The sequence below is a fragment of the Pseudoalteromonas sp. P1-25 genome, from assembly GCF_001401805.1.
GTDB lineage: Bacteria > Pseudomonadota > Gammaproteobacteria > Enterobacterales > Alteromonadaceae > Pseudoalteromonas.
Window position 1 is genome coordinate 1 of the sequence record NZ_LKDW01000032.1, and the last position, 44,390, is coordinate 44,390.

General features: G+C 40.0%; 38 protein-coding genes, 1 tRNA gene and 1 pseudogene. 28 read left to right on the top strand and 12 right to left on the bottom strand.

The annotated features are described in order from the left end of the window. Window positions 1-272 precede the first annotated feature (272 nt). A complete protein-coding gene (locus tag AN393_RS16255) occupies window positions 273-776 on the top strand; it encodes an REP-associated tyrosine transposase (protein ID WP_055018627.1) in 504 nt (167 codons plus the stop codon). Window positions 777-923: 147 nt separating this feature from the next. On the opposite strand, the gene AN393_RS16260 is transcribed toward AN393_RS16255, so the two are convergent. Next, window positions 924-1,265: a zinc ribbon domain-containing protein YjdM gene (locus tag AN393_RS16260; RefSeq protein WP_055018628.1), complete on the bottom strand. Its 342-nt coding sequence runs from the start codon at window positions 1,263-1,265 to the stop codon at window positions 924-926. Between the two features lie 267 nt (window positions 1,266-1,532). Here AN393_RS16260 and AN393_RS16265 point away from each other — a divergent pair. Further along, a pseudogene (locus AN393_RS16265) lies at window positions 1,533-2,576 on the top strand (GNAT family N-acetyltransferase/peptidase C39 family protein); the annotation flags it as partial. A gap of 17 nt (window positions 2,577-2,593) precedes the next feature. Then, complete coding sequence (locus tag AN393_RS16270) at window positions 2,594-3,106, top strand: MgtC/SapB family protein (protein ID WP_055018629.1); 513 nt, start codon at window positions 2,594-2,596, stop codon at window positions 3,104-3,106. A 296-nt stretch (window positions 3,107-3,402) separates the two neighbouring features. Here AN393_RS16270 and AN393_RS16275 read toward each other — a convergent pair whose 3' ends face one another. Both AN393_RS16275 and AN393_RS16280 read right to left on the bottom strand, forming a co-directional pair. Continuing rightward, window positions 3,403-4,629 carry an EAL domain-containing protein gene (locus AN393_RS16275; RefSeq protein ID WP_055018630.1) on the bottom strand — a complete coding sequence of 409 codons (1,227 nt, stop codon included), beginning with the start codon at window positions 4,627-4,629 and terminating at the stop codon, window positions 3,403-3,405. Window positions 4,630-4,704: 75 nt separating this feature from the next. Further along, window positions 4,705-5,715, bottom strand: coding sequence for a GlxA family transcriptional regulator (locus AN393_RS16280; protein WP_055018631.1), 1,011 nt, complete (start codon window positions 5,713-5,715; stop codon window positions 4,705-4,707). Between the two features lie 124 nt (window positions 5,716-5,839). Between AN393_RS16280 and AN393_RS16285 the strand changes: the two genes are divergently transcribed. Together AN393_RS16285 and AN393_RS16290 are read left to right on the top strand one after the other, a co-directional pair. After that, on the top strand, window positions 5,840-7,747 hold the full coding sequence (locus AN393_RS16285) for a beta-ketoacyl synthase (protein ID WP_055018632.1): 1,908 nt from the start codon (window positions 5,840-5,842) through the stop codon (window positions 7,745-7,747). 314 nt (window positions 7,748-8,061) lie between these two features. After that, window positions 8,062-9,087, top strand: coding sequence for an energy transducer TonB (locus AN393_RS16290; protein WP_055018633.1), 1,026 nt, complete (start codon window positions 8,062-8,064; stop codon window positions 9,085-9,087). A 62-nt stretch (window positions 9,088-9,149) separates the two neighbouring features. On the opposite strand, the gene AN393_RS16295 is transcribed toward AN393_RS16290, so the two are convergent. Both AN393_RS16295 and AN393_RS16300 read right to left on the bottom strand, forming a co-directional pair. After that, window positions 9,150-10,334, bottom strand: a complete 1,185-nt coding sequence (locus tag AN393_RS16295) for a DUF1624 domain-containing protein (RefSeq protein WP_055018634.1) — start codon at window positions 10,332-10,334, stop codon at window positions 9,150-9,152. Between the two features lie 140 nt (window positions 10,335-10,474). Then, a complete protein-coding gene (locus AN393_RS16300; RefSeq protein ID WP_055016441.1) occupies window positions 10,475-10,891 on the bottom strand; it encodes an MgtC/SapB family protein in 417 nt (138 codons plus the stop codon). 522 nt (window positions 10,892-11,413) lie between these two features. On the opposite strand from AN393_RS16300, the gene AN393_RS16305 reads away from it, so the two are divergent. Together AN393_RS16305 and AN393_RS16310 are read left to right on the top strand one after the other, a co-directional pair. Further along, a complete protein-coding gene (locus tag AN393_RS16305) occupies window positions 11,414-12,877 on the top strand; it encodes a BCCT family transporter (protein ID WP_235576212.1) in 1,464 nt (487 codons plus the stop codon). A 73-nt stretch (window positions 12,878-12,950) separates the two neighbouring features. Next, complete coding sequence (locus AN393_RS16310; protein WP_055018636.1) at window positions 12,951-13,325, top strand: hypothetical protein; 375 nt, start codon at window positions 12,951-12,953, stop codon at window positions 13,323-13,325. On the opposite strand, the gene fghA is transcribed toward AN393_RS16310, so the two are convergent. Both fghA and AN393_RS16320 read right to left on the bottom strand, forming a co-directional pair. Then, on the bottom strand, window positions 13,279-14,121 hold the full coding sequence (gene fghA / locus AN393_RS16315; RefSeq protein WP_055016444.1) for an S-formylglutathione hydrolase: 843 nt from the start codon (window positions 14,119-14,121) through the stop codon (window positions 13,279-13,281). The two genes, AN393_RS16310 and fghA, sit on opposite strands and share 47 nt — an antisense overlap. A gap of 68 nt (window positions 14,122-14,189) precedes the next feature. Further along, window positions 14,190-15,311 (bottom strand): S-(hydroxymethyl)glutathione dehydrogenase/class III alcohol dehydrogenase, encoded by a 1,122-nt coding sequence (locus AN393_RS16320; protein WP_055016445.1) that lies wholly within the window; start codon window positions 15,309-15,311, stop codon window positions 14,190-14,192. A 131-nt stretch (window positions 15,312-15,442) separates the two neighbouring features. Here AN393_RS16320 and AN393_RS16325 point away from each other — a divergent pair, with 131 nt between their 5' ends. The 5 genes from AN393_RS16325 (at window position 15,443) to AN393_RS16345 (ending at window position 20,158) form a co-directional block, all read left to right on the top strand. Beyond that, window positions 15,443-16,312: a LysR family transcriptional regulator gene (locus AN393_RS16325; RefSeq protein ID WP_055018648.1), complete on the top strand. Its 870-nt coding sequence runs from the start codon at window positions 15,443-15,445 to the stop codon at window positions 16,310-16,312. A gap of 125 nt (window positions 16,313-16,437) precedes the next feature. Further along, a complete protein-coding gene (locus AN393_RS16330; protein ID WP_055018637.1) occupies window positions 16,438-17,655 on the top strand; it encodes a lipoprotein-releasing ABC transporter permease subunit in 1,218 nt (405 codons plus the stop codon). Beyond that, window positions 17,648-18,346: a lipoprotein-releasing ABC transporter ATP-binding protein LolD gene (lolD, locus tag AN393_RS16335; protein ID WP_055018638.1), complete on the top strand. Its 699-nt coding sequence runs from the start codon at window positions 17,648-17,650 to the stop codon at window positions 18,344-18,346. Before AN393_RS16330 ends, lolD begins: the two co-directional genes overlap by 8 nt. Then, window positions 18,336-19,580 (top strand): lipoprotein-releasing ABC transporter permease subunit, encoded by a 1,245-nt coding sequence (locus AN393_RS16340; protein ID WP_055016448.1) that lies wholly within the window; start codon window positions 18,336-18,338, stop codon window positions 19,578-19,580. Before lolD ends, AN393_RS16340 begins: the two co-directional genes overlap by 11 nt. A gap of 113 nt (window positions 19,581-19,693) precedes the next feature. Then, window positions 19,694-20,158, top strand: coding sequence for a DUF1456 family protein (locus AN393_RS16345; RefSeq protein WP_055018639.1), 465 nt, complete (start codon window positions 19,694-19,696; stop codon window positions 20,156-20,158). A gap of 62 nt (window positions 20,159-20,220) precedes the next feature. Here AN393_RS16345 and AN393_RS16350 read toward each other — a convergent pair whose 3' ends face one another. Both AN393_RS16350 and AN393_RS16355 read right to left on the bottom strand, forming a co-directional pair. Next, entirely contained in the window at window positions 20,221-21,954 is a 1,734-nt protein-coding gene (locus tag AN393_RS16350) for an AMP-binding protein (RefSeq protein ID WP_055018640.1), read from the bottom strand. Between the two features lie 305 nt (window positions 21,955-22,259). Then, window positions 22,260-22,706 carry a DUF3010 family protein gene (locus AN393_RS16355; protein ID WP_004587837.1) on the bottom strand — a complete coding sequence of 149 codons (447 nt, stop codon included), beginning with the start codon at window positions 22,704-22,706 and terminating at the stop codon, window positions 22,260-22,262. A gap of 383 nt (window positions 22,707-23,089) precedes the next feature. On the opposite strand from AN393_RS16355, the gene thrS reads away from it, so the two are divergent. The 10 genes from thrS to AN393_RS16405 all read left to right on the top strand — a co-directional run bounded on the left by thrS (window position 23,090) and on the right by AN393_RS16405 (window position 33,565). Continuing rightward, entirely contained in the window at window positions 23,090-25,000 is a 1,911-nt protein-coding gene (thrS, locus tag AN393_RS16360) for a threonine--tRNA ligase (protein WP_004587838.1), read from the top strand. Between the two features lie 59 nt (window positions 25,001-25,059). After that, window positions 25,060-25,620 (top strand): translation initiation factor IF-3, encoded by a 561-nt coding sequence (gene infC, locus AN393_RS16365; protein WP_024034072.1) that lies wholly within the window; start codon window positions 25,060-25,062, stop codon window positions 25,618-25,620. A gap of 211 nt (window positions 25,621-25,831) precedes the next feature. Then, window positions 25,832-26,032 carry a 50S ribosomal protein L35 gene (rpmI, locus tag AN393_RS16370; RefSeq protein WP_004587840.1) on the top strand — a complete coding sequence of 67 codons (201 nt, stop codon included), beginning with the start codon at window positions 25,832-25,834 and terminating at the stop codon, window positions 26,030-26,032. A gap of 15 nt (window positions 26,033-26,047) precedes the next feature. Next, window positions 26,048-26,410, top strand: coding sequence for a 50S ribosomal protein L20 (gene rplT, locus AN393_RS16375; protein WP_004587841.1), 363 nt, complete (start codon window positions 26,048-26,050; stop codon window positions 26,408-26,410). A gap of 335 nt (window positions 26,411-26,745) precedes the next feature. After that, window positions 26,746-28,563 carry a M14 family metallopeptidase gene (locus tag AN393_RS16380; protein ID WP_055018641.1) on the top strand — a complete coding sequence of 606 codons (1,818 nt, stop codon included), beginning with the start codon at window positions 26,746-26,748 and terminating at the stop codon, window positions 28,561-28,563. A gap of 1 nt (window position 28,564) precedes the next feature. Further along, entirely contained in the window at window positions 28,565-29,206 is a 642-nt protein-coding gene (locus AN393_RS16385; RefSeq protein WP_055018642.1) for an MBL fold metallo-hydrolase, read from the top strand. A gap of 90 nt (window positions 29,207-29,296) precedes the next feature. After that, on the top strand, window positions 29,297-29,755 hold the full coding sequence (locus AN393_RS16390) for an Lrp/AsnC family transcriptional regulator (protein ID WP_002960703.1): 459 nt from the start codon (window positions 29,297-29,299) through the stop codon (window positions 29,753-29,755). Window positions 29,756-29,884: 129 nt separating this feature from the next. Further along, window positions 29,885-31,441, top strand: coding sequence for a SulP family inorganic anion transporter (locus AN393_RS16395; protein ID WP_055016453.1), 1,557 nt, complete (start codon window positions 29,885-29,887; stop codon window positions 31,439-31,441). Window positions 31,442-31,670: 229 nt separating this feature from the next. After that, entirely contained in the window at window positions 31,671-32,744 is a 1,074-nt protein-coding gene (locus AN393_RS16400) for a sensor histidine kinase (RefSeq protein WP_055016463.1), read from the top strand. Beyond that, entirely contained in the window at window positions 32,741-33,565 is an 825-nt protein-coding gene (locus AN393_RS16405; protein WP_055016454.1) for a LytTR family DNA-binding domain-containing protein, read from the top strand. The genes AN393_RS16400 and AN393_RS16405 overlap by 4 nt, the downstream gene beginning before the upstream one ends. A 62-nt stretch (window positions 33,566-33,627) precedes the next feature. Here the strand turns inward: AN393_RS16405 and pyk are convergent, their stop codons facing one another. Further along, window positions 33,628-35,064 carry a pyruvate kinase gene (gene pyk, locus AN393_RS16410; protein WP_055018643.1) on the bottom strand — a complete coding sequence of 479 codons (1,437 nt, stop codon included), beginning with the start codon at window positions 35,062-35,064 and terminating at the stop codon, window positions 33,628-33,630. 384 nt (window positions 35,065-35,448) lie between these two features. On the opposite strand from pyk, the gene gndA reads away from it, so the two are divergent. Further along, window positions 35,449-36,822 (top strand): NADP-dependent phosphogluconate dehydrogenase, encoded by a 1,374-nt coding sequence (gene gndA, locus AN393_RS16415; protein ID WP_055018644.1) that lies wholly within the window; start codon window positions 35,449-35,451, stop codon window positions 36,820-36,822. Between the two features lie 66 nt (window positions 36,823-36,888). On the opposite strand, the gene ansA is transcribed toward gndA, so the two are convergent. Together ansA and sppA are read right to left on the bottom strand one after the other, a co-directional pair. After that, window positions 36,889-37,899, bottom strand: coding sequence for an asparaginase (gene ansA, locus AN393_RS16420; protein ID WP_024034079.1), 1,011 nt, complete (start codon window positions 37,897-37,899; stop codon window positions 36,889-36,891). Between the two features lie 81 nt (window positions 37,900-37,980). Beyond that, complete coding sequence (gene sppA / locus AN393_RS16425; RefSeq protein WP_055018645.1) at window positions 37,981-39,846, bottom strand: signal peptide peptidase SppA; 1,866 nt, start codon at window positions 39,844-39,846, stop codon at window positions 37,981-37,983. 219 nt (window positions 39,847-40,065) lie between these two features. Between sppA and AN393_RS16430 the strand changes: the two genes are divergently transcribed. The 5 genes from AN393_RS16430 (at window position 40,066) to AN393_RS16450 (ending at window position 44,390) form a co-directional block, all read left to right on the top strand. Next, window positions 40,066-42,027 carry an FAD-dependent oxidoreductase gene (locus tag AN393_RS16430; RefSeq protein ID WP_055018646.1) on the top strand — a complete coding sequence of 654 codons (1,962 nt, stop codon included), beginning with the start codon at window positions 40,066-40,068 and terminating at the stop codon, window positions 42,025-42,027. A 90-nt stretch (window positions 42,028-42,117) separates the two neighbouring features. Then, on the top strand, window positions 42,118-42,801 hold the full coding sequence (locus AN393_RS16435) for a DoxX family protein (protein ID WP_055016459.1): 684 nt from the start codon (window positions 42,118-42,120) through the stop codon (window positions 42,799-42,801). A gap of 243 nt (window positions 42,802-43,044) precedes the next feature. Next, window positions 43,045-43,593, top strand: coding sequence for an NAD(P)H nitroreductase (locus AN393_RS16440; RefSeq protein ID WP_055018647.1), 549 nt, complete (start codon window positions 43,045-43,047; stop codon window positions 43,591-43,593). 204 nt (window positions 43,594-43,797) lie between these two features. Then, the gene (locus AN393_RS16445; protein ID WP_055016461.1) at window positions 43,798-44,175 is read left to right on the top strand and encodes a hypothetical protein; all 378 of its coding nucleotides are present in this window, start codon (window positions 43,798-43,800) and stop codon (window positions 44,173-44,175) included. A 128-nt stretch (window positions 44,176-44,303) separates the two neighbouring features. After that, window positions 44,304-44,390, top strand: a tRNA-Ser gene (locus AN393_RS16450).

Below are 44,390 nucleotides of genomic sequence, written 5' to 3' on the forward strand. Positions count from 1 at the left end.
AATAGTAAACGACTCGAGTAAATAGAGCCTGCTTTTTTCATATAAAAGGTGGAGTATGACCGTCAAGAAAAAAATAAACAGGCAACCCATCCCAAAACAAAACAATCAGCATGACACCGATCCAAATTACCAATACAATAAACGCTTATACTTATAAATTAACTGTCGGATGGCATGGCTCCGCCACTTATCCGACCTACGTCAATGTTGTATATATCCTAAAATTACGCTTTATTTAGCTAATGTGTAACAAATAGAGCAGTGGATGTGTAATGCGATATCGTCTTAATTATGTTAAAGGTGGGGCGTACTTTTTTACCGTTAATTTGCTCGATAGGAATAAATCGTTGTTGGTTGAGCATATCGATTTATTAAGAGAGTCTATCCGTATTGTTAAATTCCAAAGGCCATTTTATATAGATGCATGGGTTGTGCTACCCGAACACCTTCATGCGGTTTTAACCTTACCAGATGGTGATATGGATTATTCGAGTCGCTGGCGAGAAATTAAAAAGCGATTTTCAAAATCTCTCCCAAAAACAGAGTTTTTAACTCAAACACGAAAACGTAAAAATGAGCGCGGAATTTGGCAGCGCCGGTTTTGGGAGCACACCATTAAAAATAATGATGATTATTGGCATCATATTAACTACGTTCACTTTAATCCGTTAAAGCACGGTTTAGTTAGTCGAGTAGTTGATTGGCCTTATTCAAGTTTTCACAGAGCCGTGAAACAAGGTGTTTATACAAATAATTGGTGCGGCGAAATAATATAAATTATTCGTAGGTCGGATAAGCGAAGCGCCATCCGACGAAGCCATAGCTACATAATACATTTTAGCCTTGTATAAAACTCTATTGTTGAATGATATAAACTCGGCTTTATGGCGTGTCGGATGGCATGGCTTCGCCACTTATCCGACCTACGAGTTAGCCTTTTTCACAAACTTCGCTGTTACCATCATTTCGCCAATACCATCTACTTTACAATCTAGCTCGTGATCTTTTTTATTAAGCACACGTCTAACGACCGCTTTGGTACCAATTTTAATCACTTGTGAGCTGCCTTTTATTTTTAAATCTTTGGCTACGGTTACTTTATCGCCATCATTAAGTAGAGTGCCGTTGGCATCTTTAACTAAAATTGCGTCTTCATCGCTTGTACTATTTGGGTTCCATTCATAGGCACATTCAGGGCAAATAAGTAGTTGCTGGTCTTCGTAAACATATTCAGATTGGCACTGTGGGCAGGCAGGATGTGACATTTTTAACGCTCATAAAATAGTAATTTTGCGTATTTTAATCTGCATTAAGAGGAAAATATAGTTAATCAATATTTTTTATCTTTACGCTAAAAATATCTCGTTTGTGTGGTTTTTAAAAAGGGCATATAAAGCAGATGTCGCTTAAGCAATTTAAGCGCTAACACTTACAGTAGGTATTTGTTAAAGCACCCATCGTATTAAGTGATACGCGCAATGCCCACTTAGTACGCTGGGTGTTTCTATTTATAGTGCTGAGTATTTTATTAGGCATGCTTTAATAACGATAAATTGAGCCCGCGTAGCTTAAAGCGCTGGTTAAGTGCTAAACACTGTATTTTGCTAATTGCAGAAAGTGGCGAGCAAGTATGCGGCTATGGGCTGGTGTGGTGCCATAAAGGCACACGTTTGGCACGTTTATATTCGCTTGCTGTAAAACACACAATGCAAGGTAAAGGCATTGCCAAAATGCTATTAGCTGCGCTTGAAAAGCAAACCAGCGAGCGTGGGCGAATTTACCTTCGTTTAGAAGTGGCCGTAAATAACAAAAATGCTATTGGGCTTTATAAAAGTTTGGGTTACAGAGTATTTGGCCAATACAGCGATTATTATCACGATCATAGTGATGCATTGCGAATGCAAAAAAATATTCGCCAAACGAGTGAGCTAAAAGTAGCGCGATTAACGCCATGGTATCAGCAAACTACCGAGTTTACCTGTGGGCCTGCGGCGTTATTAATGGCAATGGGAGCACTAAAGCCAGCAACGGAGCTTAGCCAAACACACGAGCTGGCACTGTGGCGCGAAGGCACCACCATTTTTATGACCTCGGGGCATGGTGGTTGCCATCCGTTTGGTCTAGCACTTGCCGCTAACAAACGCGGCTTTAAAAGCGAGGTAATAGTTAATACCACAGAGCCTTTGTTTCTAGATGGCGTACGCAATGAGAACAAAAAAGTGGTACTTACAACAGTACACCAACAATTTGTTGATGGTATTGCACAGGCTAATATACCGCTTAGCTATAAAGATGTTGAACTTGAGCATATTGAACAGTGGTTAAGCCAAGGCTTTAGCGTACTCTTATTGATTAGCACATACAGTTTTGTTGGTAAAAAATCACCGCATTGGGTGTGCGTTACCCACCTTGATGAGCACTGCGTGTATGTTCACGATCCATTTTGCGAGCCAGGAAGCGACAAACAACTTGCTATAGATTGCCAGTACGTACCTATAGCGCGCAGTGATTTTAGTAAAATGTCAGCATTTGGTGGCCAACGGCTAAGAACCGCAGTGGCCATTGCTAATAATTAATAGGTATTAATTAAAGAGTGACTTTTTTAGATTTAATTGATGTAGCCCCTTATTCGTGGGCAGCCATTGGCACCGCCGCTTTTTGCGGTGCCATAATTGGGTTAGAGCGCCAGTTACGCGGTAAACCTGTGGGTATTCGTACCTCAGCCTTAATAACGCTGGGCACGTATTTGTTTTTATCGACTGCGTTTAACTTACAAGGGGATGTGATTGATCATTCTCGTGTAGTGGGGCAAATAATTACAGGTATAGGCTTTTTAGGCGCTGGCGTTATGCTTGCAAAAGACGGCGCCGTAGTAGGGGTTACCTCAGCTGCAACAATATGGGTGCTTGCCTCAATTGGCGTAATGATAGCCACTGACAATCTAGCTGCTGCTATTAAACTTTCAGTGCTGGTGGTCGGTATTTTATACGGCGTAGATGTACTAGAGGTAAAATTTAAAAGCTTAAGTAAAGGCGTGCACACTAAAGTAAAAAATTATCAAAAACGTTACTACCGAAAAGAGTTTAACGACACAGAACGCCACTAATTAAGTGGCGTACTACGTTAAAATGTATTAGGGCGTGTTGATCTTTGATGGTTGAATTTGCAGCAGTATGTTTGGTTTTTAGGCAAGGCAGAGCTATGAAGTGTGGTTATTCCACATAAATAGGCGATAACGCAGCATAAATGCTAAACATGTGCTGCCCTTCGGGTTCTTCCTAGGGGCGATAAACTCTTTGTTGCTCGATTTTTACTTAGCCCACTAGGTTACAAACCTCGCGCCGCGATTTAATCGCCCCTAGATTGAACAAATTTCAATCCGCATAGGTCAACACGCCCTAGTTAAAGCGTGACTGCTTGATACTCTATTGCCTCTTCAATTGGTGCGGGGCGACCAATAAAATAACCTTGTACGTTATCTACATTTAGTTTTCTGAGTGTAAAAAGCTCATCTTCATTTTCTATGCCTTCAGCTACAATTGAGCAGTTAATTGCTTTTGCAAAACCACATAGCGCCTTTGCTAATAAAAACTTTCTTCGGTCGTTATTTATATTTTTGGTAAGGCTAATATCAAGTTTTATAATATCGGCTTCTAACTCTAATATATGCTGAAAAGACGAAAACCCAGCCCCTACATCGTCTATTGCCAGCTTTACGCCTTTTGCCCTTAATGGCTCAAGTGCAGCACGCATAGCTTGGTAGTTTGTAATAGGCGAGTGCTCAGTCACTTCTAATATTATTCTGGTGCAATCTACATTTTTTAATACATTATTAATCGCGCCCGATAATATATGTGCTGGCGATGTATTAATGGTTACGTAGGTATGTGGGGCAAGTTCATCCATGCAGTGCAAGGTGTTTTGTATAGCAAGTATTTCTAGCGCTTCACCTAACCCTAAGTTGTCGGCTTCTTTAAACCATACATCGGGTGTTTTGTAAGGTTCAGTAAAAAATCGAGAAAGCGACTCATAACCCGATAGCCGGTTAGTCGCTAGGTTAAAAATGGGCTGATAATAAATAGTGATGGCATTTGTTTTTATAATATTTTCTATGAGAATTTTTGTATCATTACTTATGGTATCTGATTGTGCTTTTTGCTCTATAAGTTCGCTAGCAAGCTCTGAAATCAGTTTTAAAAAAGCCAGATCTTTATTATTTAAGTTCTCATCATAGGTTGTTTTGTAGCAGCAAAAGGTGCCATAGGTTTTACCTGATGCTAAAACTATAGGCACACCGATATATGAGCCTATATTTAACTTATTGGTAACTGGCATAGCCTTAGTAATTGGGTGTTTTTGCGTGTTGGGTATGATAGGTTCAAGGTCGTTATCTGAGATTTTTTTACAATATGTTTGGCAAATTGGATCAGAATTTCCAACTGATACACAGGTGTTGTTAGTTTGGTTATCAACCACCTTAAAAACCCGATCTGTTTTTGTAAACTCCGATATAAACGCGACATCCATTTTTAGGTGTTTGCGCACAAGCGAAAGCAGGCGCAATAATTTTCCGTCGATAGAGTCATCACTTTGTTGCTCAAAAAGCTGTTTTTTTATTTCATCACTCATACAATAGCCAGAACCACATTTTAGGTAATAGTGTAATTTATATAACAATAAAAGCCACTTAATAGCACAGAAGTGTTAGCCAAATAATTTTTTTCTCACTACTTTTCTGTACTCGCTTGGCGTTTGGCTTAGGACTTTTTTAAATACGCGTGTTAAATGCCCTTGGTCGTTATAGCCAACCTCAAGCGCCACTTCCTGAATCGTTAAATTAGACGATGCTAATAACTCTTTAGCGCCTTCTACCCGTAATTGTTGCCAATATTCTATCGGACTTTGGTTAGTGGCAATTTTAAAGCGCCGTGTAAAGGTACGGTAGCTTAAACTAAATTGGGCGGCGACTTCTTGTAAGCTTAACTCGCTGGCTAAATTGGTTTTAAGCCAAAACTGAATTTGCGCGATAAGTTCATCTGGATGGCGGTCAACTGCGCCTTCAAGGTAGCGCTGATCTTCGTAGGGTTTTCGTACTTCATGCGAGAAGTTACGCTCTACGTGTTGCGCAGCTGCTTTGCCATAATATTGGCTAATAATATGAACGATTACATCCGCAAGCGCATTTAAACTTGCCACCGTATACATGCGCTCAGATTGGGTGATAAAAAAGTCGGGCTTTAAATCTACCAATGGGTAGTCGTGGCTAAATTGTTTTGCATAATGCCAGTGGGTTGTAGCAGGGTGACCATTAAGTAAGCCTGCTTCTGCAACTAGGCAATTACCTGTACCTACGCCAATTATGTGGCTGCCTGTTTCAAAGCTTTCTTGTAGCCATTCAACCACTTCTTTATTAGTACGAACGACAGGGCGAGGATTTCGCCATATGCCGGGTACTATAATTAAATCGTTGTAGGGCGCGTTGTGTGTAGTGCAGTCGGGCACTATGGCAAGGCCTGTACGGTTTTGTATTGGCTCATTATTTTTAGCAATTAAATTTATACTAAGCGGTCTAAAATCAGCCTGGTTTAAGTGGCCTTTAGCATAGGCTTCACCGGCTCTAAGCATTTCTATAGGCAGTGTTAAGCTGGTAATGAGTAAGTGCGGGTACACAGCTATCGCTATATTTAATGCTGGATTGACAGTTTTGTTTTGCATGCAAATGCTCCGACCAGTAGTTTTTGGCCTTTAATGCTGAACATTTGGCTATTAAAGCACAAAGGGCGGGGGGTAATCCATTTAAACTGTTTGCTTCTCAAATAACACGCTTTAAAGGTTAATTATGACAGCATTACCTGTAATTGTAGGCATGGGCGGTATTAACGCTGCAGGCCGAACTTCTTTTCATCAAGGTTACCGCCGTATCGTGTTAGATGCATTAAACGCACAAGCCCGTAGTGAAACATTTTTAGGCCTCGCCACATTAATGAACTTGGTACGCGTTGTTGATGGTCAATTACAAGACACAAACGGTAATAATGTTGAGCAAAGCGACATAGAAGCACGCTTTGGTGAGCAAATTATAGCTGGCACGCTTATTCGTAAAATTGAAAAAGAGCATTTTGACGCAGATGCCACCCCTTGGCAGCAAAAAATGACGTTAAAGTCGTCTGACGAAAACGCAATAGTATTTGAAACTCGCGCGCGCGACTTACCAACCCCAGTGCCTGCAAGCTGGGAAGTACAAGCGCTTGAAGGCAAAAAAGTAAAAGTAACAATAGCCGCAGATTTAGACGTAAAGCTTGATTCTACACGTGATAATCCGATTAAATCGGCAGGTCAGTTTCCTACTGGGTTTGATCCATCAATTATGTATAACAGCCGTTACCAGCCGCGTGGTTTGCAAGCGACTATATTTGCAGCAAATGATGCCATTAAATCAACGGGCCTTGACTGGCAACGCATAATGAATAGCGTAGAGCCAGATAAAATTGGTACCTATTCAGCCTCTGTTATTGGTCAAATGGACGATAAGGGATTAGGTGGTTTAGTTAAAGCGCGCCAGCAGGGCGATCGTGTTAGTACTAAGCAATTAGCACTTGGCTTAAATACGATGTCGACCGATTTTATAAACGCGTACGTTACAGGTAATGTAGGGACTACGTTTTCTACCTCGGGCGCATGTGCGACATTTTTATATAACTTACGCGCTGCAGTAAACGATATTCAAGCAGGACGCACCCGTGTTGCGGTGGTAGCAAGTGTTGAATGCGCTATTACGCCAGAAGTGGTCGAAGGTTTTGGCAATATGAGCGCCCTTGCCAATGTTGAAGGCCTGCGCCGTTTAGATAATTTAAGCAGTGAACAAGAGCCCGATTACCGTAAAAGTAGCCGCCCATTTGGTGAAAACTGCGGCTTTACATTAGGTGAAGGTGCACAAGTGGCTATTTTAATGGACGATGCGTTAGCACTAGAACTAGGCGCAGACATTATGGGCTCTGTACCTGATGTATTTGTAAATGCTGATGGCATTAAAAAATCAATCACCTCTCCTGGCCCTGGTAATTACATTACCATGGCTAAATCTGTAGCGCTTGCAAAAAGCATATTAGGTAAAGAGGCGCTGCAAAAGCGCAGCTTTATTTTAGCGCATGGATCAAGCACACCGCAAAATAGAGTCACAGAGTCACTTATTTACCATAAAGTAGCGGAAACCTTTGCCATTGATAGCTGGAAAGTAACGGCGCCTAAAGCCTATGTAGGGCATACAATTGCCCCTGCCAGTGGCGATCAGCTTGCGATTGCGCTGGGTGTATTTAGCCATAATATTATGCCGGGTATTACTACCATAAATAAAGTTGCTGACGATGTTTATGCAGATCATTTAGATATACGTAACAGCCACTACGACTGTGGCGATATGGACATAGCCTTTATAAACTCAAAAGGTTTTGGCGGAAATAATGCCACAGCCACTGTACTGAGCGCTAAAGTAACACTGCAAATGCTTGCTAAACGCCATGGTGAAAAAGTGATGAGTGATTACGCTGATAAAAACACTAACGTTATTGCCGCGCAAAATACCTATAAAGCGCAAGCTGACCTTGGTAAGTACGAATTAGTCTATCGTTTTGGTGATGGCGCCATTGACGATAACGACATTGTAATTGGCGAAGCAGGGATAGAGCTTCCTGGCTTTGATAAAGCTATTTCGTTTAATACAACCCACTCCTATCAAGATATGTCCTAAGCACACATACTTGAATCCAAAGGCGCTATGAAAGGCGCCTTTTTTTATGCTTGAGTTTTATAATACCCACTCGCCATACTCAATCATTTTTCGTGCCTAAACGACCCATTATCGGCGTTAAAATATTATTTAGAACAACTAAATAAGATTATTTTGCTGGTTAGCAACACATTTTTCCAACCTCACAATAGAGAAATTAATTAAACGGATTGGTATAAAATTGATTAAAAAATGACGTGTTTTTATGGATTTATTTGGATTTATGGAGTACCTTTGTTTTTATATTAGAAACATAATCTAGGATGGATAACTCGATGAAAAAACGTTTACTCGCACTTTCTTTAGTTTCAACCTTTACTCTACCACCAGTATCAGCGGATGACTTTGTACCTGCACAGGTAATAAATAAAAATTACGATCAACTTACTAATACCTCATCACGCGCATCAAGGTTAGAAGGCATTAACTTAAGCAGCTACGTGGTTGATGAAAACGGGCAGGTAAGTGATATTGAAATTGTGGCCACGGCAGGACAAAAAAAATATCAAAGAGAAGCCATCGATTACGTTTCCAAACTCAATTATAAAAGCGCGCGCATAAATGGTAATGCTGTACCTACAGCTAAAACAATTAAGGTAAGCTCACAAAATGTGCACGCTAGTTTTTCTAATGATCAAGCATCTTCTGGCTTTTTTGACGATTATAAAAAAGCCAGCCAGCTTATTGATGATAAAAAATACGATGAGGCTAAAACATATATTACAGAACTTGAAAACGAGCATACTAAAAACACCGTTGAAATAGTTTTATTGGCGTGGCTAAAAAGCCAACATAGCTACTTTGTAAAAGACTGGGAAAAATTTGATAAGCATATTTATGAAGCTTTTTTGTTTAGAGATAACTTACCAGATCAAATAAAAAAGCGTGTAATTAAAAATGCACTGCAATGGTTTATATCAAAACAAGATTTTGTGCGCGCTTACGATGCGATTGATGCACTAGATAATATAGATTCAATAACCTTTTCAGAGCAAAATAAAGCACAGTTATTAGCGCAAGTGAACGATATATATAAAAATTCGGGTGAAATAAGTCAGCAAATTTCACTTGAATCTGAGCAGGCTGTTTTACCGCTATTGTCTAAAAGTGAAGTAGAACTCAAATCAGACAAGCCGTTATCTAAAGTACAGCTTAGGTGTGAAAACAAAGTAGTTAATTATGATTTAAGCACTATTGATAAAATTGAAATTTCTAAAAATGATGTGCGATGCGGTTTATTAATTAAAAGTACTATCGCTCAAACTGTGACTCTTAAACAAAGCGGTAAAAGCTTTTTATAGATTATTACTGAGTATGCTTACCAACTAAAACCCCGCAGTATTGAGCGGGGTTTTTTGTTTTTTTAAATGTATTTAGCAATTAAGCTGTGTTTGTTATTCCGTTTCCAAGTAATGTAGCGCTTAGCAAGTAAAGTGGTAAGCCCAATAACAACAGCTATAAAAGTAAGTGTAGCTACGTAGCTCATTCCATATCCTGGCGGTAAACCAACAAGGGTTTCACCGTAGGTCATATCGCTATAATTAAGCCCTAAAATAGGGATAAGCAACCACGCTAGTGCATGCAATAAATACAGATGTACAAGGTATGAAAACATACTGGTTTTGCCAAGTACCTGTAAAAAACCACGTGAAAAATCGGTTTTTAGACGGCTTAAAAATTTAAGTGCGATAAGCCCAAGGCCTACTGTTAGCAACATAAACTGTAACGACAGCGGATATTTGGTTGGGTTTAAAAACGACATAATGGTATCAAGAGTATTACTGTGAATAGTAAATGTTGATGTATCACCATATAAATTAAAACCGCGTAGTATTGTATATAAAGCTAAGCAACTAACACCCAGTAAAGCTGCATGGTTTATTGCTTTTGCACTGTACTTTTTTGCTTTGTAATAAACGCCAGCGCAATAAGCCATTGCCATTAAGCCTATAATGGGAGCTACAGGGTAGGTTGTTCTTATTTTAAAACCGAAAGGCAGTTCGAGTACATTTTTTTGATGTGCTATAGACCACAGTGTATTTGCCAGCGTATTTGGCTCAAAACTTACCCCGTCAAATAAATTGTGGCCGAACACTAATAGCAAACCTGCTATAAATACAGCATATAAGCCAATTAAACGAAGTAACCCAAGCATAACAAAGCTCCAGCCAATTGCCCAAATAACCTGCGCGTATAGCATCGGGAAAGCGGGGTTGAAACTCCACGACCATGAGACGATAGTAAATTCAAACAAAATAAGTACTAAACCACGAATAATTAAGCTTTGTGAAAATGCTTTAGTGGAAGTGTATTTATGCTCAGTTATGGCTGCCGAAAGCCCCGCTAAAAAAACAAATAAAGGAGCGCAAAAGTGCGAAACAAAACGGGTAAAAAAGGTGAGGGGATCAGTACCAGGAACCGTCATCGGATCGGTGACTGAATAATTTAGGCAGTAATACATGCCGTGGTCTATGACCATAAAAATAATGATAATACCTCGAAGTAAATCAATATGATGTAATCGAGGAGGCGTAGCTGGGATTGACATAACTAAGCTCAAAAGGGAGATAAAATATGTCGGTATTATATGTTATAAAATAACGTCACGCGAGAGTGAGCGTCTGAAATTTAGGAAATGACAATCTGTGGTTTATTAGCACCGCTTAAGCGTAACTCCCCAAATATGTATTACTTGAACTTTTTAACGTATCTGAGTGTTATAAAATTAATGACAGCTAGTACTATGGCGATTTCATAACGGTTATATGCCACAGCTATACCAATTAAACCCATATTCCAAATACTTGCTGCTGTTGCTGTGCCCGACGTAGATTTATTATTTTTTAAAATTGCGCCGCCACCAATAAAACCTATGCCTGTTATTATTCCTTGTAACATTTTAGATTGCGCCTCAGCACCTTCTAGCACCGACATTGCAATAACAGCATAGCCACACGAGGCTACAGCAACTAGAGGAAATGTTCTTAAGCCTGCTCCGTCATTACTTCGCTCTCTGTCATAAGCCATAGGTAGGGCAAGCAAATAGGCTATACCAAGGTGAATTAAATTATCGATGATCTCATTCCACTGTAAATCAATTTCCATAATGGTCTCTAATGGTAAAAGGTGTATATTGATAGCAAACGACAGGCCAATGATTTTATTGTTGATATTCAGTGAATTAAATATTTTATAGGTGGGCGCTTATTATTTAATTGGTAATATTTACATGATTAGTTAACGCTTTTACAAGTAAATCCTACCTATGCGTTTAATTAATTTTGCAAAGTGCGTATTATTTTATTATTAAAGACTAGGGCCTGTTTATCTTTCGAGGTTAAATTTACAGCAGTTTGTTTGGTATTTAGCCAAGGCAGAGCCTGTGTAGTATGGTTACTCCCCGTAAATAGGCGATAACGTCGTATAAATGCCAAACAGGTTCTGTCTAGGGGCCATTTACTCTTTTTTACTCGGTTTTGACTTAGCCCACTAGGTTACAAACCTCGCACCACGATTAAATAAGCCCCTAGATTGAACAAATTTTAATCCTGAAAGGTCAACAGGCCTCAATAGAGTGTATTTTAATTGCATTTACATATAACCAAGCTTGAAAAAACTGCATTATTAGTGTGCTTTACTCTTAGTGCTATTGCATTTTTGGCTCCTCAACTACTTACTGATCATTTGCAACCGCTCATCAATAGCGCCTTAAGCTTTTTAGGGGCGCCGTTTTTTTTGTTAGTCAATTTTTTACTACTTGCCGTCATTGTTATTGCCATAAGCCCGCTTGGTAGGCGAAAAGTTGGCGGGGACGCTGCCCGTGTTGAATTTGGCTTATTTGGTTGGCTGTCTATGCTTTTTGCGGCAGGAATGGGATCGGGGCTCATTTTTTGGGGCGTAGCAGAACCTGCACTTCACTCAGTTAATCCTGTACTAAAACAAAGTTTATATGCAAACACTCAAACGAGTGGCTTGGCGCTTACCCTTGTAAATTGGGGAGCACATGCATGGGCGCTATATGCGGTGTTTGGCTTAGTTTTAGGAGGGCTTAGTACTAAAAGTGGTGAGGCTGGCGATATAGCCGCGCCCGTTATTAATGTAACCAAAGGGGTTATAAATAGCGGTTGGCAATTTAAGTTGAGCTTTAGTATTAAACTTATAGCCATATTCGCAATATTTTTTGGCGTCGTAGGGACTATTGCAAACTCTACGCTATTACTTCGTAAGGGGTTGGAATTAAAGCTAGGCATTGAGTCAGTATTGCTTTCGGGTTTAATTATAATTAGTTTAATCGTGGTTTTGTATACGGTTTCAGCAAAGCTAGGCCTGAAAAAGGGGGTGCAAGCGCTGAGTAAGTTTAATGTGCTCTTAGCTTTTGGCATGATTATATGGTTAATGTTTTATGTGCCATTAAAACCAATCATTGATATAGCGATAGGGGGGACTTGGGATTACATTCAGCTCATTACTACTGGTACTTGGCAATTAGAAAGCGTACTTAAAGACCCTGAGTGGGCTAATGGTTGGACATATAATTACTATTTTTGGTGGTTAGCTTGGGGGCCATTCGTGGGTGTGTTTTTAGCTAAAATAAGCCAAGGTAGGCCTGTGTGGCAATACATTATAGGTGTAGTGTTTGTGCCTACCTTAGTAACCATAATATGGTTTAGTGTTTTTTCGGGGTCGGCCATAGCGTGGGATCAAACGCATAATGCAGGTATTTTAGCGGCTATTAAAGCTGATTACACCCAAGGGTTATTTGTATTTTTTGAACAATTAGGGTGGCAAGGAAGTATTTTAATTTGGTCAAGCTTGCTGCTTTTGCTCATTTTTGTAGCAACATCGGCAGACTCAGCAATACTTATAATAAAGGAATTAAGCTCTTCCAATAAAAACGCGCATACTAATAACACCGTAAATTTATATAGTTGGTCATTTGCTTTAGGCTTATGTGCCTTTATATTACTTGCTCAAAATAACGAGCCACTCAATAGAAGTGTTGCCATTATTGGTGCGCTCCCCTTTTTGGTTATTTTTATCTTGCAGCTGTTGGGTTTTATTAAAGAGTTTTTAAGTGAATTTAAGCACTAGCGCTTACATATTTTTACAATGCTATTTTTAAAATTGTATATTATTTAAGTAATATTTTTGTTCAGGATACATCATGAGAACGCTAACTGTATTTTTATGTGTTATTTATCTAAGTGGCTGCACAGTCGCTGGTGTTATAATTGATGAACAGGCACAATTAAATGCACGTGATAATAAATATAGTAATAGTCCTGCTCGTTCAGAGCCTTATAAAAATCTACTCGAACCTATACCTAAAAACAAAAACGGGTTCAGTTTTACCGATTTAGGATTGAAAATAGATTCATTGCTAATCAATTTAGTAAAAGGTGAGGGAAATACGGTACAAGTTTGCAGGCAAGTGAGTAAAGTATTAAAAGAGTGTGTAGAAGTAGAGAAATCTGATCTACACACTAATGAGGTTACGCAGTTAAAAACTGACTATGAAATGATAAGTGTTGGTCAATAAAGCTGCTTATAAAAAAGTAACTATGATCATAACCTGCTTGCATTTCAATACTAAGCGGATAGCCTTTATTTTTAGCAACAGCCGCTAAGTTTTGCGGCTTAAGTTGCTCCTCTAAAAACCCATCGGCATCGCCCTGTGTTACAAGCATAGGGAGAAAATCAGCCTGCTGCGCTTTTTTCATCAACTCGCACGAATCGTATTGAGCCCAAAGCGCTTTGTCGGTGCCTAAGTAACCCGTAAATGCTTTCACGCCCCACGGGCAGTCAATTGGATTAACAATAGGGCTAAAGGCCGATGCGCTAACATACGCTTTAGGGTTTTTAAGTGCCACCATTAAAGCGCCGTGGCCGCCCATAGAGTGACCACTAATAGCTTTAGTGCTTGTTACCGGGAAGTGTTGCTCAATAAGCATAGGTAGTTCATCAACTACATAGTCATACATATTAAAATGTGTATTGAACGGTGCTTGCGTTGCGTTTACGTAAAAACCCGCGCCTTGGCCAAAGTCGTAGTTATCGTCATCAGGAACACTATCACCACGTGGGCTTGTATCAGGCGCTACAATAGCAATACCCAGCTCAGCTGCTTTTTTAAATGCGCCGGCTTTTTGCATAAAGTTTTCGTCTGTACAGGTTAAACCCGATAGCCAATAAAGCACTGGCACTTTATTAGTCTCGCTTGCGCCTGGTGGTAAAAATACTGCAAAACGCATTGTGCAATGGGTACTGGTTGCAGTGTGGGTATATTGTTTGTGCCAACCACCTGCTACTTTTGTACTTGAGATATTTTCTAACATAAAAATCCTTAAAAGCCGCAAACAATTAAGTAATACGGCTTTTTAATACATAAGTTACCAATAGCGTATTAGTAGTGAATTACTGTACGAATACTTTTACCTTCGTGCATTAAATCAAACGCATCGTTAATTTCTTCAAGGCTCATTGTATGGGTAATAAAGTCGTTAAGCGCAAATTCGCCTGCCATGTAACGTTCAACAATTTCAGGTAATTGCGAACGGCCTTTAACGCCACCAAATGCGCTACCACGCCATACACGCCCTGTTACAAGCTGGAAAGGTCGGGTTGAAATTTCTTGGCCAGCACCGGCCACACCAATAATAACCGACTCACCCCAACCTTTATGACAACACTCAAGTGCTGAGCGCATTACATCAACGTTACCAATACACTCAAACGAATAATCAACACCGCCATCAGTCATATCAACAATTACTTCTTGAATTGGTTTGTCGAAATCTTTTGGATTAATTAAATCGGTTGCGCCAAGTTTTGTTGCAAGGTCAAATTTGCTGGTATTGATATCAACACCAATAATGCGACCAGCGCCGGCCATTTTTGCACCAATAATGGCCGATAAACCAATGCCACCTAAGCCAAAAATAGCCACGGTATCGCCTGGTTTTACGTTTGCAGTGTTTGTTACCGCGCCCATGCCTGTGGTTACACCACAGCCTAATAAACAAATCTCTTCGAGCGACGCTTCTTTATTTACTTTTGCAAGTGAAATTTCTGGCAGTACGGTGTACTCAGAAAAAGTAGACGTGCCCATGTAGTGATAAATTGGTTGGCCGTCTTTAAAAAAGCGTGTAGTGCCATCTGGCATTAGGCCTTTACCTTGTGTTTCGCGCACTGCTGAACATAGGTTAGTTTTGCCCGAAGTACACATTTTACATTCACCACATTCAGCAGTGTATAAAGGAATAACGTGATCGCCTACTTCAACACTGGTTACGCCTTCGCCCACTGCATACACAACGCCTGCACCTTCGTGGCCTAAAATTGCTGGGAAGATACCTTCCGGATCTTCACCTGATAAAGTAAATGCATCAGTGTGACAAACACCTGTTGCAGTAATTTTTACCATTACTTCGCCTTTTTTAGGCATCATCACATCAACTTCTTCAACGCTTAAGGGTTGGTTTGGACCCCATGCAATAGCTGCTTTTGATTTTATAAATTCAGACATGTACTTATCCTTTGTAGTGGTTTTAAATAACAATTGTAGACCCAAAGTGTTTGGGTGATGGCTCTATTGTATTTGTTTCTCAAATAATGATAATCTCTGATTTATTAAAACACTTTTACAGTATGGTAATAATGGCACGTTGGGATGGCATAGACGAGTTTATAGCCGTGGGTGAAGAGGGCAGTTTTACAGCAGCGGCTAATGTACTGGGGTTGTCGGTTGCTCATATAAGTCGCCATGTAACGGCGTTGGAGCAGCGTTTAAATACCCAATTACTCACCCGTACCACCCGAAAAGTGGTATTAACCAAAGAGGGTGAAGCCTTTTTACATCAAACTAAGCAATTACAACATGCTATGGACGATGCAACGCAAAGTTTAGCAACGCAGCAAACAACGCCTAAAGGTAAAATTAAATTAACAGCTCCGGTTATGTATGGTGAAACTTTTATTATGCCTATTGTGCACAATTTTATGCATGATCACCCTGAGGTTGAAGTTATTGCTACACTTTCTAACGAGCAAGAAAACCTACTCGAAGGCGGGTTTGATTTAGCCATACGGTTAGGGCATTTAAAAGATTCAAGCCACAGAGCACGGCGTTTAAGTGCTCGGCGCTTTATAATGTGTGCCTCCCCCGATTATTTATCCCGAGTAGGCGAGCCTCATACCCTAGGTGAGCTAACACAACATCAATGTTTAATTGGTAACAGTAGTTACTGGCGAGTAAACGAAAACGGCCGTGATAAACACATTAAAATTGCAGGGCGCTTGCGCTGCAATAGTGGATGGGCGTTAGTTGATGGCGCAAAAAAAGGCTTAGGAATAGTCCAGCTACCTAATTATTATATTGAAAATGAGCTACGAACAGGCGAGCTTGTGCCCGTATTAACCCCTTATCAGCCGGAACAAGAAGGTGTGTGGGGAATTTACCCGCCGCGTCAGTTTGTTGCCACTAACGTAAGAGTATTACTCGATTATTTAGTGGCTGGACTTGAATAAAGTGCGCTTAAAATATAGCCAAGTGTAAGATTTATAAATTATTTCTTACATTTATGGTCATATTCAATTCATCTTAGTTCGTGCTACTATAGCCGCACACTTTTAGCATAAATGTTTTAAATAATATGTTTCAACCGGTTAGCTTATTTATAGGGCTCAGATATAGCCGCTCCTCTAAAGGAAATGCGTTTATATCGTTTATTTCATTTTTTTCTATTGCCGGAATAGCCATAGGTCTAATGGCCTTATTCACTGTAAGCAGTGTAATGAATGGCTTTGAAAACAGTTTAAAAACTAATATGTTAGGGCTCATTCCTCACGTAGAAATACAAGCTAATAAACACACCCGCGCGCAAATGAATGCGTTAAAAGTCGATTTAGAGCGCTCAGATTACGTAGATCACGTAAGCCTATACCGCCATGGCGAAGCCATTTTGCAAACCAATAAAGACTTACACGGCGTATTACTGCAAGGCTTGTATGGCGATAACGGCTCGTTATATAAAATTACCGATAAAGTTGTGCAGGGCAATTGGCAAAACGTTTTAAATGATAGCTACAGCATAGCTATTAGCCGTTATTTAAGCCGTAAACTTGGTGTTGGTATGGGAGAAAAATTGCGCGTAATTATGCCTAATGCCTCTTCATACACGCCACTTGGACGTGTACCTAGTCAGCGTTTATTTAAAATAGCCGCAATATACGAAACCGGCTCAGAAATAGATATGGGCCTTGCATTTACCAGCGGTGCATCTTTACAGCGGGTATTAAAGCTTAACAAAAATACCGCGCCTAACTTAAGTGTGTCGTTACATGAACCCTTTGAATTAGCGCAATTTACAAAGGACAGCCAACTTATTTTACGCGATTATCAAGTAAGTGACTGGCGCAGTAGCCAAGGCACGTTATTTGCCGCGGTTGCCATGGAAAAACGTATTATGTCTATGTTGTTAGGGCTGATTGTATTAGTGGCTGTATTTAATATTGTCTCAGCATTGACAATGATGGTGAGTGAAAAACAAGGGGAAGTGGCGATATTACAGACCTTAGGTTTAACGCCTTCACAAATACAAAAAGTATTTATGGTGCAGGGCTTGTATAACGGCGTTATTGGCACCGCGATAGGGGCATTTTTAGGTGTATTGTTTAGCATATATATTAATGAACTACTCGCTGCTGTAGGGCTAAACCTACTCGCAGGTGCAGAGCTTCCGGTAAAGTTTGATGTGTTAAGCCTCGTTATTATTGCGCTTAGCAGTATTGCAATGAGCTTTTTAGCCACTTTATATCCTGCGCGCAAAGCCGCAAAAGTAAAACCAGCAGAGGTATTGCGTTATGAATGATTTAGTTATTAGCTGTCAAAACTTAAGTAAAGTTTATCAAGATGGCCAAAACCAAGTAGAAGTATTAAAAGGGGTAGACCTATCACTTAACCAAGGAGATATGCTGGCTATAGTGGGCAGCTCGGGCTCAGGGAAAAGTACCTTACTGCATATTTTAGGCACCCTTGATACGGCTACATCGGGCAGCGCTAAAATAAAAAATCAAGAGGTTGCTAAATTATCGCGAACAGATCAAGCGGCGTTTAGAAATCAAAACTTGGGCTTTATTTATCAATTTCACCATTTATTAATGGAATTTAGTGCAGTTGAAAACGTGGCTATGCCGCTGTTAATTAAAGGGCTCAACGCTAACGAAGCGAAAGAGCAAGCGCTTGAAATGCTCGATAAAGTAGGTTTAGCGCATCGTAGTGAGCATAAACCATCAGCACTGTCGGGTGGAGAGCGCCAGCGTGTTGCTATTGCCCGAGCGCTGGTGACTAAACCCGCATTAGTGTTAGCCGACGAACCTACCGGTAACCTTGATAAGCAAAATGCAATTAAAATTTACGATTTAATAAATGAGCTAAATAAAAGCTTAAATACTAGTTTTGTAGTGGTCACTCACGACTTAGAGCTTGCAGACAAGCTAGGTAAAATTGCGTATTTAGATGATGGCAAACTTGCCATTAAAGAGTCGCACCATGTTGCTTAGTTTATTTTTAAGTGAACGTTTTAGAGCGTATTCTGGGCATAAAGACGAAAAAAACGCATTTGTAAGCTTTATTGCCAAAGCTTCTACTGTTGGTATTTTATTAGGGGTGGCGGTGTTAATTGTTGCGCTTTCGGTTATTAATGGCTTTGAGCAGCAACTTGTGCATCGTTTATTAAGTGTGGTACCGCAAGTTGAATACGTAGCGCCAAGCAGGCCAATTGCCAATTGGGCTGAAAAAGTTGAACGGCTACAGCATCAGCCACATGTTACTGGTGCTGCGCCATTTATAGCGGTAAATGGTATGGCGCAATTTAAAAGCCAGCTAAAAGCGGTAGAGATACGCGGCGTTGAACCAAGCTATGAAGGAAATGTATCGGCCATAAACCAATTTACCCAAGGCACACTGGTTAGTCAGCTGCGCACGAATGACGTTATTTTAGGCCAGCAAATTGTTAAGCAATTAGGCGCTAATATAGGCGACACTATTACTTTACTCATTCCTAAAATTAGTGAGCAAGGCAAGTCACTATTAGCCCCTAAACGCGTAACGTTAACACTTGCGGGCATTATAGAAATGGGTGGCCCAATAGATAGCACCGCTGCGTTTATTCATTTAAAAAAAGCACAAAGCGTTTTAGGTTACGATAATAGCCAAGTAACTGGGCTTAGGTTAAGTGTTGATGACGTATTCGAGGCGCATCAAATTGCACTGCGAGTTGGTCAAACTATTAGTGATTATGTGTACGTGTCTAGTTGGTTTAGAACGCAAGGTAGCTTGTACCAAGATATACAAATGGTACGTACCATTGTTTATATAGTGGTATTTTTAATTATAGCGGTAGCCAGTTTTAATATTGTGTCATCCTTGGTAATGGAAGTACGCGAAAAGCAAGGCAACATAGCTATTTTAAAAACCATGGGCGCTAAAGACAGTACTATTTTAGCTACATTTGTCATGCAAGGTTTAACGCAAGCTTTTGTTGGGGTACTACTTGGTACATTAGTCGGGGTTGTACTTGCGCTTAATATAAGTGAGCTGTTTACATGGGTGAGTCATTTATTCGATGCTAACCCACTCGAAGGCGTTTATTTTATTGAATTTTTACCCAGTAAATTAGTACTCAGTGATATAGGTATAACAGTGATAGTTACCTTTATTTTAGCTGTACTTGCTACTATTTATCCCGCGTGGCAAGCAACGCGAGTCGACCCTGCAAAAGTGTTGGGTAATTAACAACTTTTTATAGCGTAAATATCAATAGGGCAGGGTGCCTTAAGCTGCTAAACTGCGCGCTCATTTAACGTGGGCGCTCTAATTTAGCCTCGCTCTCTACTCAGGAAATTACTTTGACAAATAACGATATTTTACGCCGTGTTCGCTATACCTTTAATTTAACCGATACTGCCATGGTCAGTATTTTTGCCGCCGCAGAGGCAACAGTTACCATTGAGCAAGTTGTTGCATGGTTAACAAAAGAGGGCGAGCAAGGGTTTGTTAAAATGTCAGACACTGAGTTTGCTACGTTTTTAAATGGCTTTATTAATACTAAGCGTGGCAAGCGTGAAGGCCCACAGCCTGTGCCAGAGGCTAAGTTAACCAATAATATTATTTTTATGAAACTGCGTATTGCGCTAAACATGAAAGCAGAAGATGTAATAGCAACGCTTGCATTAGTTGACTTTGATTTAAGTAAACACGAATTAAGTGCGTTTTCTCGCAAAGTAGAAAACAAACATTACCGTGTGTGTAATGACCAAATTTTGCGTTTGTTTTTAACAGGCGTTCAGCAGCAGTATCGCCCCGCAGAGTAAATAAATTATTTATCGCTAAAAGCTCAGCAATTGCTGAGCTTTTTTGTAGTTAATATTTGCGGCTAAGAAAAGACCTTATCAGTAAGTAATTGCTGCATTTGCTCTCGCATTTTAAACTTTTGCAGTTTGCCTGTTACTGTCATTGGGTAACTCTCTACAAAGCGAATATAACGGGGCATTTTAAAATAGGCGAGTTTGTCTTTTAAAAAGGTACGTATTGCTTGCTCATCAAGAACTGCATCTTCTTTTGGTTGGATCCACGCGCACACTTCTTCACCGTACTTTTCATCACTAATACCAAATATAGCGGCATCTTGAACACCTGGATAAGTGTAAAGAACCTCTTCAATTTCGCGTGGGTAAATGTTTTCGCCACCTCGAATAATCATGTCTTTAATGCGGCCAACAATAGTAACAAATCCTTCGCTGTCCATTACCCCTAAATCACCAGAGTGTAACCAACCTTCATCATCTATAGTGGCTTGTGTTTTTTCTTCGTCATTCCAATAGCAGCGCATTATACCGGCTCCTTTACTACAAACCTCACCGGGTACTCCTACTTTTTGAATATTACCTAGTTCGTCAATAATTTTAACTTCAGTGTGAGCAAGGGCGCGGCCAACGGTTGTTACTTGACGCTCTATTGATGAGTCAGTTTCGGTTATATTATTGATTGGGCTGCATTCTGTTTGCCCATACGCAATTAAAACCTGATGCATATTCATTTGTGTTTGTACTTTACGCATGACTTGCTCAGGGCACGTAGAACCTGCCATAACACCGGTGCGCAACGTGCTAAGGTTATAGTTAGTAAAATTAGGCAGCTCTAGCTGGCTAATAAACATAGTAGGTACACCGTGCAGCGCCGTGCAGCCCTCTTGTTGTACTACATCAAGCGTGGTTTTTGCATCAAATGCGTCACTGGGGTATATAGCTGCGGCGCCTTTAGTTACACACAAAAGACTGCCAAGCACCATACCAAAACAATGATACAGCGGCACAGGAATACATAGTTTATCTTGTGCTGTAAAATGCATAGCATCAGCAACAAAAAGTGCATTATTAAGTATGTTTTTATGCGTGAGTGTCGCACCTTTAGGGTTGCCCGTGGTGCCGGAGGTAAATTGAATGTTTATGTCCTGTTCGGCACTTAAATTTGCAGCAATAGCGTTGAGCTCTAGCTTATGAGCTGGCGTGGCCATATTCATAATATCAGAAAAAGAAAACATGCCAGGGCTTATTTCATCACCAATCCGTATTATATTTTTAAGGCTAGGTAAAGCGTGAGATGACAGCTTCCCATTTTCACACTGCTTAAGTTCTGGCGCTATACTATTTAACATATCTATATAGTTACTGCCCTTAAATTGCGAAGCGGTAATGAGTGTTGAGCACTCAACACTGTTTAATGCAAATTGAAGTTCGTTAGGGCGATAAGCTGGGTTGATGCACACCATAATGGCACCTATCTTGGCGCTCGCAAATTGGGTTAAACACCACTCAATGTTATTGGGTGACCATATTCCGACCCGATCTCCTGGCTTAATACCTATGGCTAATAGCCCCATAGCAAGTTGATTAACTTCTTTTTGAAACGCTCTGTACGTTAAGCGTACATTTTGATGGCTAACAACGACAGCGAGCGAATCAGGGTGTTTGTCGACAATAAAGTCAAAGTATTCGCCAATTGTTTTATCCGTAAGCGGCGTACTTTGCGCACCTTTAAAATAGCTTTTTGTGAGCGGTAATGTGTTTATTTGTTCTACTTCTTTTACCGAGCGCGATGGTGTAATCATGTGCTTCTCCGTATTAATGTGTGTCAGTTACTTATATCAATTCGTGATGATGAGTCAGTATTATTTTACGTAGCCTCTAATAGCTGTGTAGAAAATTAAAATAGTTAAGCGAATTGTTATGAGCTGTAGTTAAAATAAACACAAATTGTCGACAAAGAAAGAGGGGGTAGACTAATGTACTAAGCGTTAAGAGAAGTTAAATGAAAATGTTTTATAGAAGGGCTATAAAAAGCTAGGTTTTATGCAGACATAAAAAAAACGCCACTAAAAGGCGTTTTTATAATTTGTTTTAGTCGCTTAAAGGCTTATAGCTCATCACTGCGGTAGGTTTTTTTCATAATGTATACATAGGCATTAACAAAAGCGTTTTCTTGGTACTTTTTAAGGCCCGTGTCTTCAAACGCAATAGGAATTGGGTTGCGTTTGAGCTGCTCTTTAATTTCGGTCGTTGAGAACACGCGAACATCTAACTCTTCGATTAATTGAATCGCTGTTTCCATTTTAAAGCCCTTTGCACTGCCTGCAAATTTACCTTTAGGTTGGCGCTCACGAATGGCAACAGAATCAATTTGGTAATCTTGCATTAGTTTTGCAAAATCAAATTGAAATTTACGCATTATTTCAGTGTCGTTACCATTACCTAAGGTAAAGCGTGTTTGGCGCACATCGCGAATATCAAATACGTCGTTATCTTTACTTAAAATACAAAGTAGTACATCGCTACCGGTAATTTCTACACCACATGTTCTCATTGCTGTTCTCTAATATAACTTAATTGTTAGGTATTATACCCAACATCGAATAAATTGCGAGAGCGAGGCTTTGCGTGTGCATTTTAATAATCAATAAACTCAAGTTGTCACATCCTTAATTTAAATTAGCGAGCGAAAAACAAAAAAATGACTATTTTAGGTAAAATTTCAAGTAATGAGCGTGCTTTAAACTTGTAATTGATACTCTATCACGCGACAATATCTTTTTTGTAGTTGAGCAGACTCAGCATCTACATTAGTCATTTGTGGCGAAAAATAGTCAATGCTTATTCGTAAAAGCGTTGTCGAGTCATTCTCATTTAATTTATTTAAAAATACACGTGATACATTGTAGGTGTCACCACTGTATGTAAGGATTTATAATGCCAGTTATTACTCTTCCTGACGGCAGTCAGCGTAGTTTTGAAAACCCTGTAAGTACTCTTGATGTAGCTAACGATATTGGCCCTGGTCTTGCTAAAGCAACCATTGCTGGACGCGTTAATGGCGAGCGTGTTGATGCGTGCGATATGATCAACGAAGATTCGCGCCTTGAGATCATCACCGCAAAAGATGACGACGGCTTAGAAATTATTCGTCACTCGTGTGCTCACTTAATCGGTCACGCAGTTAAGCAGCTTTTCCCAGACGCTAAAATGGCTATTGGTCCAACTATCGATAACGGTTTTTACTACGATATTGATATGGAACATTCTCTGTCTCAAGAAGACTTAGACGCCATTGAAAAGCGTATGTTACAACTTGCAAAAACAAACTACGACGTAGTGAAAAAAAATGTAAGCTGGCAAGAAGCACGCGATACGTTTGAAGCGCGTGGCGAAACGTACAAAATGGAAATTTTGGACGAAAACATCGCAAAAGATGACAGACCAGGATTATACCATCACGAAGAGTACGTAGACATGTGTCGTGGTCCACACGTACCAAACATGAAATTCTGCCAAAACTTCAAAATAATGAAAGTGGCTGGTGCATACTGGCGTGGCGACTCTGAAAACAAAATGCTACAGCGTATTTACGGCACAGCGTGGGGCGATAAAAAGCAACTCAAAGCGTATCTTAAACGTTTAGAAGAGGCTGAAAAACGCGATCACCGCCGTATTGGTAAAGCGCTAGATTTATGGCACTGGCAAGAAGAAGCGCCAGGTATGGTATTTTGGCATAACGATGGTTGGAGCATTTATCGCGAGCTTGAAGAGTTTGTTCGTGAAAAACTGCGTGAATACAGCTACGAAGAAGTTAAAGGTCCAATGATGATGGACCGCTCTTTGTGGGAAAAATCAGGTCACTGGGAAAAATATTCAGACGCCATGTTTACCACAGAGTCTGAAAAACGCGAATACGCTATAAAACCAATGAACTGCCCAGGTCACGTACAAATTTTTAACCAAGGTTTAAAATCGTACCGTGATTTACCACTGCGTATGGCTGAGTTTGGTTGTTGTCACCGTAACGAACCATCAGGTGCTTTACACGGCTTAATGCGTGTACGTGGCTTTACACAAGATGATGCTCACGTGTTCTGCACAGAAGAGCAAGTAATGGACGAAGTGTCAGCGTGTATTAAGATGGTTTATGATACCTATGAGACATTCGGTTTTGACAAAATTGTAGTGAAGCTTTCTACGCGCCCTGAAAAACGCATCGGCGACGATGAAATTTGGGACAAAGCAGAGGTTGCATTAGCCGATGCACTTAAAGCAAACGACATTGAATTTGATTACCTACCAGGTGAAGGTGCCTTTTACGGACCTAAAATTGAATTTACTTTGTACGATTGTTTAGACAGAGCGTGGCAATGTGGTACAGTGCAACTCGACTTTGCATTACCGGGTCGTTTAGGCGCTACTTATGTAGCTGAAAACAACGAACGACGTACCCCAGTTATGATACACCGTGCTATTTTAGGCTCAATTGAGCGCTTTATCGGTATTTTAACTGAAGAATACGCTGGTTTATTCCCAACGTGGCTTGCGCCAAAGCAAGTGGTAATTATGAACATTACCGATAAACAAGCAGATTACGTGCACGAAATTGTACAAAAATTAAATAAACTTGGAATTAGAGCCGCTGCTGACTTGAGAAATGAGAAGATTGGCTTTAAAATCCGAGAACATACACTTAAGCGTATTCCTTACTTACTGGTTGTTGGCGATAAAGAAGTTGAACAACAGGAAGTAGCAGTACGTACCCGCACAGGTGAAGACCTAGGCAAATTTAATGTTGATGATTTTGTAGCTAAAATTAGCGAAGAAATTAAAAATCGACAGTAAAAATCGAGCGTGTAGGGCAATCACAAACAGCCAACTACACGCTTATATTATTGATATTCTTGGAGGAACGTACCATTAGAGGCGGCAAGAAAGGGCAACAAACAGCTCAAAAAAATCGTATTAACGAAGAAATTACAGCTCAAGAAGTTCGTTTAATCGACATCGAAGGCGAACAAGCTGGAATTCAGTCATTAAAAGACGCACAAGCTATGGCTGATGCAGCGGGTGTTGATCTTGTAGAGATTAGCCCAAACGCTGAGCCGCCTGTTTGTAAGGTTATGGACTACGGTAAGTTCATCTTTGAAAAAAGCAAAGAACTAAAAGAGCAGAAGAAGAAGCAAAAGCAAATCCAGATTAAAGAAATCAAATTCCGTCCTGGTACGGATGAAGGTGACTATCAGGTTAAGCTGCGCAACTTACGTAAGTTCTTAGAAGCTGGCGATAAAGCTAAGATCACTATCCGCTTCCGTGGCCGCGAAATGGCTCACCAAGAAATTGGTATCGAATTATTAAACCGTGTTAAGGCTGATTTAGAAGAACTTGCAGTAGTTGAGTCTTTCCCAAATCGTGTTGAAGGCCGTCAAATGGTTATGATGATGGCGCCTGTTGCTAAAAAATAATTTTTAAGCGATAATGCGCACCGAATTTAGCCCAGGTACCCAAGTAATATGTAAATATTCACCTGTGCTAACCGGTTTTAAAGTAAAATTGCGGCATTTATGCTGGGTTTTCACCGGAATATGGCAGTAAGTTAGGCCTAAAAGTGGAGCTATAGAAATATATCTCACGCCTGCTTACTAATTTTTAAGCAATACATTTGGAGTTATTGCAATGGCTTATAAGCTAAAAAGTCACAGAGGCGCTGCTAAGCGTTTCAAGAAAACTGCTTCTGGCGGTTTCAAGCGTAAACAAGCGCATCTTCGTCACATTCTGACTAAGAAAACTTCTAAGCGTAAGTTACACCTACGTCCTAAGATGATGGTTCATAAAAATGACCATGGTCTAGTTTCACGTATGTTACCATTCGCTTAATAGGGGTTTTTAGAAATGGCAAGAGTTAAACGCGGCGTTGTCGCACGTGCACGTCACAAAAAAGTTTTAAAGCAAGCTAAAGGTTACTACGGAGCACGTTCACGTGTTTACCGCGTAGCTTTCCAGGCAGTTACTAAAGCGGGTCAATACGCTTACCGTGACCGTCGTGCTAAGAAACGTACTTTCCGTCAATTATGGATTGCACGTATCAATGCAGCTTCACGTCAAAATGGTCTGTCTTACAGCCGTTTTATCAATGGTCTTAAAAAGACTTCTGTAGAAATCGATCGTAAGATCCTTGCAGATATCGCTGTTTACGACCAAGTTGCATTTGCAGCGCTTGTTGAAAAAGCAAAAGAAGGCCTAGCGGCAGCTTAAGCTTTTTTAAATAAGTATTAAAGAGGAGCCTTAGGCTCCTTTTTTTGTGTCTACAATTTAAAACTCACCTAATAATATCTCCCATCAATAGTACTTTATTGATTTGAGGGGCTAAATGTGTCGCTATCTGCGTTAAAAAAGTCTCGTTTAGAACAATTAAATAGCAAAATTTTTTGTTTCGCTAGCACCATGTATTTCCATCCTCAAAATAGATCATCTAATAAAGTGCATGGGTATCAGCGGGCTTTCTTTTTTGTTGAATCACCGCACTTTTATAATATCGCTATGTTTACTTGGTATAATTTGTTTTATTAAAGCGTTTGTTAGAGAAAACTATGTTTGCAAGTCTGTTATTTTTATCTGCAATTGTGGCAGATAACAGTCATTTACCGCCTCTTATTCCTTGGCAAGGTAATAGCGTTTCGTTATTACAACAACAAGGCCCATTAACTACTGATTTTGAGTTATCTCAGGGCAAAGCTTCGCCAAATTATGCCGACACAATGGCGTTTGTAGATAGGTTAGTTGCTGCAAACCCCACACAGTTTCAATCTCAAACAATAGGGTACAGTAATAGCAATCGAGCTATTAAAATGTTGGTTGCCAGTGAGCAAGGGTTCTTTGAAGCAGGGCAGATGGCTAACAGTACTAAGCCAACTATTCTTATCCAAGCCGGTATTCATGCAGGTGAGATAGATGGAAAAGACGCTATGTTTATGTTGCTGCGCGATATTGCAACAGGTAAGCGCCGTGATATTTTAAAAAAGGTAAACATACTTTTTATTCCTATCTTAAACGTAGATGGCCATGAGCGTAGCAGTGCATTTAATCGTATAAATCAGCGCGGCCCTGCAAAAATGGGCTTTAGAACCAATGCAAATAATCTAAACCTTAATCGCGATTACACTAAGTTAGATACACCCGAGGTAAGAAGTGTTTTAAAGGTTATTAATGATTATAACCCCAACTTGTATATTGATGTGCATGTTACTGATGGCGCAGATTATCAATACGATGTTACCTATGGTTATAATCCCGTTTTTGCCAGTGAATCACCTGCTATATCAGCTGCGCTAGACCGATACTTCAAACCTGTAATAGATGAAAAGTTAGCATCGCAAGGACATATACCAGGGCCATTAGTGTTTGTTATGGATAAACGCGACTTTAAAAAAGGCCTTGCAGGTTGGGTGGCTACACCGCGATTTTCAAACGGGTGGGGCGATTTAAAATCATTACCAACAATTTTAGTTGAAAACCATTCTTTAAAACCTTATCAGCAACGCGTATTAGGCACCTATGTATTTTTAGATGGGGCGATAAACGCACTTTCTCAGTACAGCCATGAGCTTGCTAACGCCGTAAAAAAAGAACAAGAATTTGTACCTGATAAACTAATTGTTAAACGATCTTATGCAAAACAAGTAGACACAATTAGTGAGTTTAAGGGGGTAGAGTATACTTCAAGTGTAAGTGCGCTTTCGGGGCAAACTGAAGTTAAATATTTGGGAAAAGCCTATACCTACACTGACTTACCGATTTATTGGCAAAAACAGGTTGAACGAGTTGTTGATGTGCCGCAGGCGTTTTTTGTACCGCCCGTGTATAGCGATATAATAGAAAAGCTTAAGTTACATGGGGTGTCTGTAAATAAACTTAAAGGCGCGAATACACAACCATTAAAGCTTGCTAAAGTATTGGATTATTCGTTTGATAAAGCCCCGTTTGAAGGGCGTTTTAGAGTCTCAGCAAGTTTTGATTATGTGCCTGCGATAAATGTAGATTTAGATGGTTGGTATCAAGTAAACACGCAACAAAAGGCTGGGGAATTAGCGGTTCATTTATTACACCCAGAAGCTCCTGATTCATTTTTTGCGTGGGGTGAATTTAATACGATTTTTCAACGAACAGAGTATATGGAAAATTACGCGTTAATCCCATACGCACGGAAAATGCTTAAAGACAACCCAAAACTTGCCCTTGAGTTTGATAAAAAACTTAAAGATAAAGCGTTTGCGCACGATGCCAATGCACGTTTGAACTGGTTATATTCACATACCCCATTTTATGATGAAGCGTATTTAAAATACCCAATTTTAATGTCGTATGAGCAAGTAGCCGTTATTCCCGATCAAAAAGATAAAGAAATTTAATATGCACGTTATTACGATACCCGTGACTCCTTTTTCTCAAAATTGCAGAATAATTAGCTGTACAGAAACAAAGCAAGCAGTAGTAATTGACCCAGGTGGCGACACACAAAAAATTATAGCCACGCTTAATGAACACAAATTAGTATTGAGCGCTATTTGGCTTACGCATGGGCATTTAGACCATGTAGGTGCAGCTGATGAATTACGCGCACATTACAATGTACAAATTATTGGCCCACAAAAAGATGAGTCATTTTGGTTTGAAAACCTGCCTATGCAAGCACAAATGTTTGGATTTCCAGCTATTAAAGCCTTTTACCCTGATATTTGGCTTAATCATAATGATGTATTAACGCTTGGCAAACTTAGCTTTAGTGTTAAGCATTGCCCAGGGCACACACCTGGTCACATTGTGTTTTATGAACCTGATCAGCAATGCGTTATTGTTGGCGATGTTATTTTTAAAGGGGCTATAGGGCGTACAGATTTCCCTAAAGGCAACACAGAGCAGCTGATTGAGTCTATTAAAAGCCATATTTTAACGCTTGAAGATAACACGCGTATTTTAGCCGGCCATGGTGAAGATTCGACTGTAGGCCACGAAAAACGCACTAATCCATTTATAAGTGGCCAATTTGGTTAATTAAAATCCATGAAAATGCAAAATTATTGCAGACGGAATTTTAAATTGGCTGTATAATTTAACCAGTTTATTAGATAAATAAGAAATAAAATGTCTCTAAATCACGTAGATCGCCAAATTTTGGCACTTTTACAACAGGACGCAAGTCTTTCAACTGCTGAAATTGCAGACAAAGTAGGCTTATCTCAATCACCTTGTTGGCGACGCATTGCTAAGCTTGAACAAGATGGCTACATCAAAAGTAAAGTGGCGCTTTTAGATGAGAAAAAGCTTGGTTTTGACATGCTTGTATACGCACATGTGCGCTTATCAAACCATGGCAAGAAAAACTTAGCTGAGTTTGAAAAGCTAATTATGAGCTATGACGAAGTGACAGAATGTTACACAATGGCCGGTACTATGGACTTTATGCTGCGTATAATCTCACAGGGTATAGAAGGCTATGAGCACTTTGTACGTGACAATTTACTCAGCTTAGAATACGTTCAAGAGGTTCACTCTAACGTAACCATGACATGTGTAAAACGCAGTACATCTCTTCCTCTATAAAATAAACAACACAAAGTTAAGCTATACTAACAAAGCTAATAACGCTGTGTGCGAATTGTTAAATGAGCGCTAATTTGGTAACATTTAGCGCTTTTTCGATCCTAACCAAATAACCCCCTGAGGAACTCAATGTTTAACTTACTCAGCAAAGCGCCTAGCTCTGCTAAAAACGATATTTTATCTGGCTTAACTGTAGCACTTGCTCTCGTTCCAGAAGCTGTTGCGTTTGCTTTTGTAGCAAATGTCGAACCTTTAGTTGGTCTCTATGCCGCGTTTATCGTTGGTTTAATTACGGCTATTTTTGGTGGCCGCCCTGGTATGATTTCGGGCGCTACCGGTGCATTAGCGGTTGTAATGGTAAGTTTGGTACTCGATCACGGTGTTGAGTATTTATTTGCCACAGTGCTCTTGATGGGGATACTGCAAATACTCGCGGGGGTATTTAAGCTTGGTAAGTTTATTCGTATGGTTCCGCATCCTGTTATGCTCGGCTTCGTAAATGGATTAGCGATAGTTATATTTTTAGCACAACTTGGCCAGTTTAAAGTACCCGATGGCGCAGGCGGCCAGCAATGGATGACGGGCGAAGCCCTTTACATTATGTTAGGCTTAGTCGCGTTAACCATGGCTATCATTCACTTTTTACCTAAGCTAACTACTGCGGTGCCTTCTTCTTTAGTGGCTATTGTAACAGTAACCGCGTTAGTAATAGGTCTTGATTTAGACTCACGCACTGTACTTGATTTTCTAAAAGGGATGACAGGTAATGAATCGGCGACTATTGCCGGCGGCTTGCCAGAGTTTCATATACCAATGGTTCCATTTACCTTAGACACTTTTTATATCATTTTTCCGTATGCATTAATTTTAGCGGCTATAGGCTTAATTGAGTCGTTGTTAACGCTGAGCCTAATTGATGAAATTACCGAAACCCGTGGTCACTCAAATAAAGAGTGTATTGGCCAAGGTGCTGCCAATGTAACGTGTGGCTTTTTTGGCGCTATGGGTGGCTGTGCCATGATTGGGCAATCGATGATTAACATTAATTCGGGCGGACGCTCGCGCTTGTCGGGTATAAGTGCAGCATTAATGCTACTTGCTTTTATTATATTCGCATCAAGTTTAATTGAAATGATCCCATTGGCAGCGCTTGTCGGTGTTATGTTTATGGTTGTGCTTGGTACGTTTGAATGGGCAAGCTTTAAAATGATGAAGCGCGTACCACTGTCTGATGCCTTTGTGATTGTATTAGTATCTGGTGTGACTGTAATAACAGATTTAGCCATTGCTGTGTGTGTTGGTGTTATTGTTTCTGCCTTAGTTTTTGCTTGGCAACATGCAAAACATATTTACACAACTAACTACATTGACGAGCAAGGTGCTAAAGTATACGAACTGCATGGCCCGTTATTTTTCGGCTCAGTGAAAAATTTCTCTGAGTTATTTGATGTTAAAAGTGACCCTAAAGATGTAATTATTGAGTTTAAACACAGTCGCGTTGCCGATCACAGTGCTATAGAAGCCATAGACAGCCTAGCTGATAAATACACAAAAGCAGGTAAGCAGCTTCACTTACGCCACTTAAGTAAAGATTGTAAGCAGTTGTTACACAAAGCACGTGATTTAGTAGAGGTTAACGTAATTGAAGACCCAACTTATAAAGTAGCCTCAGATAAGCTTGCCTAGTTTACAAGCTGGCTTTGTATATACGAGCTGATTGAATCGGCATTTTAAAAGCGAAAGGTTAAAGCCTTTCGCTTTTTTATTGGCTTAACTTTGCGGTAAGCCTCTTAAAAATTAAGATAGTTGGTACTGCTAACACTTTGTAATAATCGATATAATAACCAAACCAGTGGTTAAATTAGCTAACGTAAATTTAACTTATTGGCTAACTTATACGGAGTTGTATTTTATTTTGAATTGGCAATCTTTAGTTGATAACAGGCAACGCTTTTTTTGGCTATTGCAAATTGCAGGCTGGATCGGTTATGCGCTTGTAAATTATATCGGCTCTAAAGTATTTGAAATGCGTGACATTTACGTGTTCGTTATATTATTAAATGCCTATGCAGGCTGTTTAATGACAGTCCCACTTCGTTATATTTACAGAAAAACTTGGAATGCATCACCGTGGATATTAATGGTGGTTGTATTTGGTGCCTCGTACATTACAGGTACGTTGTGGGCAATTGTACAAAAATTTAATTTGTGGGAAATATACCGCCACGGTTACCGTCCAGAAGATTGGTTTTACTATTTACAGCATGGATTAGATTCTGTTTACATAATTTTGTGTTGGAGTGGCTTATACTTTGGCATAAAGTATTATCAGCTATTACAAAGTGAGCGACAAAAAGCGCTTAAAGCCACTACAATGGCCCATGAAGCGCAATTAAAAATGCTCAGATATCAACTTAACCCGCATTTTTTATTTAATACGCTTAATGCTATTTCTACATTAGTTTTGGTAAAAGAAAACAAAGATGCTAACTTAATGGTGGCAAGGTTGAGTGACTTTTTGCGATATACGCTAAATACCGACCCCATTAAAAAAGTGCCTTTAGAGCAAGAGCTACACGCACTAATGCTGTATTTAGAAATAGAGCGGGTCAGATTTGATGAACGCTTAAAAGTAAATATAGATGTAAGCGAGCAAGCAAAAGAGGCCCTTGTGCCGAGCTTAATTTTGCAACCGATAATAGAAAACGCAATTAAATACGCTATTGCGCATATGTCACAAGGCGGTGTGATAGACATAAAAGCACAGGTTTTTGCCAACGAGCTACTACTTGAAGTAGGTGATAATGGCCCCGGTACCGAACTAATAGACGGACAACTTGTAAATGCACAAGGGGTAGGGGTAGCAAATACCAAAGACAGATTAAAAACGCTCTATGAAAATAATTATTCGTTTGTATTATCACATAATACGCCAAGTGGATTGAAAGTTAATCTGCGAGTACCGTTTGAGAAGGCTGTGAAGAAATGACTAAAATTAAAACCATCATTGTTGATGATGAACCATTAGCAAGAAAGGGCTTAGCAGTAAGACTTGAAGAATATACAGATATAGAAGTAGTTAAACTGTGTAGTTCTGGCTCTGATGCAATAGAAGCATGTAAAGAGCACCCAGTAGACTTAGTTTTTTTAGATATACAGATGCCAGGAATGAATGGCTTTGAAGTTGCCCGTGCCTTAAGCGAAAGCACTAAAGCGTTACCCGCAATTGTGTTTGTTACTGCGTTTGATCAATTTGCAGTAAAGGCCTTTGAAATACATGCTTTGGATTACATTTTAAAACCCGTTGACGATAACAGACTAAAACAGGCGGTAGAAAAAGTGCATAGTTACTTAAAAACACAGCAAGACAACGCCCATAAGAAAAAACTAGCGAGTTTTGTTGCCGGTATTACAGGTAATAATTGTGAAGAAATACTTAAAAAATTGGCCACGGGCGATACCCTAACCGACAAACGTTACCCAGAATCATTAGCTGTTAAAGAGCAGGGAGAAATTATTCGTGTGCCGGTTGCGACAATTCAGTGGGTAGATGCCGCGGGCGATTATATGTGTTTACATTGCCAAGACGGGCAAACACATATATTGCGCAAAACAATGAAAGAGCTTGAGCAAGAGCTCGATCCACATTTGTTTGTTCGCGTTCATCGCAGTGCCATTGTAAATACTAAACAAATAAGCAAGCTGGTGACACAAGTAAGTGGCGAGTATTTATTAGTGCTTGAAAACGGACAAGAGCTTAAAGTAAGCCGAAGCTACCGCGATAAAGTAAAAGCAGCGCTGGCCAGCTAGTTTACTATTTTACAGACATAAAAAATGCGAGCTTAGCTCGCATTTTTTATATAAGGCAGAAACTACGCAACAGTTACAATTTTCATTGTGTTGGTTGCGCCCACAGTTTCCATAGAGTCGCCGTGAGTAATAATGACTGTCTCACCTGATTTCAAAGAGCCTTGTGCTACAAGGGTATCAAGGGCTGCTTTTACCATGCCGTCTTTTTCAGTTTTAGTCGAGTCAAAAAACACAGGGTAAACACCACGATAAAGCGCAGTTTGACCTAGCGTACTAGCATGACGTGACAGCGAGTAAATAGGTAAACCAGAGCTGATACGCGACATAAGTTTAGCGGTGCTGCCTGACTCCGTTAAAGTAACAATTGCTTTTACCGAATCTAAATGGTTTGCAGCGTACATAGCCGAAAGCGCGATAGATTCTGCATTGTTAGAAAACCGGCTGTCTAAACGGTGCTTAGATACATGAGTCTCTTTTTGCGATTCTGCGCCTAAACAAACACGGGCCATTGTGGCTACTGTTTCTTCAGGGTAATCACCGGCAGCGGTTTCTGCTGAAAGCATAACTGCATCTGTGCCATCAAGCACGGCATTTGCTACATCCATAACCTCTGCGCGTGTTGGCATTGGGTTATCGATCATCGATTCCATCATTTGTGTTGCGGTTACAACAGTACGGTTTAATGAACGAGCACGACGTATAATGAGTTTTTGTTTACCCATCAGTGCAGCATCGCCAATTTCAACACCTAAGTCACCACGGGCAACCATAACAGCATCTGATGCTAATACAATGTCATCTACTGCTTCTTGTGTTTCTACGGCTTCAGCACGTTCAATTTTTGCAAGTAACTGTGCTTTAGAGCCAGCCGCTTCAGCTAAAGAGCGTACGTAACGCATATCATCGCCACTGCGTGGGAATGATACTGCAATGTAATCAACATCTATTTCAGCGGCTGTGATTAAATCTTCTTTGTCTTTTTCTGTAAATGCAGGGGCTGTTAAACCACCACCTAAACGGTTAATACCTTTATTATTTGATAAAACGCCACCTACAGTTACTGAGCAGTGCACTAAGTGACCGTCAACTTGTTCAACAGTAAGTTGAATAAGACCATCATTTAATAGTAACAAATCCCCAGGGCTTACATCTTGTGGTAATTCTTTGTAATCAATACCGACTGCGTTAACATCGCCTTCACCTTTTTCCATTTTTGCATCTAAGGTGAACTTAGCGCCTACTTCAAGGTTTACTTTACCTTCTTTAAACGTTGAAACACGAATTTTAGGGCCTTGAAGGTCTGCAAGTATAGCTACATGTTTACCTAATTTTGTGGCTATCTCGCGTACAGCTTGTGCACGGTCTTTGTGATCTTGTGCAACACCATGTGAGAAGTTTAAACGTACTACATTAGCGCCAGCGCGAATAATTTTTTCTAAGTTGTTATCTCGATCTGTTGCAGGCCCAAGTGTAGCGACTATTTTTGTGCGTCTTAGCATCAAATTCTCCTGTGTGCTTAGATGTATAAGCAGGTTGACGGTTATTTTGTGACTTCAAAATACTTATAACTTATGTACAAACATTTTTAGTTATAGGCAAACTAGTTAGTATTGCCACTATTTTATACAAAACGAATATGTCATCATTATGACACCGGTGTCAAAATAGGTCAATGATCTTAAATTTAAAATGCGTAGAGTATTTGTAACCGCCAAGCCCTTATATTTGATACAATTGCAGTGCTTTTTATTAGCGTAATAAAAAAGCATGCTGTATTAGCTCAACGTTCGCATTTTATGGCGGTATGAGTATAATGCACGCGGTATTATTTTATGAATTACTGAGTTTACTAACCAAATAGTTGTTACCGAGGAGGACACTAAATGCAAGTTGCATTAGTCGGGTTAGGCGTTATGGGCAAAAACCTTGCCTTAAACATGATTGAAAAAGGCATAACATTAGTCGCATATGATAAAAATCCACATGCGGGTGAAGAGTTATTAAGTTGTGCTAAATCGCAAGGCATGGCCGATAGACTTCATATTGTTTCTGATTTAGGAGACATGGTAAGGCGTTTAGAAGCACCTCGCTCTATTTTATTATTAGTGCCTGCGGGCGAATTGGTTGATGCTGTATGTAATGAGCTTGTTGAAGCTGGCGTACAGTGTAACGATATGATTGTAGATTGTGGTAACAGTAACTACAAAGACGGCATTAACCGTAAACTTAAGTATCAAAACAAATTTGAATTTGCCACCATGGGTATTTCTGGCGGTGCCGAAGGCGCACGCCATGGTCCTGCAATGATGGCAAGTGGTTCAGAAGGCGGTTGGGAGCGAATTGAACCGTGGTTTGAAAAAGTAGCAGCTAGTTACAATGGCGAGTCGTGTTTTGCCCGCGTGGGTCAATCAGCCAGTGGTCACTTTGTAAAAATGGTTCATAACGGCATTGAGTATGCAATCATGCAGCTTATTGCAGAAGTGTATCAATTACTGCGTATTGGCACCGGTCGCTCACCTAAAGAAGTGGCTGAAATTTTTGATGACTGGTCTACCGGTCACTTAAACAGCTATTTACTTGCTATTTCTAGTCATATTTTGTCTCTTGAAAATACCAAGCAAAAACCGCTGGTTGATTTAATTGATAACAAAGTAGGTGCAAAAGGCACAGGCCTTTGGACTGCACAAAATGCACTTGAATTAGGTATTGCAGTTCCTTCATTGGTTGCTGCGGTGCAAGCTCGTCACTTAACCAATGTATGTGACACTACCGCTGCGCAAGAGATGACGTATGCTGCTAAAGCGACCAACAAAGTTGATGTCGACCTTGAAGAGCTAAAAGATGCATTCACATTGGCGAGTTTATTAGCGTATCGCCAAGGTTTAGCATTAATAAAAGGGGCGTCTCGCACACACCAGTGGAAAGTCGATTTGTCTAAAACTCTGCAAACATGGCGTGCTGGTTGTATTATTCGTGCTGATTATTTAGATAGCGTTGCTCAAGGTGTTGAATACATTGATACACTTGAAAACGAATCCAATTCGCTACGTAAAGTAACTGGGCAAGCAATCATGACCGGTTTAGCGTTCCCTGTACTTGCATCCACTCAAACGTATTTAGCAACATTAACTACACCAAGTAATGGGCACTTAGTGCAAGCTCAGCGTGATTACTTTGGTGAGCATGGTATTAAAACTCACTCAGGTGAAGTGTGTCACTTAACCGATTTAGTGAGCATAGACGCAAAAGTAAGATAATTACCGCGTTTATAAAATAATAAAGGCACGCTGTTTAGCGTGCCTTTTGCGTTTTGGTAACACAAATTAGCGGCTTAATTCACCGCGTAAATTGTCTTGCATTAAATGGCGAATCGTTTCAATTTCTAGGTTTTGGCTAAACAAATAATGCAGCTTTGTTAAACACGCCTCTAGTGTCATGTCGTAGCCACTTATTACACCAATATTTAATAGCGCGTTACCCGTAGCATAGCCGCCCATATTTACATGGCCTTTTAAACACTGCGTTAAATTAACAATAACCATGCCGCGTTTACTTGCCTCACTTAGTACGTCTAAAAAGTCAGGGTCTTGTGGGGCATTACCTACACCAAAGCTAAGCAATACCAGTGCTTTTATATTATCATTCACCAAACTTTTAACCACGTCTTTGCTAATGCCAGGGTATAAATAAAGGACACCAATGGGCTGGGGTGTAATGGTGGTTACCTGTAGTTCGTTTTCTACGTAAGGACTAAGTTGACCTTTAATTAGCTGAATATTTATACCAGATAACGCTAAAGGCTCTAGATTAGGCGATGCAAACGCATTAAAGCCATCAGCATGAGCTTTAGTGGCTCGGTTACCTCTAAATAATTGGTTATTAAAAAATAAGCTTACTTCAGCTATCGGGTAATTAGCCGCTAAAAACATGGCGTTTAATAAGTTAACTTGGCCATCAGAGCGTAATTGCGATAAAGGAATTTGCGAGCCTGTAACAATAACGGGTTTAGTTAAGTTTTCGAACATGAACGACAGGGCTGAGGCTGTATAAGCCATTGTATCGGTGCCATGCAGTACCACAAAACCATCGTAATCGTGGTATTTGCTTTTAATGTCATCAGCTATAAGTTGCCAGTGCGCCGGTGACATATCTGAGGAATCGATTAATGGGCAGTATTCGTGAATATCAAAAAGAGGCATTTCTTCACGGTTAAATTCTGCGTTATTGACCACTGTTTCTGTTAAAAAACCTTCAGCAGGAATGTATCCTCGGCTCGATTTTTTCATCCCTATGGTGCCGCCAGTGTATGCGATATAAATGCGTTTACGTTTCATAAAAAAGCCCAGTAAAAAAACTGGGCTTAGTATAACGTTAAGTTGTTTTAAATACAGCTGCTTATGTAAATACGTGCACTTTTATTGTGCAACGCTACACACTAAACAACGTGCGTATACACCTTGCGGATCGTTATAATCTTTAAGATCAGCTACTTCACTACTTAGACGCTTTATCACCGTATTAATGTTCGCTTGTGTGGCTAACACCGAGGTGGTATTTGTATTTAAACCAAGCATAGATTTAACCGATGCACTGCCAAAAATATCTTGCAGCATTTTTTCTTGTGGGCTCAGGTCTTGCTTAATCGTTTTCACTTCGTAGTGATTTAGTTTTGCAAGTGCTGCAGCGGCATCAATCGCATCTTGTTTATCGCCAAGCTTATCAACTAGGCCAAGCTCTTGTGCTTGTGAAGCTATCCATACACGCCCCTGTGCAATTTTATCAACTTGCTCTGGTGTCATATTGCGCGCGTCAGCTACCACATCTAAAAAGCGCCCATACGCTTCTTCGACACTCATTTGAATAACTTGCGCCATTTTTTCATTAAGAGGGCGAGTAATAGAAAATCCAGCCATTTCTGTTGTGGCAACACCATCTGAGTACACACCAATTTCAGATAACGTATCTTCAAAAGTCATGAAGGTGCCAAACACGCCTATAGAGCCGGTGATGGTGCTTGGAGCTGCCCAAATTTCGTTAGCTGCTGAGGCAATCCAATAACCACCAGATGCGGCGACTGAGCTCATTGATGCTATAACGGGTTTACCTGCGGCTTTAAGTGCTAATACTTCAGCGCGAATAACCTCAGAGGCAAACATGCTGCCGCCACCCGAATCAATACGTAAAACAACAGCTTTTACTTTATCATCAAGGCGTGCTTTACGAAGTAAAGCTGCGGTTGAGTCACCGCCAATTTCACCTGCTTTGCGCTCACCGTCAACTATGGTGCCTTTTGCAACAACCACAGCTACTTTTTCTGTAATTGGGTTATCAAATTCGATAGGGGGCTTAACTAAGCTTAAGTACTCCCGAAAAGACACTTGCTTAAATGTTTTACCGTCTTCTTGTGCGCCAACTAAATCAATGAGTTGTTGGCGAATTTGCTGAGTTGTTTTAAGCGAATCGACCCATTGATGGTCGAGGGCATATTTACCTGCATCGCCATTTGCAGCCTTCATTTTAGCAAGGTAAGCATCCATGGTTTCGTCAAAGTTAGATTCATCAAAAGGGCGCACTGCAGCAACATCTTGCTTATATTCGCTCCATAACGCACCAAGCCAAACACGGTTAGCTTCTTTAGCTGCATCAGACATATCGTTACGAATAAACGGCTCTACCGCCGACTTAAATGTGCCAACACGGAATATATGCTGTGTTACTTTAAGTTTTTCGAGTGCTTCTTTAAAGTAAAGTGGATACATTCCATAGCCTTCAATAGCTACCGAACCATATGGATGCATTGCAATTTCATCGGCGTGCGAGGCAATATAATATTGCGATTGAGTGTAATAGTAGCCTGATGCAATCACTTTTTTACCCGCTTGCTTAAAGGCATCTAACGATTTAGTAATACGCTTTAACTTGTTTAAGTGGGCTTTAGGCATTTCTTGTAAATCAAGTAATATAACGCTGATGCGCTCGTCTTGAGTGGCTTCATCAATTACTTTGACTACATCATCAAGCAAAATTTCGCTAGGTGCTTCTGAACTTGATGTTGCATCGTTAATGGCTGCTTCAACTGGGTCTATGTATGTTTTTTCTTCTACAATAGGCCCATTAAGATTAAGCCTAAGTACAGAGCCATCTTCTACAATTATTGTATCGTCATCATTTGAAAGTGACATAATAAACACAACAACCAGTAATAAAAACAAAATGTTGAGCATTAAACGACGAGAAAAGTTGATTCCAGCCCAAATACCTCTAAATACCTTTGCTATCAAAATAGCTCCTTAATTTGGTACAGCTAATACATTAGTTCCATCTTAGCCTAGAATAAAAATAATTTTAACTGCTAAATCGTAACGAAGTGTTTATAAGGTTACATAAATATACGTTTTTAATAGTATTTTTAATTAAATGCAGGCACATATTGCTAATTACTTGCCATTAAAGCAAAATTAGCTAATGTATACAGGTTAGACCAGTTAACGGGGCACAGGATGTTAGAACAACAATTAGAATTAAAACACACACAATTACGAAACCGCTTAGTAATGGGCTCAATGCATACAGGCCTTGAAGAAGGGTGGCATAACCGAAAAAGATTAAGTGCCTTTTATGAGGCGCGCGCTAAAGGTGGCACGGCCATGATCATTACGGGTGGGTACAGCCCTAACTTGCGTGGCAAATTAACGCCTATTTCTTCATCATTTAATAGTTATTATGATGTATTTAAACACCGTGCATACACAGGCGCCGTTCACAAACATGGTGGAAAAATATGTTTGCAGCTTTTACACGCTGGTCGATACGCTTATCACCCGTTTAACCAAGCACCTAGTGCTATCCAAGCGCCTATAAATCCGTATAAGCCTAAACAAATGTCGTTAAGCTCAATAAAAAAAACGATAAAAGACTTTGCTCACTCTGCTTATATGGCAGAAAAAGCGGGTTACGATGGTGTGGAAATAATGGGCTCTGAAGGCTACTTAATTAACGAGTTTATGGCGCCACACACCAATAAGCGAGATGACGAGTTCGGCGGCAGCCTAGAAAATAGAATGCGATTAGCGCTTGAAATAGTGAAAGCCGTTAGAGCGAAAGTATCTGATACGTTTTTAATTATTTTTAGATTATCTGTTATGGATCTTATCCCGAATGGCTCAACCCCTGATGAGGTGACTATTCAGGCTAAAGCACTTGAGCAAGCTGGTGTTGATATTTTTAATACCGGCATTGGGTGGCATGAAGCACGCGTGCCGACAATTGCCAGTATGGTGCCACCAGGCGCATTTAAAGAAGCGTCAAAACGATTAAAGTCGGTAGTGAATGTACCTGTTATAGCTGTAAACCGTATCAATACACCGGATATAGCCAACCAAATTCTAAACGATGATGAAGCCGATTTAATTTCAATGGCACGTCCTTTATTGGCCGATCCTGAATTTTTTAACAAATACCAAAATCAGCAAACTAAACAAATAAATATTTGTATTGGCTGTAACCAAGGCTGTTTAGATCACGTATTCAAAAATAAACGTGCAACCTGTTTAGTCAACCCACAAGCTGCTTTTGAACTTGATTACCCTCTAGATAAAGCTTCTAAAGCTAAAAATGTATTGGTGGTTGGTGCGGGTCCTGCAGGGCTTTCGGCAAGTTGTTATTTGGCTCAAAAAGGGCACACAGTAACGCTTATCGATCAAAAAACACAAATGGGTGGCCAATTCAATTTAGCCATGCAAATACCTGGTAAAGAAGACTTCAATCATACGCTAAGCTATTTTACCAATGAACTTGAAAGGCTTAACGTAAATGTTGAGCTTGGAAAAGCCTACGATGATTCAATGTTGCAAAAATACGATGACATCGTATTTGCTACAGGTGTTCGCCCCCGTGAAGCATCAATTGAGTGCAGTGATGATAAACGCGTATTTGCCTATGATGAAGTGATTCGCGGTGAAGTAGAGCTTGGTAAATCAATCGCCATTTTAGGCGCCGGCGGTATTGGCTTTGATATGGTTGCTTTTTTAAGCGAGCACAAATCGCAAACTATTCCTGAGTTTAAAAAGCAGTGGGGTATTGAGTGCGAGGCACAGCCACATAAAGACGAGCGACAGTTATATATGCTAAAACGCAGTGCAGGGCGATTTGGTAGCGGACTAGGTAAAACCACAGGTTGGATACATCGTCAGGTTGCTAAGCAGCATGGTGTTAAACAAATTGCTGATTGCCAATACCATAGTTTTGATAAGAACGGCCTTACAATTACTGTTGCAGGTGAAAAACAAGTATTACCTGTCGATACGGTTATTGCGTGTATAGGCCAGGTTTCTAATAATGAAGTGCTTGAGCAACATCGCGAAAATGCAAAAGTACATGTTATTGGTGGCGCAAAATTAGCTGCAGCAATTGATGCCAAGCGTGCAATTTTTGAAGCGCTTCAAGTGGCCAGAGCTATTTAATAGTGTTAATAAAATGAAATAATTTACAATGGTCTCGGGTCTGGTAAGTATAGAGTTCATTACAAAATATACTGACAAAGCAGGCCACACATGAGTAAATTATTTTTTTTGTATAATAAAATTATGGGTAATCTATCCTATGCCGACGGATTACCCGCATTACTATTTCGTTTAATCTTAGCCCCTGTAATGATTATTGCGGGCTTCAATAAATTAGCCTTAAGTGGAGAAACCGACGGCTTTTTTAGCTATTTTCTTGCTGATGCAAGTGTTGTGCAATGGTTTGGAAATAGTGAATGGGGCTTAGGGTTACCCTTTCCTGATTTACTGGCTTTTTTGGCTGGGTGGAGTGAATTTTTAGGCGGATGGTTTTTATTATTTGGGTTATTTACTCGCTTAGTGAGCATTCCGCTTATGTTTACAATGGTTGTGGCAGCAACAACTGTGCATTGGCATAATGGTTGGTTTGCTATAGCGCCATCAAACCCTACGACCAGCTCGGCTCAAGTACTTGATTGGTTAGCGATACCAGGGGCAAAAGAAAGCCTTGAAAACTCACTAGAAGTACAAGAGCGTATAAGTAAAATTAGGGACATAGTTAAAGAGCACGGATTTACAGATTACTTATATGAAAAAGGTAAACCTTCCATAATAAATAACGGTATCGAATTTTCTGCTATTTATTTTGCCATGTTACTAGGCTTGTTTTTTGTAGGTGGCGGTCGCTACGTCAGTGTTGATTATTGGCTAAGGCGTGCAGTAGTAAAACAGTAGCAAGCAAATTGGTTTAAAAAGGGCGTATAAATATTTTTTATACGCCCTTTTTGTTTGTAACGCGTGTTAAGTGTATAGCGCCTCTCTCGTATTTAAACAGGGGGATCTGAATATCATTTAACACAGTAAGGGCGCTTTAATACGAAGGGGGTAGTATGATTTTAATAAAATTGATAATTAAGCAGAGTTTATTTATTAAAGGCATAAATGGTACTCTAACGTTTTGAATTATGAGAGTACGCTATGGATGCTATTGAGCTTTTACTAACCCGCCAATCAGACGCTAAATTAACTGCCCCAGGGCCAAATTCAGAGCAACTCGATATTATAAAGCAAGCTGCATTACGGGTGCCTGATCACGGATGTATAGCACCTTGGGAGTTTATTGTAGTGCAGGGCGATGCTCGCCAAAAGCTTGGAGAAATATACTATCAAAGTGCCGTTGCTGAGCAGCAAGAAGAAAAAGTGATTAAACGCGCAAGAGAGCTTGTACTGCGCGCACCAATGATCATCATTGCTATTGCAAAGTATCAAGCCCATCCAAAAGTGCCGCGTATTGAGCAAGTACAAAGCGCCGGTTGCAGTGTACTTGCAATGCAGCAAGCCGCTTTTGCACAAGGTTTGGGTGGTGTATGGCGAACAGGTTATTTTGCCCAAAGCACTACTGTAAAAAATGCTCTTAATTTAGACGAACAAGATGAAATTGTAGGGTATTTGTATCTTGGTACTCAAGAGGTTGAGTGCAAAAAGCCAGCTAAACATAAACCAGAGGACTACTTCACCGATTTGTAATTAATATTGAACTAGTGCAGCTTCGTGCAGTCATATAGCATTAAGGTTGCTGCTGTTAAGCTCGCCCTTTTTGATTTAGCTGTGAGAAGCGCACGGAAGCAATATTAGGTTAACTTTTTCTTCTTCAGTTTGTTTTTTAATCGGTTGTTTTTTGCTAAAGTATGGAAAGTCTTAATAAAAATAACGATAAAGAAGACGAAAACGATGGGAAATTTATTTTTACAAGAAAAAGAGAATTGGCTGGCATGGTCAATTTGGGGAATCGTAGGTGCTTTTGTTACACTGTACGTTGCAATGAGTACCAATACTGCACATTTTATTGCAGGCTCTGCCATGGGAATGCTTGTTTTATTGACATGGTGGATGCAGCAGACTAAACGATTCGATTTTGGCCGGGCATTTAAAATTTGTTTTTATGTGTTGTTGCTAAGTGTATTGCCTGCATTTTTATTTGTGGTTGTACCGAGTGATGATTTAAACCGTTTTGATCTAATATTTCAAAGCGTTACATTTTTAGCGCTTAGTTTATTACTGTGTTTGATTTGCTCGTGGATTGCACGCAGACCAAAGCAATACTACTAATAGACTAATGAGCAACCTAGGTTTTTAGTTGTTTTTGGTGTTTTTTTGAAGCAAATGCCTTTTTTAGCTAATTATTTATATTTAGCTCTTTACAAGTTGCTCAATACCCCCTATTATTCGCGCCGTACGGAGAGATGGCAGAGTGGTCGAATGCACCGGTCTTGAAAACCGGCATAGGTTTGTAGCCTATCTAGGGTTCAAATCCCTATCTCTCC

What these genes read in the sequence shown, in the direction of transcription:
- AN393_RS16255 (WP_055018627.1), top strand. Translation starts at nt 273, where the DNA reads ATGCGATATCGTCTTAATTATGTTAAAGGTGGGGCGTACTTTTTTACC.
- AN393_RS16260 (WP_055018628.1), bottom strand. Translation starts at nt 1,265, where the DNA reads ATGTCACATCCTGCCTGCCCACAGTGCCAATCTGAATATGTTTACGAA.
- AN393_RS16275 (WP_055018630.1), bottom strand. Translation starts at nt 4,629, where the DNA reads ATGAGTGATGAAATAAAAAAACAGCTTTTTGAGCAACAAAGTGATGAC.
- AN393_RS16280 (WP_055018631.1), bottom strand. Translation starts at nt 5,715, where the DNA reads ATGCAAAACAAAACTGTCAATCCAGCATTAAATATAGCGATAGCTGTG.
- AN393_RS16285 (WP_055018632.1), top strand. Translation starts at nt 5,840, where the DNA reads ATGACAGCATTACCTGTAATTGTAGGCATGGGCGGTATTAACGCTGCA.
- AN393_RS16290 (WP_055018633.1), top strand. Translation starts at nt 8,062, where the DNA reads ATGAAAAAACGTTTACTCGCACTTTCTTTAGTTTCAACCTTTACTCTA.
- AN393_RS16295 (WP_055018634.1), bottom strand. Translation starts at nt 10,334, where the DNA reads ATGTCAATCCCAGCTACGCCTCCTCGATTACATCATATTGATTTACTT.
- AN393_RS16300 (WP_055016441.1), bottom strand. Translation starts at nt 10,891, where the DNA reads ATGGAAATTGATTTACAGTGGAATGAGATCATCGATAATTTAATTCAC.
- AN393_RS16310 (WP_055018636.1), top strand. Translation starts at nt 12,951, where the DNA reads ATGAGAACGCTAACTGTATTTTTATGTGTTATTTATCTAAGTGGCTGC.
- fghA (WP_055016444.1), bottom strand. Translation starts at nt 14,121, where the DNA reads ATGTTAGAAAATATCTCAAGTACAAAAGTAGCAGGTGGTTGGCACAAA.
- AN393_RS16320 (WP_055016445.1), bottom strand. Translation starts at nt 15,311, where the DNA reads ATGTCTGAATTTATAAAATCAAAAGCAGCTATTGCATGGGGTCCAAAC.
- AN393_RS16325 (WP_055018648.1), top strand. Translation starts at nt 15,443, where the DNA reads ATGGCACGTTGGGATGGCATAGACGAGTTTATAGCCGTGGGTGAAGAG.
- AN393_RS16330 (WP_055018637.1), top strand. Translation starts at nt 16,438, where the DNA reads ATGTTTCAACCGGTTAGCTTATTTATAGGGCTCAGATATAGCCGCTCC.
- lolD (WP_055018638.1), top strand. Translation starts at nt 17,648, where the DNA reads ATGAATGATTTAGTTATTAGCTGTCAAAACTTAAGTAAAGTTTATCAA.
- AN393_RS16340 (WP_055016448.1), top strand. Translation starts at nt 18,336, where the DNA reads ATGTTGCTTAGTTTATTTTTAAGTGAACGTTTTAGAGCGTATTCTGGG.
- AN393_RS16350 (WP_055018640.1), bottom strand. Translation starts at nt 21,954, where the DNA reads ATGATTACACCATCGCGCTCGGTAAAAGAAGTAGAACAAATAAACACA.
- AN393_RS16355 (WP_004587837.1), bottom strand. Translation starts at nt 22,706, where the DNA reads ATGAGAACATGTGGTGTAGAAATTACCGGTAGCGATGTACTACTTTGT.
- thrS (WP_004587838.1), top strand. Translation starts at nt 23,090, where the DNA reads ATGCCAGTTATTACTCTTCCTGACGGCAGTCAGCGTAGTTTTGAAAAC.
- rpmI (WP_004587840.1), top strand. Translation starts at nt 25,832, where the DNA reads ATGGCTTATAAGCTAAAAAGTCACAGAGGCGCTGCTAAGCGTTTCAAG.
- rplT (WP_004587841.1), top strand. Translation starts at nt 26,048, where the DNA reads ATGGCAAGAGTTAAACGCGGCGTTGTCGCACGTGCACGTCACAAAAAA.
- AN393_RS16380 (WP_055018641.1), top strand. Translation starts at nt 26,746, where the DNA reads ATGTTTGCAAGTCTGTTATTTTTATCTGCAATTGTGGCAGATAACAGT.
- AN393_RS16385 (WP_055018642.1), top strand. Translation starts at nt 28,565, where the DNA reads ATGCACGTTATTACGATACCCGTGACTCCTTTTTCTCAAAATTGCAGA.
- AN393_RS16390 (WP_002960703.1), top strand. Translation starts at nt 29,297, where the DNA reads ATGTCTCTAAATCACGTAGATCGCCAAATTTTGGCACTTTTACAACAG.
- AN393_RS16395 (WP_055016453.1), top strand. Translation starts at nt 29,885, where the DNA reads ATGTTTAACTTACTCAGCAAAGCGCCTAGCTCTGCTAAAAACGATATT.
- AN393_RS16405 (WP_055016454.1), top strand. Translation starts at nt 32,741, where the DNA reads ATGACTAAAATTAAAACCATCATTGTTGATGATGAACCATTAGCAAGA.
- pyk (WP_055018643.1), bottom strand. Translation starts at nt 35,064, where the DNA reads ATGCTAAGACGCACAAAAATAGTCGCTACACTTGGGCCTGCAACAGAT.
- gndA (WP_055018644.1), top strand. Translation starts at nt 35,449, where the DNA reads ATGCAAGTTGCATTAGTCGGGTTAGGCGTTATGGGCAAAAACCTTGCC.
- ansA (WP_024034079.1), bottom strand. Translation starts at nt 37,899, where the DNA reads ATGAAACGTAAACGCATTTATATCGCATACACTGGCGGCACCATAGGG.
- AN393_RS16430 (WP_055018646.1), top strand. Translation starts at nt 40,066, where the DNA reads ATGTTAGAACAACAATTAGAATTAAAACACACACAATTACGAAACCGC.
- AN393_RS16435 (WP_055016459.1), top strand. Translation starts at nt 42,118, where the DNA reads ATGAGTAAATTATTTTTTTTGTATAATAAAATTATGGGTAATCTATCC.
- AN393_RS16440 (WP_055018647.1), top strand. Translation starts at nt 43,045, where the DNA reads ATGGATGCTATTGAGCTTTTACTAACCCGCCAATCAGACGCTAAATTA.
- AN393_RS16445 (WP_055016461.1), top strand. Translation starts at nt 43,798, where the DNA reads ATGGGAAATTTATTTTTACAAGAAAAAGAGAATTGGCTGGCATGGTCA.